Source organism: Streptomyces sp. NPDC001480 (genome assembly GCF_042894725.1).
GTDB lineage: Bacteria > Actinomycetota > Actinomycetes > Streptomycetales > Streptomycetaceae > Streptomyces.
In genome coordinates this window covers 112,556-168,161 of record NZ_JBIAVX010000019.1, presented here as the reverse complement: position 1 = coordinate 168,161, position 55,606 = coordinate 112,556, and the positions used below count along the sequence as shown (strand labels likewise).

The following is a 55,606-nucleotide window of genomic DNA, read 5'->3' as shown; positions in this document are numbered from 1 at the left end:
GAGGCGGGCGAACGCAAGCGCGCCTGGGACCGGATGAACGCCGAGGCCGACCGCATGGGCCGGCTCGTCGACGAGCTGCTCACCCTGGCCCGCCTCGACCAACGGCCCGAACTGCGCCTGAAGAACGTCGACGTCAGCCGGCTGGTGCGGGAGGCCGCCGAGGACCTCAGGGTGCAACAGCCGGACCGGCCGGTCACCGTGGCCGCGGACGGGGTGCTGCTGGTGCGGGCCGACGAGTCGGGGCTGCGGCAGGTACTGGGCAACCTGCTGGCCAACGTCCGCACGCACACGCCCGCCGACGTGCCGGTACGGCTGGCAGCGGAGCGCGCGGACGGGCTGGTACGGCTGTGCGTCGCCGACGAGGGCCCCGGGCTGGCCGAGGACGACGCGGCCCGCGTCTTCGACCGCTTCTTCCGAGCGGGCGGCGGCGCGGGCAGCGGCCTGGGCCTGGCCATCGTGCAGGGCGTGGTGCACGCGCACGGCGGCGAGGTAGCCGTGCGGACGGCCCCCGGCGAGGGACTCGCGGTGACGGTCACCCTGCCGGAGCGCACGCCCGTACGGTCGTGAACCGCCCGCCTCAGATCCAGTCGAGGCGCCACAGCCGGAACACGCCGGTGCCGTCGTCGAGGTACTGGCCGCCGCCGACGTCCTCGTTGCTGACGACGTACTCCTTGCGCTGCCACAGCGGGATCAGCGGTACGTCCCTGGCCACGTCGTCCTGCACGGAGCGGAAGTCCTGCGCGACCTGGCCGCGGTCGGCGTACCGCTGGCTGTCGAGGATCGTGTTGTCGACGAGCTTGTTGCTGTAGCCGGTGTTCATCGTGGAGCCGGTGCCGACGAGCTGGGCGCCGAACGTGTCCGGGTCGGGGTAGTCGGCGACCCAGCCGACCGCCCACGCGTCCAGCTTGCCGGTCGCCCACTGCTTCTGGAAGTCGGTCCACTCGTAGCCCTTGAGGTCCACCTTGAACAGGCCGCCCGCCTCCAGCTGCTTCTTCAGCTCCGCGGCCTCCTCGGCTGCCGCGTCGCGCTTGCCGTAGCCGAAGGTGAAGTGCACCGGGGCGGACACGCCGGCCTCGGTGAGCAGTTGCTTCGCCTTCTCGACGCTCTGCTTGGGGTAGGCGTCGAAGAACGAGGTGGAGTGGCCGGTGAGTCCGGACGGGATCAGCGAGTACAGGGGGTCGACGGTGCCGTCGTACACCGTCGCGGCCAGCTGCTCGCGGTTGACCAGCCAGGCCAGGGCCCGCCGGACACGCGGGTCGCGCAGCGGGGAGCTCTTGCGGGTGTTGAGGTAGAGGTTGCGGGTCTCGGAGCTGTCGGACTCCGTGACGCGCTGACCCGGGTCGCTCGCGGAGAGGCCGGAGAGCACCTTCGGCGGCAGCGTGCGGCTGGCCACGTCGATCTGCTTGCCCTTCCAGGCGGCCTCCAGCTTGTCGGAGCCGGCGTAGTAGCGCAGCTCGACGGGGCGGCCCGTGCTCTTCAGGTAACCCGCGTAGGAGGAGTTCGGCTCCAGGGTGGCCTGCTCCCCCTTGGTGTACGCCGTGAGCCGGTACGGGCCGGTGCCGTCGACGTCGTTGCCGGACCGCAAGGTGCCCGCCGGGTACTTCTCCCGGTCGACGATCGAACCGGCGCCGGTGGCCACCTTGAACGGAAAGGTGGCGTCCGGCGACGAGAGGTGGAAGGTGATGCGGTCGCCGACGACGGTCACCGAGCCGAGGGTGGAGAGCAGTGACGCCGGGCCGACATCGGATTTGATCTTCTTGACCCGGTCGAAGGAGTACTTCACGTCCTCGGCGGTCATGGCCCGGCCGCTCGGGAAGGTGATACCGGAGCGCAGTTCACACCGGTAGGTCTTCAGCTCGGTGTCCACGAACCCGCAGCTCCTGGCCGCGTCCGGCACGGGCAAGACACTGCCCGCGTCGTAGGTCAGCAGTGACTGGAAGACGTTGCTGAACAGCGCCCACGAGCCGGCGTCGTAGGCGCCGGCCGGGTCCAGTGAGGTGACGGCGTCCGTCGTGCCGACCGTGATGGTCTTGTCCTTGTCCTCCTGTGACGGAAGCAGCTGCCAGCCACCGATTCCCACGGCTGCCAGAACGAGAAAAATGCTGAGAATCCGCATGCGAACCGATCGCATGGTGGTGCCCTCCCCAGGCCCTGCCCGAGCCCTACCCAGGCCCTGCACAAAAGCGCCACCCCCTAGTGGCGCGGCTCACCTAACCACACGTGTTTGACGCGGGGGAAGAGCAATCTGCCGAGATGAGAAAGAACTTACCCCGGTGTTGTTTCGGCCGGATATCTCAGTTCCTCCATGGGTTGTTCAAAGGGTCGCCAGTTCGATCACCGTGATGTCCGAGGGGGCACCCACGCGCGTGGGCGGTCCCCAGGCCCCGGCGCCCCTGCTGACGTACAGCTGGGTGTCGCCGTAGCGCTCAAGGCCCGCGACGGTCGGGTTGGCGGCCGCCGCGACGAGGTTTCCCGGCCAGAGCTGGCCGCCGTGGGTGTGGCCGGAGAGCTGGAGGTCGACGCCGTACCGGACGGCCTCGTGGATCTGCACCGGCTGGTGCGCGAGCAGCACGCACGCGCGTGCCGTGTCCCGGTCACCGAGCGCCCGGTGGAAGTCGGGGCCGTGTCCCTCGCTCTCGCCCTGGAGGTCGTTGACGCCGGCGAGGTCGAAGTACGGGAGTTCGGTACGGGCGTTCTCCAGCGGGCGCATCCCCAGCTCCCGTACCTCCTCGACCCACTGCTCGGCTCCGGAGAAGTACTCGTGGTTGCCGGTGACGAAGTACGCGCCGTGCCGGGCCCGCAGCCCGGCGAGCGGCGCCGCCGCCGGACCCAGGTCCTTGACGCTGCCGTCCACCAGGTCCCCGACGACCGCGATGAGGTCGGGCTGGGTTCCGTTGACGGTGTCGACGACCTTCCGCGCGAAGTCGCGGCCGAGGACCGGGCCGAGGTGGATGTCGCTGACGACGGCGATCCGGAAGCCGCGTGCGGCGCGCGGGAGTCTGGCCAGCGGGACGGTGACCCGCTTCACCCTCGGACCGCGCAGCACCCCGTAGGTGCCGTAGCCGACGGTCGCCACGGCCGCGGTGGCGGCGGCGCCGCCGACGACCCGGGAGACGAAGAGACGACGGGAGGGCGCGAGCGGGGACGCCGCGGCGGGCTCGCCGGGGTCGTCCGGCCCCTGTGCGGTGGCTTCCTCGGGAGCCTCCGCCCGCTCCGGTCCGGGTACGGCCGCCGGGGCCGTCGCCGCCCGTGCCGGTGCGGCCACCGGTGACGGGACGGGTCGCCCCCGCCTGAGCGACAGCCGTCGCAGCACGGGCCGCACCGCTTCCCCGGCCACCACCGCGAGCAGCAGGTAGAGCGCCAGGGCCATCCACAGGAAGCCGGGCCAGGCGAGGGTGCGCTGGAGCCAGAACGGGGCGCCGGCGCGTTCGGCGACCAGGGCGGCGATCATCAGCACCGGGCCGGCGACGAAGACGGCCGTGCCCGCGCGGCGTGCCGGACCGGGGCCCGCCGTCGTGTCGCGGACCAGGCGGCGCCAGACGTACCGGTGCAGGGCCGCCACGACGGCCAGGACCGCCAGGGCGACGAGCGCGAAGACGATGACCACTTGGCGGAGTCCCCCGTGCTTCCCGTGCTTCCCGTTATGACGTCCGGCGCAGTGCGCGCAGTCCGCGCAACCCGATGACCCCGATGACCGTCCCCAATACGAAGGAGACGACCGCCAGCGTCAGGTGCACCCAGAAGTACGCCGTGGGGTGACCGTCGTCGAAGGCGAGACCACTGCTGTCCTTGACGAGATTCTTGACGAAAGTGACCCAGATGACCCAGCTCCACACCCCGAAGGCGAGCAGGAACCAGGACACCGGGCGGCTGAGCTTCATGGGTTCAGTATCGCCGGGGTCCGTCGGGCGCCGCGCCCGGGGTGGGAGCTTGCTGGTCACGTCGGTCGCCCTGCTGTCCGCCTCCCTCGCCGCGCCCGCCGCCGTCGCCGCGCCGACCCCTTCGAAGAGCCCGTCGGCCACTCCCCCGGCCGGCATGTCCACGGTCGGCGGCACCCGCCTTGGCCGGCCCGGCACGCAGGTCAACCTCGGCAGCGGTGTGCAGGTGCTGCCCAAGGACGTCACCGCGCGCTCCTGGATCGTCGCCGACGCCGAGTCCGGGGAGGTGCTGGCCGCGCACAACGCACACTGGCGGCTGCCGCCGGCGAGCACGCTGAAGATGCTCTTCGCCGACACGGTCCTGCCGCGCTTCCCGAAGGCGACCCGGCACAAGGTGGTGCCGGCCGACCTGGCGGGCATGGGCGCGGGTTCGAGCGTGGTCGGGATCAAGGCGAACCACACGTACACCGTCCACGACATGTGGCTCGGCGTCTTCCTGCGCTCCGGGAACGACGCGGTGCACGTGCTGTCCCGGATGAACGGCGGCATCGGGCAGACCGTCAAGGACATGCAGGCCCACGCCGACGACCTCCAGGCCCTCGACACCCGCGTGATCAGTCCCGACGGCTACGACGAGCCGGGGCAGGTCTCCTCGGCGTACGACCTGACGCTGTTCGCCCGCTCGGGGATGCAGAAGAAGGACTTCCGGGACTACTGCTCGACCGTGACCGCGAAATTCGGCTCCGGCGAGATCCGCAACACCAACCGGCTGCTCAGCGGCGACACCGACGTCCCGGTCTACCAGGGCATCGCGGGCGTGAAGAACGGCAACACCACCAACGCTGGCGCCACCTTCACCGGCGTCGCCGAACGGGGCGGCCACGTCCTGCTGGTCACCGTCATGAACCCGGAGAAGAGCGAGCACAACGAGGTCTACAAGGAGACCGCCCGGCTCTTCGACTGGGGTTTCCAGGCGGTCGGCAAGGTGCAGCCGGTGGGCGAGCTGGTGGCGCCGAAGAACGCCGCCCGGGCCACCGCGCGGCCCGGCGCCAGTGCCTCGCCCGGGCAGGCGGGCGGCACTGGTACCGGCACCGGCACGGGCACCGGCGGGTCGTCGTCGAAGCCGGTGGCCGCCGGCCCCTCCGGCGGCTGGCGCGGCGTCGGTATCGCCGGGGCGATCGCCGGGGGGCTGCTGGTGCTGCTGGGCGGCGGGGCGTTCCTGGTCAACCGCCGGTGGCCGCTGCCGGACCTCGTACGGCGGCGGACTCGGTCCTGAGCTCGGCCTCCTTGCTCGGCGTCGCCGTCCAGGCGGCGCAGAACAGGACCAGTTTCGCGGTGAAGTTGATCCACAGCAGCAGGGCGACGGGGACGCCGAACGCGCCGTACATGCTCTTCGAGGCGACTCCCTGGATGTAGCCGCTGATCAGCAGTTTCAGCAGTTCGAAGCCGACCGCTCCGGTGAGCGCCGCGACGAACAGGCGGTGGCGGTGCGGCTCGACGCCGGGCAGCAGGGTCAGGACGTACAGCAGGACCAGGAAGTCGGCGAGGACGGCGACGGCGAACGCGACGACGCGCAGCAGCACGCTGCCCCAGCCGTGCTCGTCGAGGCCGAGGCCGCGGGACGCCCAGCCGACCGCGGCCGAGGCGACGGTGGAGGCGGCGAGCGTGACCAGCAGCGCGCCGCCGAGCCCGATCAGGACCCCGGCGTCCTTGGCCTTGCTCAGGAGGGGGTTCTCCTCGGTGTCGGGCAGCTCCCACACCGCGCGCAGGCAGTCGCGCACCTGCCCGACCCAGCCGATGCCGGTGAGCAGCAGCAAGGCGCCCGCGATGACGCCGACGGTGCCGGCGTTCTGGACCAGCGAGGAGATGTCGAGCTGGTCGGAGATGCCGGGGAACTGCTCGGCGATCTTCCTCTCGACGTTCCGTTGCTGGGCGGCGCTGAGCGTGGCGGCGGCGACCGCGGCGGACACGGTCAGCAGCGGGAACAGCGCGATGAAGCTGACGAAGGTCATGGCGGCGGCCAGCCGTGTCCACTTCACCCGGTCCAGACGCTCGTACGAGCGCCACGCGTGCGTGGTCATCAGGCGGGCGACCAGTGGCCCGACACCGGGGAGCTTTTTCAGCCAGTCCATGATCCGCTTCTGCCCTCGTCTCGGAAGACCAATGTCCGAATACCCCAGAAGCGCAGGACTGTGGCCAGGGCCATGCCGATTCCGGCGCCGGAGACCGTGTCGGCGCGCTGGGAGGTGAGGCCGAGGCCGTAGTGGCTGATGGTGAGGCAGAGGAGCTGGACGAGGGCGCCGACGAGGTTCACGGCCACGAAGGCGGCGTACGGGCGCAGGCCCGTGGGCCGGGTGCCGCGGTAGGGGCCGAGGGCGTTGCCGGCGTACGCGACCGTGCAGCCGGCCGCGAAGGAGAGGGACTTGGCGGTGAGCGGGCCGCAGCCGGCGGGGCCGCGCAGGCAGGTGAACAGGGCCAGGTCGGCGGCGTAGGCGACGAGCCCCACGGTGGCGAAGCCGAGCAGTTCGCCCCGCCGCACCGGGGTCACCAATTCGCCACCGCCAGGCCGTACATGGCCAGCCAGGCCGCGCCGATCAGGGTCAGGGCGCGGTCGTGCAGGACCACGTCCTCGGGCTCGCCCGCGATGCCGCGGTCGGCGAAGACGGCGTACCTGAGGATCGCGAGGACGAAGGCGACCATGGACAGCTGCCGCCAGGGCAGCACGCTCGCGTGCGGCACGCCGCCCTCCTCCAGCGCCCACATGCAGTAGGCGAGGACGGCGACGCCGGCCGCCAGTTGCCAGACGAAACGCAGGTAGCCGGTGGTGTACTCGGTGAGCAGCGCGCGCGTGGCGCCCGGCCGCCCGGCCATCTGCACGGCCTCGGAGTAGCGCTTGGCGGAGACCATGAACAGCGCCCCGAAGCCGGTGGTGATCAGGAACCAGCGGGACGGCGGGATGCCGAGCGCGACCCCGCCGATCACCGCCCGCATCAGGAAGCCGGTGGTGACCACGGCGAGGTCGACGACCAGCACGTGCTTGAGGGTGAGGCAGTACGCCAGCTGCATGCCGAGGTAGGCCGTCAGTACGGCGGCGACGGCCGGGGAGGCCAGCCAGATGGCGCCCGCGGGCGCGAGCACGGCCAGGGTGCCCCCGGTGGCGTAGGCGACGGGCACGGGGACGCGGCCGGCGGCGACGGGGCGGCGGCACTTGGTGGGGTGGGCGCGGTCGGCCTCGGCGTCACGGGCGTCGTTGATCAGGTAGACGGCGGCGGCGCAGGCGGTGAAGAGGGCGAAGACCAGGCACACCTGGGTGAGCGCGGGCCGGGAGAAGAGCCGTCCGGCGGCGGCCGGGGCGGCCAGGACCAGGATGTTCTTGACCCACTGCTTCGGGCGGGTGGCCTTCAGCAGGCCGCCCAGGAGGCCGCCCGGGCCGCGCGGGGGCGAGGGTGGCCGCTCGCCTGGCGGGCGGTGTTCCAGGAGCGCGACATCAGCCACGGGCGTTCTCCCTCATCCAGCGCGCGCCCGCCCGCGCGGTCAGCACCCCCAGGGCCGCGCCCGCCGCCACGTCGGAGGGGTGGTGAACGCCCAGGACCAGGCGGGACAGGCACATGGCGGCGGCGAGCGGCGGCACCGCGTACGCCCCGAGCGTTCCGAAGGCGACCGCGGCGGCCCCGGCGGAGGCGGCGTGCGAGCTGGGGAAGGAGTACCGGCCGGCGGTCCGCACCAGGGGTACGACGTGCGCGGGGCGCGCGCGGCGCACGATCCGCTTCACGGCCATGCTGGCGAGGTGTGCGCCCGCGACGAGCACCGTGCCGCGCAGCCAGGCGCCGCGTCGGGCGCCGTCCACGGCGGCTCCGGCGAGCCCCGCCGTGAGCCACAGCGCGGCGTGCTCACCGGCCAGGGACAGTCCGCGGGCGGCGGAGGCCACCAGTGGGTCGGCACCCCGGGCGTGGAGTGCGGAAAGGATCCGGTGGTCCAGATCGATCCGGTGCTCCGGGTCGGTCCCGTGGTCCCGGTCGCGGTCCATGTCGTCCATGTGGATCCACTGTTCACGCCCGGACCGCTTTGATTACGGCAATATTGAGCGACATCCCATTAATCACCCATTTCGGGGAGAGAGGGAATGTTCCACAACTAGTGGTCCACACAGGGGCGATACGGTCGCCGACATGCCTGGAGACACCGTCTGCGTCACGGGTTGGGGCCGCACCGCGCCCACCGCCGCCCGGCTGGTCCGCCCGCGGACCCACGAGGAGGCCGCGGCCGCCGTCCGCGACTGCGGGGCCCGGGGCGGCATCGCGCGGGGCCTGGGGCGCGCGTACGGGGACGCGGCGCAGAACGCGGGCGGCGCCGTGCTCGACATGACCGGCCTCGACCGCGTCCACGCGATCGACGCCGACGGCGGGACCGTACGGTGCGACGCGGGCGTGTCCCTGCACCGGCTGATGGAGGTGCTGCTGCCGCTCGGCTGGTTCGTGCCGGTGACCCCCGGTACCCGCCAGGTGACCGTCGGCGGGGCGATCGGCGCCGACATCCACGGCAAGAACCACCACGTCTCCGGGTCCTTCTCCCGCCATGTGCTCTCCCTGGAACTGCTCACCGCCGACGGCGGGATCCGCACGGTGCGCCCGGGCACCCCCCTGTTCGACGCGACCACCGGCGGCATGGGCCTGACCGGGGTGATCCTGACGGCCACGCTGCGGCTGCTGCCGGTCGAGACCTCGTACATGTCCGTCGACACCGAGCGGGCCGCCGACCTCGACGACCTCATGGCCCGGCTCACCGCCGGCGACCACCGGTACCGCTACTCGGTCGCCTGGATCGACCTGCTCGCCCGTGGTGCCGCGACCGGCCGTGCCGTTCTCACCCGCGGCGACCACGCGTCCCTGGAGGCACTCGGCGAGGGCACGCGCGCGTGGCGGCGCCCGCTGTCCTTCCGCCCCCGGCGGCTCCCGGCCGCGCCGGCCCTCGTACCGGAGGGCCTCCTCGGCCGGACGACCGTCGGACTGTTCAACGAGATCTGGTACCGCAAGGCGCCCCGCGCGCGGACCGGCGAGCTCCAGCCCCTCTCCCTCTTCTTCCACCCCTTGGACGGCGTCCCCCACTGGAACCGGATCTACGGCCGGGCCGGCCTCGTCCAGTACCAGTTCGTCGTCGGACACGGCCAGGAGGACGCCCTGCGCCGCGTCGTGCGCCGCGTCCGCGGACACCGCTGCCCGTCCTTCCTCGCCGTCCTCAAGCGCTTCGGGGACGCCGACCCGGGCTGGCTGTCCTTCCCCGTGCCCGGCTGGACGCTCGCCCTCGACGTCCCGGCCGGGCTGCCGGGCCTCGCGGCCCTCCTGGACGAGCTGGACGAGGAGGTGGCCGCCGCCGGCGGACGCGTCTACCTGGCCAAGGACTCCCGGCTGCGTCCGGAACTGCTCGCCGCGATGTACCCACGGCTCGACGAGTTCCGGGCACTGCGCGCGGAACTGGACCCGAACGGGGTCTTCACGTCGGACCTCTCCCGTCGGCTCAACCTCTAGTCGGCCCAACCTCCAGGAGTTGTCGTGAAGGACGCTTTCGGAATCCCCCAGTCGCTGCTCGTGCTCGGCGGTACGTCCGAGATCGCGCTGGCCACCGCGCGCCGGCTGATCACCCGCCGCACCCGCACCGTGTGGCTGGCGGGCCGCCCCTCCCCCGCCCTGGAGCAGGCGGCCGAGCAGCTGCGCGCCCTGCGGGCCGACGTGCGCACCGTCGCCTTCGACGCCCTCGACCCCGAGTCGCACGAGGACGTGCTCGGCAAGGTCTTCGCCGAGGGCGACATCGACATGGTCCTGCTCGCCTTCGGCATCCTCGGCGACCAGGCGGTCGACGAGCGCGAGCCGGTCAACGCGGTCCGCGTCGCGCAGACCAACTACACGGGCGCCGTCTCGGCGGGACTGATCAGCGCCCGGGCCCTCCAGACGCAGGGGCACGGCTCCCTGGTGGTGCTCTCCTCGGTGGCCGGCGAGCGGGCCCGCCGCTCGAACTTCATCTACGGCTCCAGCAAGGCCGGCCTCGACACCTTCGCCCAGGGCCTGGGCGACGCGCTGCGCGGCACCGGCGCGCACGTCATGGTCGTGCGCCCCGGATTCGTCCGGACGAGGATGACCGCCGGCCGCGCGGAGACCCCGCTCGCCACCACCCCCGAGGCCGTCGCCGCGGCCATCGAACTGGGGCTCAGGCGACGCTCGGAGACGGTGTGGGTGCCGGGGGCGCTCCGGGTGGTGATGTCGGCGCTGCGGCACGTACCGCGCGCGGTGTTCCGGCGGCTGCCGATCTAGTGCCTGGTGCCCCGACAGGGCTACCGGCTGGTGGTGGGGATGGTGCCCCGGTCCGCGGGCGTCGCCTGCTGGGGTACCACGGCGCCGCCGCCGAAGGTGAACTCCCGCAGCTTGCGCCACACCCCGTCGGTGCCCTGCTCGTAGAGCGCGAAGCCGGTGCAGGCCCACTCGGCCCGGAAGTCGGCGAGCTCCTCGAAGGCGCGGTCCATCGCCGCTTCGTCGATGCCGTGCGCCACCGTGACGTGCGGGTGGTACGGGAACTGGAGTTCCCGGGCGACGGGACCGGAGGCGTCGCGGATCTGGCGCTGCAACCGGGCGCAGGACTCGGCGCCCGCCGCGATCCGCACGTAGACCACCGGGGACAGTGGCCGGAAGGTGCCGGTGCCGGACAGCCGCATCGGGAACGACCGGCCGGCCGCGGCCACCTCCGTCAGGTGTGCCTCGACGGCCGGCAGCCCGGTCTCCTCGATCTCCGTCGGCGGCAGCAGTGTGACGTGGGTGGGAATGCCGTGAGCAGCGGCGTCGCCGAAGCCCGCGCGCCGCTCCTGGAGCAGGCTGCCGTGAGGCTCCGGGACCGCGATCGACACGCCGATCGTTACGGTCCCCACGTCGTCTCCTGTCGTCGCTCTGTTTCGTTCTCGTCCGGCTTCTCGTCCGGTACGTACACAGCCGTCCGGCTATCGACTGTACGGCCACGGGTGTCCTGTGGGCAGGCGCGAGCGAAGTGATGTGCAGCGCTCTGCCCACGGGTACGTGTGTGCGGTCGTGCGCCTCAGTGCTTCGCGGGCAGGAAGCCCACCCGGTCGTACGCCTGGGCGAGGGTCTCCGCTGCCACCGAACGCGCCTTCTCCGCGCCCTTGGCCAGGATCGAGTCGAGCGTCTCCGGGTCGTCCAGGTACTGCTGGGTGCGGTCCCGGAACGGCGTCACGAACTCGACCATCACCTCGGCGAGGTCGGTCTTGAGGGCGCCGTACATCTTGCCCTCGTAGTCCTGCTCCAGCTCGGCGATCGACCTGCCGGTGAGCGTGGAGTAGATGGTGAGGAGGTTCGACACGCCCGGCTTGTTCTCCGTGTCGTACCGGATCACGGTGTCCGTGTCGGTGACGGCGCTCTTGACCTTCTTCGCGGAGGCCTTCGGCTCGTCCAGAAGGCTGATGACGCCCTTCGGCGTGGCCGCCGACTTGCTCATCTTGACCGACGGTTCCTGGAGGTCGTAGATCTTCGCCGTCTCCTTGAGGATGTACGGCTTCGGGACGACGAAGGTCTGGCCGAACCGGCCGTTGAAGCGCTCGGCGAGGTCACGGGTGAGCTCGACGTGCTGGCGCTGGTCCTCGCCGACCGGCACCTCGTTGGCCTGGTACAGCAGGATGTCGGCGACCTGGAGGACCGGGTACGTGAACAGGCCGACGGAGGCGCGGTCGGCGCCCTGCCTGGCCGCCTTGTCCTTGAACTGGGTCATGCGGGAGGCCTCGCCGAAGCCGGTGAGGCAGTTCATGACCCAGGCGAGCTGGGCGTGCTCGGGGACATGGCTCTGCACGAAGAGGGTGCAGCGGTCCGGGTCGAGCCCGGCCGCCAGCAGCTGGGCGGTGGCGAGACGGGTGTTCGCGCGCAGGTCGGCGGGGTCCTGCGGGACCGTGATCGCGTGCAGGTCGACGACCATGTAGAACGCGTCGTGGGTCTCCTGAAGGGCCACCCACTGGCGCACGGCGCCCAGGTAGTTGCCGAGGTGGAACGAGCCTGCCGTGGGCTGGATTCCGGAGAGCACGCGGGGTCGGTCAGAAGCCATGCTCACCATTCTCTCAGGTGTTGGGGACGACTTTGACGGGAGCGCCGCGAAAGGGCGCTCCCGCCGGGCCGGCCGTCAGCCGAGGTCGACCTCCGGGTACAGCGGGAAGCCCGCGACCAGGTCCGTCGCGCGCTGGGAGATCTCCTCCGCCACCTTCGGGTCCAGAACGTGGGCGGCCTTGGAGGGGGCGCCCGACTTGGTGGTGCCCGCCTCGGTGGTGGTCAGGACGCGGTCGATCAGGCCCGCCACCTCGTCCATCTCCGCGGTGCCGAGGCCGCGCGTGGTCAGCGCGGGGGTGCCGATGCGGATGCCGGAGGTGTACCAGGCGCCGTTGGGGTCGGCGGGGATGGCGTTGCGGTTGGTGACGATGCCCGAGTCGAGGAGGGCCGCCTCGGCCTGGCGGCCGGTGAGGCCGTAGGAGCCGGCGACGTCGATCAGGTTGAGGTGGTTGTCCGTGCCGCCGGTGACGAGGGTGGCGCCGCGCCGCTTCAGGCCCTCGGCCAGCGCCCGGGAGTTGTCCACGATCCGCTGGGCGTAGTCCTGGAAGGCGGGCTGCCGGGCCTCGGCGAGGGCGACCGCCTTGGCGGCCATGACGTGCGGGAGCGGGCCGCCGAGGACCATCGGGCAGCCGCGGTCGACCTGGTCCTTGAGGGAGTCGTCGCACAGGACCATGCCGCCGCGCGGGCCGCGCAGGGACTTGTGGGTCGTGGTCGTCACGATCTGGGCGTGCGGCACCGGGTCGAAGTCGCCGGTGAGGACCTTGCCCGCGACCAGGCCGGCGAAGTGGGCCATGTCGACCATGAGGGTGGCGCCGACCTCGTCGGCGATCTCGCGCATGATCCGGAAGTTCACCAGGCGGGGGTAGGCGGAGTAGCCCGCCACGATGATCAGCGGCTTGAACTCGCGGGCCTGGACGCGCAGGGCGTCGTAGTCGATCAGGCCGGTCGCCGGGTCCGTGCCGTAGGAGCGCTGGTCGAACATCTTGCCGGAGATGTTCGGGCGGAAGCCGTGGGTGAGGTGGCCGCCGGCGTCCAGGGACATGCCGAGCATGCGCTGGTTGCCGAAGGCCTGGCGCAGCTCTGCCCAGTCGGCCTCGGTGAGGTCGTTGACCTGGCGGGCGCCGGTCTTCTCCAGGAAGGGGACCTCCACGCGGTCGGCGAGGACGGCCCAGAAGGCGACGAGGTTGGCGTCGATGCCGGAGTGCGGCTGGACGTAGGCGTGGCGGGCGCCGAAGAGCTCACGGGCGTGTTCGGCGGCCAGGGACTCCACCGTGTCGACGTTGCGGCAGCCCGCGTAGAAGCGGCGGCCGACGGTGCCCTCGGCGTACTTGTCGCTGAACCAGTTGCCCATGGCCAGCAGCGTGGCCGGGGAAGCGTAGTTCTCGGAGGCGATCAGCTTGAGCATCTCGCGCTGGTCGTGGACCTCCTGGCCGATGGCGTCGGCGACCCGCGGCTCGACGGCGCGGATCACGTCGAGGGCGGCGCGGAAGGCGGTGGACTCGGTGGAGAGGGGCTGCTGCTCTGGCATGTCGGCCTCCGGACGGCGTGTTCGTACAGCGTTCGCGTTCACGGCTCGGCCCAGGCGCACGGCACTCGTTCTGACGGAGCCGCTCCCTGATGGTCCATCCCATCCAAGCGCGCCAGTCACGGCCCGACGATCAGCCTACCGGGCGGGCCGGGCGGTGCCGTCGTGGCGTCCACCATGCGAGCGTGGCGTCAGCCTGTGGGCATGCCGGTCTGGGAGCGCTCCAGCGCGGAGCGGAGCTTTGCGAGGGTCTGGGCGACGGCCGGCATCGAGGGATCGTCGAGAGCGTCTCCGAGCAGCTCGGCCAGCCGCTCGGTGAAGGTGCCCTCCGCCGCGTCGACCAGTTCCAGGCCGTCGCCGGTCAGGGCCAGCAGCGATGACCGGCGATCCGATGGATTGGGTTGCCGCGCGACCCATCCGTGCCTCTCCAGACGGTCGACGCCCTTGCTGGTCGCCCCGATGCCGACGGCGAACGCGGCGGCGAGGTCCGCCACCCGGGACCCGGGGTGGTCACGGAGATGGCGCAGGAACTCGAACTGCGAGGTGACGATCCCGTGCCGCTCGCGAAGACGGTCGTTGAGGGCGTTGTACAGCCGTGTCTCGCAGCGGACGAGGTCGGAGAAGAAGCCCGGGAGGCCGGTGCTGTCACCGCTTGATTTATATGCCACGGCATATAGTGTACCGGCAGCTACTTACGATGGGAGCAGCGATGAGCAGGGAACAGCGCGCGGCGATCGACGCGATGCTGCGGCAGCCCCGGTCCGATGAGCCCCGGTCGGTCGAGGAGATGCGGGCCTGGTTCAGGGCGATGATGGCCGAGATGATCGTCCCCGAGGGGATCCGCACCACGTCGACGACGCTGGGCACGCGCCCCGCGCTGCTGGTCGAGCCGGTCGACGGTCCACGCGCAGGAACGATCCTGTACTTCCATGGCGGCGCTTTTGTGTTCGGTTCACCCCGCACCGCTCTCTCACTGACGGGCAATCTGGTGGCCAGGACCGGGTTCAGGGCCTTGTCGCTGGACTACCGGCTCGCCCCCGAGCACCCGTTCCCGGCCGCGATCGAGGACACGCTGAGCGCCTACCGCGCGCTTCTCGACAGCGGCGAAGACCCTTCGGCCATCGCGTTCGCGGGTGACTCCGCCGGGGGTGGTCTCACCGTCACCACCTGCCTCGCCGCCCGGGACGCGGGTCTGCCGATGCCCGCGGCGATCGTGGCGTTCTCCCCCGGGCTAGACGCCACCCGGACCGGGGAGAGCATGGACACCAAGGCGGGCCTCGACCCGTACTTCACCCGCGAGAGCCTGGGCCACACCGGGGCCATGTATCTCGCGGGGCAGGACCCGCGGCACCCCATGCTCAGTCCCGCCGTCCTCGCCGACCCGGCCGGCTTGCCGCCGATGCTCCTGCAGGCGGGCACCAACGAAGTACTCCTGGACGACTCCACGCGCATGGCCGCGCGTGCGAGAGCCGCCGGAGTGGACGTCGTCCTGGACGTCACCGCGGACGTGCCCCACGTGTTCCAGGCGTTCGCCGGCGTCCTCGACGAGGCGGACGAGGCATTGGACCGGGCGGCCCTCTTCCTCGGCCAGCGCGTCCGGACCCCGGACACCTCTACAGGATCACGTGCGGCACAAAGCGTGCGTACTCGTCCGTGATCAGGCCCGAGGACTCCCGGATGCCGAGCCCAGCCGACTCGTTCTCGACGACCCAGGCGCCGAGGACGACGTGGTTGCCGTCGAAGGCGGGGAGCGGGGCAAACTGCTGGTAGCAGCAGGGTTCTTCGCGGACGACGGGGGCGGTGCCCGGTTCGTGGACCGTCACGCCCTCGCCCTCACGGCCGAGGAGCGGCTTGGCGACCCAACCGGTGGTCGTGGCGAGGTCGCGCGGGCCGTCCAGGTGGGCGGGGAGGAGGTTGGGGTGGCCGGGGTACAGCTCCCAGAGGATCGCCAGGAGCGCCTTGTTGCTCAGGAGCATCTTCCAGGCCGGCTCGATCCACAGGGTGCTGCCGGTGCCGCCGCCGTTGTCGAGGGTGTCGAGGACGTGGCCGGCGAAGCGGTCGGCGGTGAGCCACTCCCAGGGGTACAGCTTGAAGACGGCGCGCATGAACCGCAGGTTGTTGTCGACGAAGCGGCCGGAGAGGGTGTCCCAGCCGATCTCCTCCATGGAGATCCAGTCGGTGTCCAGGCCGGCCTGTTCGGCGGTCTCCTTGAGGTAGGCGACCGTCATCAGGTCCTCGCCGAGTTCGTCGGCCGAGGAGTGCGCGAAGTACAGGGGGGCGCCGGGCGGGAGGAGGCCGGCCTGCTTGCTCCAGGCGGCGACCAGGCGTTCGTGGAGGGAGTTCCACTGGTCGGCGCCGGGGAAGCGGTCCTCCATCCAGAACCACTGCGCGGAGGCGGCCTCGACCAGGGAGGTGGGGGTGTCGGCGTTGTACTCCAGGAGCTTGGCCGGGCCGGTGCCGTCGTACCGGAGGTCGAAGCGGCCGTAGACGGAGGGGAGTTCGGCGCGCCGGTGCCAGGCCTCGGCGACCGCCTCCGCGACGCGCGGGTCGGTGATGCCGAGGTCGGCGAAGCGGCCGGCGGTGACGATGTGACCGGCCGCCGCCAGGCACATGCGGTGCAGTTCCTCGACGACCTCCTCCAGGGCCTCGACCTCGTCGAGCGTGAAGGCGTAGTAGGCGCTTTCGTCCCAGTAGGGGCGCAGGGAGCCGTCGGGGTGGCGGGTGAGCGGGTAGATCAGGCCCTGTTCCTCGACGGTCTGCTGCCAGCCGGGGCGGGGGGTGGTGGTGTGGCGTTCCATGGTGGTGTAAGGGTCCCGGTTCAGCCGCCGGAGCTGCCCTTGCCGCCGCCGAAGCCGCCGCGGTGGACTCCGGAGTGGTGGCTGTCGTCGTCCGAGGAGCCGCCCGAGCCCTTGCCGGGCTTGGTGAAGGAGCCGCTGTCGACCCAGCCGTTCTTCTTCTTGCCGCCGTAGTACCAGGCGCCGTTGACGGAGGTCTTGGTGCTGGTGGACTTGCAGTTCTTGTCGGAGACGACCTTGTAGCCCTTGGTGAGGTTGTAGCTGTCGCGGTCGACGCAGCGCTTGTCCGGGTCGGAGGAGCAGGCGGTGAGGGCGGCGGCGAGGACGCCCATGCCGCCGAGGACGACCGTGGTGGAGCGGAATTGCCTGTGAGTGTTCGCCATGTTTCGCATTGCCCCCGTTGATGTTCTTCCTTGTCCGATATCGCGGTCAGCCTAGAGATCGGTGAGATCTCGTTCGAACGAGGGTCCGGGCTTCGTCGCTCCCCTACAGTCACTTTGTGCTCTTTGGAATGGTGTGCGCGCTAGGCGCGGCGGTCTGCTTCGGTACGGCGACGGTGTGGCAGGCGATGGCCGCGCGGGCGGCGAGCACGGACGGGGGCGGCGGGGACGCGGCGCTGCTGCTGCGGGCGCTGCGGCAGTGGCGGTACCTGGCCGGGCTGGCGCTGGACGGACTGGGGTTCCTGTTGCAGGTCGCGGCGCTGCGGGCGGTGCCCATCTACGCGGTGGGCGCGGCGCTGGCCTCCAGCCTGGCGGTCACCGCGGTGGTCGCGGCCCGGTTGCTGCGGGTGCGGCTGAGCGGCGTGGAGTGGGCGGCCGTGGGGGTCGTGTGCGCGGGGCTGGCGATGCTGGGGCTGGCGTCGGGGACGGAGGGCGACCGGGGCGGGCCGGCCGCGCTGAAGTGGGTGATGCTCGCGACCGCGGTGGGGGTGCTGCTGCTGGGCGGGGCCGGCGGACGGCTGCCGGAGCGGGGGCGGGCGCTGCTGCTCGGGCTGGGGGCCGGATTCGGGTTCGGGGTGGTGGAGGTGACGGTGCGGCTGATCGACTCGCTGCGGCCGGCCGCCCTGCTCGCCAACCCGGCGACGTACGCGCTGCTGATCGGCGGGGGTGCCGCGTTCCTGCTGCTGACGTCGGCCCTCCAGCGGGGCTCGGTGACGGCGGCCACCGCCGGGATGGTCATCGGGGAGACGCTGGGCCCGGCGGCCGTGGGCGTGGTGTGGCTCGGCGACCGGACGCGGGAAGGGCTCGCGTGGCTGGCCGTGCTGGGATTCCTGGTGGCGGTGGTGGGCGCGCTGGCGCTGGCGCGGTTCGGGGAGGCGCCGGCCGAGCCGGCCTGAGACGATCATTTCCTTCCCGCCGATTCGCCGATTTTTATCCCTCATCTTTTCCAGCTTTTTCTGGCAAGCGCTTACATAAGGTCACCATCCGGACAAGCGAAAAAGTCCATTGAATGTTGAACGCCGTGGAGATTCTGTGCGTACTCGATGACGTGACCAGTAATCCCGTCACCATCACCGTGGCGTATCACGTGGTGCCGGGCCATGAGGCCGACTTCCATTCCTGGGGGTGGGCCATGCTGGGCGCCAGCGCGCGCCAGCCGGGCTTTATGGGGGGTGGTGTTCTTGTCGACGAGGGCTCGGAGTGGCATGTCGTCTACCGCTTCGCCAGCGAGAACACGGCCCGAGCCTGGGAGAACTCGCCGGACCGGTGGCAGTGGGACACCCGGGTGGCGGGGTTTGGGCAGGAGACGGGCCGCCGCAGCGTGCACGGTGCGAAAGCGTGGTTCGACGCACAGGACGCCCAGGCCGCCAAGCCCGCCCTGCCGGCGGCTCCGACTCCTCCGGCAAAATGGAAACTGTGGTTCATTAACATGAGCGCGGTGTTTCCGCCGGTGCTTCTGTTCAATATCATCGTGATCCCCTATCTCGGCGGACTCAATCCGATCGTTCGCACGCTGTTTTTGTGCCTGTGCGTGACGGCAATCGTCACCTGGATTCTCATGCCGCGCCTCCAGCGTTTCTTCAAGAAATGGCTGTACCCACCGCTTCAGGCGCTCCGTGGACGGCACAAACGACGGACCGCGTAGACCCGGGAACGACGCAAGGGAGGTGGGCGGGTGAAGACCCTGCTCATCGACAATTACGACTCGTACACGTACAACCTGTTCCAGCTGATCGCCGAGGTCAACGGCGAGGAGCCGGTGGTTATCCGCAACGACACCCCCGCCGACTCGCTCCCCGACCTCGCGGAGTTCGACAACGTGGTGGTGTCACCGGGCCCGGGGCACCCTGCCGAGTCCCGCGACTTCGGCATCAGCGCACGGGTGATCGCTCAGTCGCGGCTGCCGCTGCTCGGCGTCTGCCTGGGCCACCAGGGCATAGGCCTCGGGGAGAGCGCCCGGGTGCTGCCCGCCCCGGAGCCCCGGCACGGGCATCTGTCGACGGTCAGGCACGACGGACAGGACCTGTTCCGCGGGCTGCCGCAGAACTTCACCGCGGTCCGCTACCACTCGCTGAGCGTGCACGAGCCGCTGCCCGAGACCCTCGAGGCCACCGCCTGGTCCGAGGACGGCGTGCTGATGGGTCTGCGGCACCGCGGCCGGCCCCTGTGGGGTGTGCAGTTCCACCCGGAGTCCGTCCTGACCGAGTACGGCCACCGGATGCTGGTGAACTTCCGCAACCTCACGGCCGAGCTCGCCCGCAAGCCCCGGACGAAGAACACCGCGGTCACTGCGATCAGCCGCCCCTCCCCCACCCCGCTGGTCGCGGCCATCCCCCGCCCGCGGCGCGCCGGCCGCCCCGCCTACCGCCTGCACACCCGGCGCATCGCCACCGCGGTGGACGCCGAGGCCGCGTTCACCCGGATGTACGCCGACTCCGCGCGGTCGTTCTGGCTGGACAGCTCCCTGGTCGAGCCGGGGCTCTCCCGTTTCTCGTACTTCGGCGACGACAGCGGCCCGCTCGCCGAGTTCGTGCGCTACGACGTCACGGCCGGCCGCTGCGAGATCGAGCGGGCCGGACGGCCCCCGCGCAAGGTCACCGCGACCGTCTTCGACTACCTCAGGCGGCAGTTGACGAACCGCCAGGTGGACGCCACCGGGCTGCCCTTCGACTTCACCGGCGGCTACGTCGGCTACTTCGGCTACGAGACGAAGGCCGACTGCGGCTCGCCGAACCGGCACCGGGCCGAGACCCCGGACGCCTGCTGGCTGTTCGCCGACCGGCTGATCGTGGTGGACCACGAGGAAGGGTTCACCTACGCGGTCTGCCTGGCGGAGGACACCCCGCAGGCCACCCTGGAGGCCGCGGACTGGCTGGAGAGCGCGGTGGCCCAGCTGACCTTCGTGGCCCCGGACGGGGACCCGCGGCCGCTGCCCGCCACCGCCGCCCCGGACCTCGGCGCCGCCGAGCCGTGGCTGGTCCGCGACCGGGAGACGTACCTCGCGGACGTCGAGGCCTGCCAGGACGAGCTGCGGGCGGGCACCAGTTACGAGGTCTGCCTGACCAACGCCGCCCGGCTGCCCGCGCCGGCCGACTCGTACGCCCTGTACCGGGTTCTGCGCCGCGTCAACCCGGCGCCGTACGCGGCCTTCCTGAGGTTCGGCGACCTCGACGTGGCCGGCTCCTCCCCCGAGCGGTTCCTGCGGATCACCCGGGACGGGATCGCCGAGGCCAGACCGATCAAGGGCACCGCGCCCCGGGGCGAGACCCCCGCGGAGGACGCCCGGCTGCGGGACGCGCTCGCGGCGGACGCCAAGACCCGCGCCGAGAACCTGATGATCGTCGACCTGCTCCGCAACGACCTCGGCCAGGTCTGCCGGACCGGCACGGTACGGGTCTCCCGGCTCATGGCCACCGAGACCTACGCCACCGTCCACCAGCTCGTCTCCACCGTCGAGGGACGGCTGCGCGAGGGCACCCACGCCGTGGACTGCGTCCGCGCCTGCTTCCCCGGCGGATCGATGACCGGCGCGCCGAAACTGCGCACCCTGGAGATCATCGACTCCCTGGAGACCGAGGCCCGCGGCGTGTACTCCGGAGCCCTCGGCTACCTCGGGTGCAGCGGCGGCGCGGACCTGAGCATCGTCATCCGTACGGCCGTCCTCGCCGACGGTCTGCTGCACCTCGGCGCCGGCGGGGCGATCGTCCTCGACTCCGATCCGGTCGCCGAGTACGAGGAGATGCTGCTGAAGACGGCGGCCCAGATGCGGGCCCTGCACACCCTGCGGGAGCAGACGCCGGCGCAGGCCGAGGCAGTCCGGGACACGGGCGCGACCGCGATACGGGTCAGGACCCTCCAGGACATGGGAGCGGCCACCGCTCCGGTCCCGGCGCGCCCCCGTCCCCGCCGCGAACCCGCCGCGCTCCCGGCCGCCGTCCCGGCCGTCGTGGAAGAGCCCGCCCGGTGACCGCCCCGCATCCCACCGCGGCCCCGGCGGACACTCCCGGCCGACGCGAGTCCGCGACCACCCCCGCGGCACCCGGCACCCGCCACCAGGCCGCCGCCCTCGCGGCCGTGACACAGGAGCCCGCCCGATGACCGCCCCGCATCCCCCGGCGGCTCCGCCCGCCCGCACCGCCCCCCTCACGCGCCCCGTCGCGGCGGCCCCGGCCGACGCCGACGCCCCCGGCAACCTCGCGGCCCACCTCGCCGCGCTGGCCGAGCGGCGCGGGTGGGCCGGGCGGGTCGCCTTCCACCAGGGGCACCGGATCTGGACCCACGGTGAGGTGCACGAGCTCGCGGCCCGCGCGGCGAGCGTGCTCGCCGGTGAGGGAGTGCGGCCCGGCGACCGGGTGCTGCTGGCGCTGCCCGACGGCATCGCCTGGGTGACGGCGTTCCTGGCCACCGCCCGTCTCGGGGCCGTGGCCGTGCTGGTCAACCCCGAACTCCCGGCGGCCGAGCACGCGTTCATGGCCGAGGACACCGACGCCGTGCTGTGCGTGACCGGGCCGGGCCTGGAGGACCGGTTCCCCGGCCGGACCCGGATCGGCGCCGACCAGCTGGTCGCGTTCACCCCGGCCGCCGAGCCGGCCGCCGCCCACCCGGTCGACGCGCACACCCCGCTGTACGTGCAGTACACCTCCGGCACGACGGGCCGCCCCAAGGGGGTGGTGCACGTGCACGGCGACCCGAAGACGTACTACGACCTCATCGGGCGGCGGCTGCTGCGGATCACCGAGGACGACGTCACCCTGTCGGTGTCGAAGCTGTACTTCGCCTACGGCTTCGGCAACGCCTTCGTCTTCCCGCTGTTCTCCGGCTCGTCCGCCGTGCTGGTGGACGGGCGCCCGACCCCCGCCGCCGTGGACGGGCTGGTCGCCCGGCACCGGGTGACCCTGCTCTACTCCGTGCCGTCCGCGTACGCCGCGCTGGTCGCCGACCGGGGCAACGGCCACGAGGCCTGCTTCGCCTCGGTACGGGCCGCGGTGTCGGCCGGCGAGGGCATGCCCGAGGGCCTCGGCCGGCAGGTGACCGAACTCCTCGGCGCGCCCGTGCTGGAGCAGATCGGCTCCACCGAGGCCGGGCACGCCTTCTGCGCCAACGGCTTCGACCACAGCCACCCGGGCACCGTGGGCCGTGCCGTACCCGGCTTCGAGGTGGAGCTGCGCGACCACGCCGGGCGCCCGGTGCCGGACGGCGCTGAGGGCGAGATGTGGGTGCGCGGGCCGACGGTCACGCCCGGCTACCTGAACCGGCCCGAGGAGACCGAGCGCACCCTGCGCGGCGGCTGGCTGGCCACCCACGACCGGGCGCGCCGCGAGCCGGACGGCACCTTCCGGCACCTGGGCCGCACCGACGACATGGAGATGGTCGGCGGTATCACCGTCTCCCCGCTGGAGGTGGAGGCCGTGCTGCGGACCCATCCGGCGGTCCGGGAGGTCGCGGTGGTGGCCGTCAGCGACGGGCCCGGCGCCAGCCGGCTGCGCGCCTTCGTGGTGCCCGCCGCCACGCCGCCGCCGGGCCTCCAGGACGACCTGATCCGGCTGGCCCGGGAGCGCCTGGCCGCCTTCAAGGTCCCCAGGAGCGTCAGCTTCGTCCCGTCGCTCCCGCGCACGTCCACCGGCAAGCTCCGCCGCCATCTGGTCCGCCAGGGCGCGTGGTGACCATGGCAGAAAGGAACGGCCTCATGGCCCGACAGCCCCTACTGGCCGACCGCGCGTTCTATCTGGGTCCCGTCTTCCGGGACGCCGCCGACCGCCACGGCGCCGTCTTCGTCACCCTGGACCGGCCGCTGGATGTCAGCCCCGGCCTCGGCGTCGACCTCAGCTACCGGGTGCTGGCCGACGTCGTCGACGAGCTGTCCGGCCGGCTGTGGGAGGCCGGGGTGCGGCCCTCGGAGCAGGTCGTCGTCCACAAGACGGACAACGTCGACATCGTGCTGCTGACCTGCGCCGTCTCCCGTATCGGCGCCGTCCCCGTGCTGCTCTCGCCGACGCTGGCCGGTCCCGTCGCCGGACAGCTGCTCCAGCGGCTGCGCCGGCCCTGGCTGATCACCGACCGGGCGAAGCTCGAGGGCCCGCTGCGGGAGATCGACGACCTGTCCGTGCTGGTACGGCGGACGCTGTCCGTGGACGACGCACCCGGCGCGGAGCCGCTGGAGAAGTACGCCGGAGCCCAGCCGCCCGCGCCGGTCCGGCTCCACCCCCGCGAACCCGCCCTCGTCACCCACAGCTCGGGCACCACCGGCGTCCCCAAGCTGGCCGTGCACTGCGCGGGCGCCATGTGGAACCGGCTGGTCCCGCAGCAGGCGATGGGCTGGCCCACGCGCGGCGAGACCGCGGCGCTGCACATGTCCTTCGCGCACTCGCGCTTCTACCACCTGCTCGGCGTCCTGCTGCGCTTCGGCAGCCCGCTGGTGCTGATCACCGATCCGGACCCTGCCGCGGTGGGACCGCTGCTGGCCCGGCACCGGCCCGGGATCGTCGAGACCCACCCCAACACGTTCGTGCTGTGGGAGGAGCTGGCCGACGCGCCGGGGGCGCCGCTGTCCCGGGTCCGCTCGTACGGCTCGACCTTCGACGCCATCCACCCGCGGACCGTGAAGCGGCTGCTGAACGCCTCCAGACGCCGTGCGCCCTGGCTGATCCAGCTGTACGGGCAGAGCGAGACGGGCCCGGTCGCCTTCCAGTGGTTCACCCGGCGCAGCGCGTCCCGCGCGGACGGCCGCCGGGTCGGGACCGGGATACCGGGCTTCACCCGGATCCGGGTCACCGCCGCCGACGGCAGCCGGGCCAGGCCCGGCGAGCCCGGCCGGATCGAGGCCCGCACCAGGGGCCGCATCCTCACCTACCTCGGCGCCCCAGAGCAGTACGAGCGCCAGCTGGACGGCGAGTGGTGGCAGATGGGCGACATGGGCTACCGGAGCCGCCTGGGTGCCCTGTACCTGATCGACCGGGAGGTCGACCGGATCGACGCCGTGCACAGCAATCTGGAGGTGGAGGACACGCTGATGGACCGTCTGGAGGAGCTGCGTGAGGTCGTCATCGTGCCCGGCGTGGACCGCGAGCCGGTACCGGTGGTGTGCGTCCGCGGCGAACGGCCACTGGACCCGGAGCGCTGGCGGGAGGCCACGGCCGATCTGCCCGCGATGGCGGAGCCGCGGCAGTGGCGGTTCGAGGAGCTGCCGATGACGGCGACGTGGAAGGTGAAACGGGTGGAGATCACCCGCATGCTGGCCGAGGGTGCCCGCGCGTGATCCCGGTCGTCGTGGTGGGCGCCGGCCCCGTGGGCCTGTCGGCGGCGCTGGCCCTGCGCGCCCACGGCCTGCCGGTGCTGCTTCTGGAAGCCGACCCGGAGGGCCGTCGGCGTCCCGGCAGCCGCGCGCTGTTCGTGCACCGGGAGACGCTGCGGCTGCTCGACGGGATGCGCCCGGGGCTGGCCGCCGAGATCACCGGGTACGGGCAGACCTGGCACACCCGCCGCACCCTGTACCGGGGACGTGAGGTGTACTCGCGCACGTTCCCGCCGCCGTCCGGGCTGCCGCCCTTCACCAGCCTGCGCCAGGTGGACACCGAGCGGTTCCTGCTCGCCGCCTGCGCGGAGGCCGGGGTGGAGTTCGTCTGGGACGCGGAGGTGACGGGCGTACGGACCGGCCCCGAGGAGGCCGTGCTGACGACCGCGGACGGGCGGGCCTTCAGCACCCGGTACGTCATCGCCGCGGACGGGGCCCGGTCGGCGGTCCGGGCGGCGCTCGGCATCCGGATGGAGGGCACGCACGGGGACGGTTTCCACGTCGTGGTGGACGTGTCCGACGTGCCGGGTGCCGAGCTGCCGCTGGAGCGGGTCTTCCACTACGAGCATCCCGGGCTCGGCGGGCGCAGCGTGATGCGCGTGCCGTTCACCGGCGGCTTCCAGGTCGACCTCCAGTGCCGGGACGACGACGAACGGGAGGAGTTCGGCACCGAGGAGGCGGTACGGCGGTGGCTGCCCGCGGTCGTCGGGGAGGGGTACGCAGAGCGCATCCTGTGGGTGTCGACGTACCGCTTCCTGCGCAGGGTGGCGGCCTCGTTCACCGACCCGCACGGGCGGGTGCTGCTCGTCGGTGAGGCGGCGCACCTGTTCCCGCCGTTCGGTGCGCGCGGCATGAACAGCGGGATCGCGGACGCGGCGGCGGCGGCCGAGGCGGTCGCTGCCGGGACCGTGGACGCGGTGGCCGGTTTCGACGAGGTGCGGCGGGCCGCGGGCCTGTTCAACAGTGCGGCCGCCGGGGCCGCGCTGGACCATCTGCGGCCGCGGCGGCGGATCGTGCGGGTCAAGCAGCGCGCGGCGGCGACCCTCGCGCCGGTGCTGCCGTGGTGCGGGTCGTGGCTGGAGCACGCTCCGTACGGTCCGCGGCACGGGGCACCGGCGACGGCCGGCAAGTACTGAGGAGGCGAGCGCTGTGACACGACCGGCGACCATGGAAGGCCTGCTGACGTGGACGCCCCGTGGTGGGCTGACGGCCGGTCCGGCGGACGGCGGGCGGCTGCTCGTCGCGGACTCCTGGCTGGTGCGCGACGGCCGGGTGCGCGGCCTCGGCCGGCACCGGGAGCGCTTCCTGCGGGCCTGCGGCGAGTGCGACGGGCCGCCGCTGCGCCGGCTCCTGGAGTTCTGGCAGGACATGACGGCGGCGCTGCCGCGTACGGGTGAGTGGTTTCCGCGGGTGGAACTGGCGGCAGGCTCCGGGGAGTTGCGGCTGCTGCTGCGGCACGCGCCGCCGCTCGGCAGCGAGATACGGGTGTGGGCGGCGGGCCAGTCGGATCCGCGGATCCTCCCCCGCCGCAAGGGCCCGGACCTGGACGCCCTGGCCCGGGTCCGGCGGCGGGCGACCGGCGCGGGCGCCGAGGAAGCGGTGCTGGTGACGCCGTCCGGTGTGGTGCTGGAGGCGGCCACCGCGAGCGTGCTGTGGTGGGAGGACGACACCCTGTGCCTGCCCGAGCCACGGCTGCCCGTACTGCCCGGGGTGACCGTGGGCCTCATCCAGGAACGGGCCCTGCGCCGCGGTGTCCGGGTCGCGCATCGCGAGCGGACCGTGGCGGAGCTGGACGGCCGTGAGGTGTGGCTGGTCAACGCGCTGCACGGCATCCGGCCGGTGACGGGCTGGACGGGCGGGCAGGGCGGGCCGATACGGGCAGCCGTTCCGGTGCATGCGCCGGAATGGCGGGAATGGCTGGACGGCATCATGGGGCCGCTGCCGGAGAAATAGACGGAACAAAAAAATGACGGGCATCGGCGATTCGCGCCGATGCCCGCTTTCCGCATTCACTGCGCATTTATTTTTGAGCCGGCTGATAGCCTCCCGGCACCATCCTGGTCGCGATCGCGATCCGGTTGTAGGCGTTGATGACGGTGGCCGCCCAGATCAGTGCGGCGATCTGGTTCTCGTCGAAGACCTCGGCGGCCTCGGCGTAGACCGCGTCGGGCACATGGCCGCCGTGCACCAGGGTCACGGCCTCGGTCAACGCCAGTGCGGCGCGCTCGCGTTCATGGAAGAAGGGCGTCTCCCGCCAGGCGTTCAGGGCGTAGATCCGCTGCTCGGTCTCGCCCTTGGCGCGGGCGTCCTTGGTGTGCATGTCGAGGCAGAAGGCGCAGCCGTTGATCTGGGAGGCGCGGATCCGGATCAGTTCCAGGATTTCCGGTTCCACCTTCGCGTCCTGGGCGGCGGAAACGGCAGCGCCGTGCAGCGCACCCATGGCGGCGGACACGTCGGGGGTGATTTTCTTCAGGGCCACGCGGGATATGGAGTCGCTAGTGCTCATGGGGAGACTCTAATACCTGTGTCCGTCGAAATGAATTCCGGACCGGAAAACCCGCCCGATTATTCCGGCAGCGCCGCGCACAGCGCGTCCAGTGCCCCGGACCACGCGTGGTCCGGGGGTGTCCCGTACCCCACGACGAGGGCGTCCGGCGGCTCGGTGGCCGACTCCGGATGCCGGTAGCGGCTCAGGCCGTGCACCGCGACCCCGTGCCAGGCCGCCGCCCGCAGTGTCGCCTGTTCGGTGCCCGGCGGGAGCCTGAGCACCACGTGCAGGCCCGCCGCGATGCCGGTGGCACGGACCGAGGGAGCCCTCCTGGCGAGCTCGGCCACCAGGGCGTCCCGGCGGCGCCGGTAGCGCAGGCGGGAGGAGCGGACGTGGCGGTCGTAGGCGCCGGAGGTGAGGAACTCGGCGAGGGTCAGCTGGTCGAGCACCCCGCAGGTGTCGTGCAGCCCCTTGGCCGCCGTGACCTCCGCCGCCAGCGCCGGCGGCAGCACCATCCAGGCCAGCCGGAGCCCGGGGGCGAGGGACTTGCTGGCGGTGCCCAGGTGGACGACGTGGTCGGGGTCGAGTCCCTGGAGGGCGCCGACCGGCTGACGGTCGTAGCGGAACTCCCCGTCGTAGTCGTCCTCCAGGACCAGCCCGCCGGTGCGCCGGGCCCAGTCCACGACGGCCGCCCGCCGGTCGGGGTGCAGCGCCACGCCCATCGGGAACTGGTGGGCGGGGGTGAGCAGGACCGCCTCGGCGGGCCTCGGATCACGGGTGTCGGTGCCCAGTTCGTCGTACGGCAGGGGGCGCGTGATCAGCCCCGCGTCGGTCAGCAGCTTCCAGTAGACATCGAGGCCGTACGACTCCACCGCCATGGTCCGTGCGCCGCGTGCCCGCAGCACCCTGGCGAGGAGCCGCAGACCGTGGGTGAACCCGGCGCAGACGACGATGGCGTCCGGGTCGGCGCGTACGCCCCGGGAGCGGGAGAGGTAGGCGGCCAGGGCGGTGCGCAGCTCGGGGCGGCCCCGCGGGTCGCCGTAGTCGAGGGCGTGGCTGGGGGCGGCGGTCAGGGCGCGGCGGGCGGCCTTGAGCCATTCGGCGCGGGGGAAGGCGGCGAGGTCGGGGGTGCCGGGGACGAGGTTGTAGGCCGGCCGGGGCGGTTCACGGCGGCGGGGCGCGGTGCCGCCGGCCGACGGGACCACGGTCCGGTCCGCGACGCGCGTGCCCGAGCCCTGCCGGGCGGTGAGCCAGCCCTCGGCGACCAGGTCGCCGTAGGCGTCGGCGACCGTGTTGCGGGCGATGCCCAGGTCGGCGGCGAGGGTGCGGGAGGACGGCAGGCGGGTGCCGGGGGCCAGGCGGCCGGTGCGGACGGCGTCCCGCAGGGCGTCCGTCAGGCCCCGGCGCAGGCCGCCCGCGCGGGCCGGCTCCAGGTGCAGGTCGATGCCCGAAGTGGCCCGGTTTTCCGCCATGGAAATGGACCATACTCCTGGGCCGCCTCGCTCATAAGGTCGAGGACATGAGCACACAGGAAACCGCCGAGTACGCCCCTGAACACCCTGCCCGCCTCCACTGGGCCCAGCTGGCCCCCGAGGTCTACAAGGCGATGGTCCGGCTGGACACGGCCGCCAGGAAGGGCCTGGACCCGAAGCTGTACGAGCTGGTGAAGATCCGCGCCTCGCAGCTCAACCACTGCGCCTTCTGCCTCGACATGCACACCAAGGACGCCCTCGCGGCCGGCGAGAGCGTCGAGCGGATCGTGCAGCTCAGCGCGTGGGAGGAGTCGCGGCACTTCTACACGGAGAAGGAACTGGCGGCGATCGAGCTGACCGAGGCGATCACGGTCCTGACGGACGGCTTCGTCCCGGACGAGGTGTACGAGAAGGCCGCCAAGCGGTTCGAGGAGGCCGAGCTGGCGCAGCTGATCGCCGCGATCACGACGATCAACGCGTGGAACCGGTTCGGCGTGACCACCCGGATGACCCCGGGCCACTACCAGCCGGGGCAGCACCAGTGAGCCGCACGCAGCTGCTGGACCGCGAGGTCGGCACGGCCATGTCGGCGCTCAGCGCGGCCGCGAAGAAGGGGCTCGGCGACCCGGTCCTGGCCGAACTCGTCATGATCCGCGCCTCCCAGCTCAACCACTGCGCGTTCTGCCTCGACATGCACCTCCGGGTGGCCCGCGAGAACGGGGAGTCGGAGGACCGTGTCCAGCTGCTGAACGCCTGGGAGGAGGCAGAGGACCTCTACACCGAGCGGGAGCGGGCGGCACTGGCGCTGACCGAGGCGGTGACCGTGCTGACGGACGGCTTCGTCCCGGACGAGGTGTACGAGCGCGCCGCCAAGCAGTTCGAGGAGCCCGAACTGGCCCACCTCTTCGCCCTGATCACCGCCATCAACAGCTGGAACCGGGTCATGGTGAGCCGACGCGTCGCGCCGGGGGGTTACCGGCCCTGAGGAAGGTCGGATACTCGACGACGCCCTAGCCTGGACGCATGGCGAGCACGATCGAGTTCAGGCCCACCGAAGAGGACGAGCGGATCATCCGGGCCGCCATGCAGAGCGGCGACAGCCCGAGTGACGTGATCCGGCGCGCGCTGCGACTGCTGGAACGCGAGGTGTGGCTGGCCGAAGCCCGTACGGCAGCCAAGCGGCTCGCGGACGAGGACCTCTCCGGAGAAGCGGACGCTTGGTGATGCCGGACGGCCTGGTCATGAGCCCGTCCTCGATGCCGTGGAACATCGCGACCACCATCCCGACGTCCACGGGGGCGCAGCCCACGGTGTTCCGTCCGGAGTCGGAGATCGCCGGCACTCGGACGCGGCTGCTCATCGATCAGATCCGCACGGTCGACGTCAGCTACATCCACGGCGACCCCGTCCACTGCCTCGACCGCGACGAGATGGCCGAGGTGGAGCACGCGCTCAGTCGCTACCTCGGGCTCTGATCCGCCGGGCGCCCGCTAGGAGCGCCCGGCGGCCGCACCCGCCGTCAGGACAGCCACGTCTTCCACGTGGAGGGGTGGCCGGCCACCCACTTCTTCGCCGCCTCCTCCGGGGTCAGCTTCTGGTCGGCGATCATCAGGGAGACCTCGTTCTGGTCCTCGGTGGTCCACTTGAACTTCTTCAGGAAGGCGGCCGCCTTGCCGCCGGACTTGGCGAAGTCGGCGTTGAGGTACTTCTGGAGCGGGGTGTGCGGGTAGGAGCAGGCGACCTTCGCCGCGTCCGCGTCGCAGCCCTCCTTGTACGGCGGCAGCTTCACCTCGGTCATGGGGACCTTCTTGAACAGCCACTGGGGCGAGTACCAGTACGTCAGGAAGGGCTTCTTCTCCTTGGCGAACTGCCGCATCTGGGTGATCTGGGCGGCCTCGGAGCCGGCGAAGACGACCTGGTAGTCCAGCTTGAGGTTGTTGACCAGCGCCTTGTCGTTGGTGACGTAGGACGGGGAGCCGTCCATGAGCTGGCCCTTGCCGCCGCTCTCCGGGGTGCGGAAGAGCGAGGAGTACTTGTTGAGGTTCCTCCAGTCGGTGATGTCCGGGTGCTGCTCGGCGAGGTAGGTGGGGACGAACCAGCCGATGTGCCCGGTCACCCCCAGTCCGCCGCCGCGCGCGATCGTCTTCTTGTCGTCGACGTACCGCTTCTCCTGGTCGGGGTGGCCCCAGTCCTCCAGGATCGCGTCGACCCGGCCCTGGCTGAGCGCGTCCCAGGCGGGGACCTCGTCGACCTGGACGGTGTCCACGCGGTAGCCGAGCTTGTGCTCCAGGAGGTACTGGGCGACGGCCACGTTGGACTGGGCGCCGACCCAGGACTGCACGGACAGGGTGACCGTCTTCGACCCCTGCGCGTTGGCGAACGGCGAGGCCTGCTTGGTCATGTCGGCGGCACCGCACCCGGTGACCAGCGACAGGGCCGCCGCGCCGGAGGCGATCAGGGCCGCCTTGCGGTCGATCCTCATGTCACGCTCCCTTCGTCGCGCGGCGTTCGGTGGGCTGGGTCACCCGGTCCAGGACCAGGCCGAGGCAGACGATCGCCGCGCCGGCCACCAGGCCGGTCGCGAGGTCGCCCTGGGCGAGGCCGAAGGCCACGTCGTAGCCGAGGGCGCCGCCGCCGACCAGGCCGCCGATGATGACGACGGCCAGGACCAGGACCACGCCCTGGTTGACGGCGAGCAGCAGCGACCGGCGGGCGAGCGGGAGCTGCACCTGCCACAGCTGCTGCCGGCCGGTGGCGCCGAGCGAACGGGCCGACTCCAGCGCGGCCGGGTCGACCTGGCGCAGGCCCTGCGCGGTGATCCGTACGACGGCGGGAAGGGCGTAGACCACCGCCGCGGCGACGGCGGGGGCGCGGCCGACGCCGAACAGGGCGACGACCGGGATCAGGTACACGAACTGCGGCATCGTCTGGAAGACGTCCAGGACCGGGCGCAGCGCGCGTTCGAAGCGGTCGCTGCGGGCCGCGGCGATACCGGTGGCGAAGCCCAGGACGAGGGTGACGGCGACGGCCGCCAGGACCTGCGAGAGCGTGTCCAGGGACGGCTCCCACACGCCGAGCACACCGATCGCGGCCATCGCGAGGACGGCGGTCAGCGCGGTGCGCCAGGTGCCGATCACCCAGGCCAGCGCGGCCACGATCAGCAGCACCGACCACCAGGGCAGCCACTGGAGACCGGAGCGCAGCGGGTCGAGGACCCAGGTGGTGAAGTGCCCGGCCCAGTCCGCGGTGCCGCCGACGACCGGAACGCCGGTGTACAGGTGCGCGGTCATCCAGTCGACGGCGCGGTTGACGGGCTGGGCGACGTCCAGGGTCCAGGCGTCGGGCCAGTCGACCCGGCCCAGGAGACGGGCGGCCAGGGCGACGGCCACGGTACCGGCCGCCGCGTACAGCCAGCCCATGGACCGGGAGCGGGCGGTGCCGTCCCCGGCCGCGCAGGTGATCCGGTCCAGGACGACGGCGAGCAGCACGATCGGGATGCCCGCCGACAGGGCCGCGCCCACGTCGACGGAGGCCAGTGCCTGGTAGACGCGGTCACCGAGGCCGCCGGCGCCGATGACCGAGGCGATGACCGCCATGGACAGCGCCATCATGATCGTCTGGTTGAGGCCGAGGAGGAGTTCCTTGCGGGCCAGCGGGATGCGCGCGGTCACCAGGCGCTGCCGGGCCGTGGCGCCGAGCGAGTCCACCGCCTCCAGCACCTCGGGGTCGGCGCCGCGCAGGCCGAGCGCGGTGAGGCGGGCCATGGGCGGGGCGGCGTAGACGACGGTGGCGAGGACCGCCGCCGGGACGCCGATGCCGAAGACCAGGACGACCGGGAGCAGGTAGGCGAAGGCCGGCAGCACCTGCATGGTGTCCAGGACCGGGCGCAGGGCGCGGTCCAGGCGGTCGGAGAGCCCGGCGCCCAGGCCGAGCACGAAGCCGACGGCCACGGAGACCAGGACGGCGACCACCATCAGCGCGAGGGTCTGCATGGTCGGCACCCACATGCCGAGCACACCGCAGGCGAGGAACGCGGCGGCCGTGCCCAGCGCGAGCCGGACCCCGGCGACCCGCCATGCGACGAGCGCGCCGAACGCGGTGACGCCGGCCCAGCCGGCGGCGAGCAGGGCGAGGTACACGGCGCGTACGGAGAGCACGACCGCGTTGCTGATGTAGCCGAAGAAGTACAGGAACAGCGGGTGGCTGTCCCGGTTGTCGATGACCCAGTCGCTGGCGTCGGCGAGCGGCTTGGCCAGGTCGACGGTGAGCGCGTGCGGCCATGCCGCGTTCGGCCAGCGGGCCGCGGCGAGGGGCACGAGGACGGCCGCGGCCAGGGCGAGCAGGAGGAGTTTGCGGGTGGCGCGGTGTTTGAGGATGCCGGGGAGGGCGAGACGCGGAGCGCTCGCGGTGACGGTTGCCATCAGACGACCTCCGCACCGGCGTCGGCGGACGGCGTCTGCGGGCGGCGCTTCGGGAGGGCCGCCCGCTGCCGGGCGCGTGCGGCCAGTCGGGCGGCACGGCTGCTCTCGGTCACGGAGTTGCCGGCCACGAACCCGAGCAGCGCGTCCGCGTCCACCACCCCGAGGCACCGTCCCTGGTCCACCACGCACGTCGCCCTGCCGTCCGCCGCCACGACCTTGATCGCGTCGGCGACGACCATGTCCGGCCGGAGCGCGCCCGGGTGGTCGGGGCCGCCGCAGTCGCCGGGACGCATGGCCGTGCGGACGGTCATGACCTGTTCGCGGGGCACGTCCCGGACGAACTCGCGGACGTAGTCGTCGGCCGGGGAGCCGACGATCTCCTCGGGGGTGCCGAGCTGTACCACGCGGCCGTCGCGCATGAGGGCGATGCGGTCGCCGAGTTTGAGGGCCTCGCTGAGGTCGTGGGTGATGAAGACCATCGTGCGGCCCTCCTCGCGGTGCAGGCGGACCACCTCGTCCTGCATGTCGCGCCGGATCAGCGGGTCGAGGGCGCTGAACGGCTCGTCGAAGAGCAGCACCTCGGGGTCGACGGCGAGCGCGCGGGCGAGGCCGACGCGCTGCCGCTGGCCGCCGGAGAGCTGGGCGGGCCGGCGCTTCTCCATGCCCTTGAGGCCGACCTTGTCGACGACCTCCTTGGCCCGGGCCCGGCGCTCGGCGCGGCCGACGCCCTGGATCTCCAGGCCGTAGGCCACGTTGTCGAGGACCGTGCGGTGCGGGAGCAGGCCGAAGTGCTGGAAGACCATGGCGGCGCGGTGGCGGCGCAGCTGGCGCAGCCGGGTGCGGTCCATGGAGCGGACGTCCTCGCCGTCGATGGCGATGGTGCCCGAGGTCGGTTCGATCAGCCGGGTCAGACAGCGCACCAGGGTGGACTTGCCGGAGCCGGACAGGCCCATGACGACGAAGACCTCGCCCTTGCGGACGTCGAAGGAGACGTCGCGGACGGCGGCCGTGCAGCCGGTGCGGGAGCGCAGCTCGGCGGGCGCGAGACCGGTCAGCTCGGGGTCGTCCGGGACGCGGTCGGCCTTGGGGCCGAACACTTTCCACAGGCCGTCCACCGCGAAGACGGGGGCGTCGTCGGTGGGCGGCTTACGGGTGGCGGGTGTGGTGGGTGTGGCGGTCATCGCACACCACCTCCGATCAGGTCGACGGCTTTCTCACCGACCATCAGCACCCCGATCATGGGGTTGACGGCGGTCATGGTCGGGAACACGGACGCGTCGGCGATGCGGATGCCGTCGAGGCCGCGGATCCTCAGTTCGGGGTCGACGACGGCGAGTTCGTCGTCGACGGCACCCATGCGGCAGGTGCCCGCCGGGTGGTAGACGGTGTGCGCGACCTTGCGGGCGTACTCGCTGAGCTCGGCGTCGCCGAGGATCTCCGGGCCCGGGCAGACCTCGCGCTTCAGCCAGCCGGCGAGCGGTTCGGTCTTGGCGATCTCACGGGCGATGCGGATGCCGTCGACGAGGGTGCGGGCGTCGTAGTCGTCCTCGTCGGTGAAGTAGCGGAAGTCCAGGGCGGGCTTGACCGACGGGTCGGCGCTGGTCAGGTACAGACGGCCGCGGCTCTTCGGCTTGGGGATGTTGGGGGTCATCGAGACGCCGTACTGCGGGCGTTCGTAGCCCAGGCGTTCGGGATTGTCCGTGAAGGGGACCTGGTAGAAGTGGAACATCAGGTCCGGGCCCGCGTGTTGGGGGTCGCGGCGCACGAACAGGCCCGCGTCGGAGTCCATCGCGGAGTTCTCCGGGATCGGGCCGTTCGTCTCCCAGACGATCACCGACTCGGGGTGGTCCAGGAGGTTCTCGCCGACGCCCGGCAGGTCGTGGGCGACCGGTATGCCGAGCCGCTCCAGGTCGGCCTTCGGGCCGATGCCGGAGTGCAGCAGCAGGCGGGGCGAGTCGACCGCGCCCGCGCACAGCAGGACCTCGGTGCGGGCCCGGACGAGGATCTCCTCGCCGTCCTTGGTGCGGACGTGCACGCCGCGGGCGCGGTTGCCGTCCAGCTCCAGCTTGTACGCCCAGGTCTCCAGCAGGATGGTGAGGCCCGGGCGCTCGTCCATCACCGGGTGCAGGTAGGCCACGGAGGCGCTGGAGCGCTTGTTGTTCTCGGGGTGGTAGGCGAGGTCGAAGAATCCGGTGCCCTCGGTGAAGGGCTTGCGGTTGAAGCCTTCGACCTTGGGTACTCCGAGTGCGGACCGGGCGGCGTCGACGAAGTCGCGGGCGATGGCGTTCCGGTCGTTCTCGTCGACCGGGACGATGTTGTTGAGGAGGCGGGCGTAGTAGGCCTCCATGGGGACGGGGCCCCAGCCCTTGGCGCCGGCGGCCTCCCACTCGTCCCAGTCGGAGGGCAGGGGTTTGAAGGCGATGAGGGTGTTGTGGGAGGAGCAGCCGCCGAGGACGCGGGCACGGCTGTGCCGGATGTGGGAGTTGCCGCGCGGCTGTTCGGTGGTGGGGTAGTCGTAGTCGAGGTCGCCGCCGAGGAGGCCCATCCAGCGGCGCAGGGTGAGGACGTCGTCGCGGTCGACGTCGCTGGGGCCGCCCTCGATGACGGCGACGGTGACGTCCGGGTTCTCGGTGAGGCGGGAGGCGATGACGGAGCCTGCCGTGCCGCCGCCGATCACGACGTAGTCGTAGACGTGAGGACTGTCGGACATGGTGGTGCTCACTCCAGGGTGGGGGCGCTCGGGGAAGTCGGGGGTGGGGGGCGGGAGGTGGGCGGTCGCGGTGGGTCTGGGTCGCGGTGGGTCCGGTCCCGGTGGGGAGGCGGGAGGTCAACCGGCGAACGGGAGGTCAGCCGGCGAACCAGCGCACCGGCTTCGGCGCCAGGTTCTGGTAGACGTGCTTGGTCTCGCGGTACTCGGCGAGTCCGGCGGGGCCGAGTTCGCGTCCCACGCCGCTCTTGCCGAAGCCGCCCCATTCCGCCTGCGGCAGGTAGGGGTGGAAGTCGTTGATCCAGACGGTGCCGTGCCGCAGCCGTCCGGCGACGCGCCGGGCGCGGCCGGCGTCGGCGGTCCAGACGGCGCCCGCGAGGCCGTACTCGGTGTCGTTGGCGAGGAACACGGCCTCGTCCTCGGTGCGGAAGGTCTCGACGGTGAGGACCGGGCCGAAGACCTCCTCCCGGACGACCTTCATCTCGCGGTGGCAGCGGTCGAGGACGGTCGGCTCGTAGAAGTAGCCGGCCTCGGGGCGGGTGTCGCCGGGCCGGGGCCGCTTGCCGCCACAGCGGAGCACGGCGCCCTCGGAGAGGGCGGATTCGACGTACGCCTCCACCTTGTCGCGCTGCTGCTCGGAGACGAGCGGGCCGCACTCCACGCCGTCCTCGGTGCCCCGGCCGAGGCGGATCTTCTCGGCGCGGCGCACGAGTTCGGCGACGAAGCGGTCCCGGACGGACTCCTCGACGATGAGGCGGGCGCCGGCCGAGCAGACCTGGCCGCTGTGGATGAAGGCGGCGTTGAGTGCCTGGTCGACGGCGGTGTCGAAGCCCTCGTCGGTGGCGCAGGCGTCGGCGAAGACGACGTTGGGGTTCTTGCCGCCGAGTTCGAGGGCGACCTTCTTGACGGTCGGGGCGGCGGCCTGCGCGACCTTGGTGCCGCTGACCAGGCCGCCGGTGAAGGAGACCAGGTCGACGTCGGGGTGCTCGGCGAGGCGGGCGCCGACGGTGTGGCCGGGCCCGGTGACGATGTTGGCCACGCCGGCCGGCAGCCCGGCCTCCGCCAGCAGCTCGATCAGGGCGATGGTGGTCATCGGGGTGATCTCGCTGGGCTTGACGACGAAGGTGTTGCCCGCGGCGAGGGCCGGGGCGATCTTCCAACTGGCCTGGAGGAGGGGGTAGTTCCAGGGGGTTATCAGCGCGCAGACGCCGATGGGCTCGTGCACGACGACGCTGTGGACGTCGGGCGAGCCCGCGTCGACGACCCGGCCGGGGGCCTCGCCGGCGACGAGGTCGGCGAAGTAACGGAAGGCGTCGGCGACACAGTCGATGTCGACGCGGCCCTCCTCGACGGTCTTGCCCGCGTCCCGGCTCTCCAGCAGACCGAGCTCCTCGCGGTCACGCACGAGGAGGTCGGCCACCCGGCGCAGCAGGGCGGCGCGCTCGGTGACCGGCGTGCGCGGCCACGGTCCCTCGTCGAAGGCGCGGCGGGCGGCGGCCACCGCGACCTCCGCGTCCTTCTCGTCTCCCTCCGCGACCACGGCGAAGGGCAGGGCGTCCGCGGGGTCGAGGATCTCGCGGGTCGCGCCGGAGACCGCTTCCAGCCATTCGCCCCCGGCGCAGATGGTCGCCCTTGCCTGTCGTTCCCTTGTCGTCGCCATGCTCGCTGTTGCCTTCCGTTCCTGTTCAGCTCCGGTGTGTCACACACGTGTCACTCTCGGGGACCGTGTCCGCCTGCCCGGACCTCGGGATTGCATGCGCAATCGGTGGCCGAAAGTGCGCTGCATCACTGAAGATGCGGGCAAACATGGACAATGCGGGTGCTGAAGCGGCGTGATGGCGATCAGAGGCCGGCATCCCGGGCCCCTAGGGCCCGCTCGACCACCGCGGCATCAGGTCCCGCACGCAACCGCGCAGCCATGCGTGGGCCGGGTCGGCGTCGTGGCGCGGGTGCCAGGCCAGGCCCAGGCTCAGCGCCGGGAGGGACAGCGGCACCTCGAAGGTGACCAGGCCGAGGGCGGCGGCCAGGGGCAGACTCCAGGAGCTGACCAGGCCGACCAGGTCGGTGTCGCGCAGGACGAAGAGCGAGGCCGGGAAGGTGCCGATGCTGCCCACCACCCGGCGCTCCAGGCCCAGTTCGGCCAGCGCGTCATCGATCGGGCCGTGCAGCCTGCCGCGCCGCGAGACGATGAGGTGACCGGCCTGCGCGGCGAATCGCTCCGGCGTCAACTCCCCTTCGAGCAGCGGGTGTCCGGCTCGCACGACCCCCACCATCCGGTCCTCGCACAGGGTTTCCACGTGCACCTCGGGCGCGCTCGTGTCGATCATCCCGACCTCCAGGTCGGCGGTGCCCTGGCGCAGGAACGGCGCGTCCACGTGACTCTCCGCGAGGAAGCGGATACGGATGCCGGGGGCCTCCTCGGCCGCGCGGGCGAACAGGGGCGCGCCCAGCGCGGCGGCGATCGCGTCGGGGCCGAGGATCGTGAACGTACGGGAGACCGTGCGCAGGTCGGTGTCGCGCCCCGGCGCGAACAGGGCGCGGGCCCGCTCCACCACCGCGCTCACCTCGGCGCGTACGGCCAGGGCGTGCGGCGTGGGCACCATCCGGCGGCCGGCGCGGACCAGCACCGGGTCACCGAGCGCCTTGCGGATGCGGCCCAGGGTGCGGCTCATCGCCGGTTCGGACAGGTGCAGGCGACGGGCGGCGCCCTGGACGCTCTGTTCCTCCAGGAGGACGTCCAGGGCGAGGAGCAGATTCAGATCGATCCCGGCCGCTGGATCGGCGGAACCGGTGGATTGCGTCATGCGCAACTGTCCCTTGCAAAGGTTGCACTGGAAAGCAGGTCATCGCCGAGCCTACGGTGACAGGGCACCCCACACCACCCACCGAGCTCCCGGGAGGAGCCGTGCCCGCGCACGCCCTGAAACGCCCGACCCTGCTGGCACTGTGCGCCTGCGTGCTGGTCGCACAGAGCATGGTCGCCGCCATCAACCTCCTCATCCCGCAGCTGGCTTCCTCCTCGCTGCACCCCTCGCACAGCGAGGTCCTGTGGACGGTCGACGCCTACGTCATCGCCTTCGCCGGACTCCTCATCCCGGCGGGCGCGCTGGGCGACCGGCACGGCCGCAAGGGCGCCCTGCTCACCGGGCTGGGCCTGTTCGCGGCGGGCGCCGGTACCAGCGCGCTCGCCACCGACCCTGCCGTGCTGATCGCCGGCCGCGGCCTGTCCGGCGCGGGGGCGGCGCTGATCACCCCGGCCACCCTGTCGGTCCTGGTGCACCTGGCCGCCCCGGAGCACCGCGCCCGCACCCTGGCCTCCTGGACCCTGGCGATGGGGCTCGGCGGTGCCGCGGGCAACCTCGGCGGCGGCCTGGTCGGCCAGTTCCTGTCCTGGCGGGCCCTGTTCGCCGCGATGGTCCCGCTGGCCGCGCTCCTCGCCCTCGCGGTGGCCGTGACCACCCCGCGCACGGACCGCGCCGCGCGAAGCAACCTCGACCCCCTCGGCACCCTGCTGCTCACGGCGGGCCTGGTCGCGGTCCTCTTCGGCATCATCGAGGGCCCGGCATACGGCTGGACCTCCGCGCGCATCCTGGGCGCCTTCGCGGCGGGCGCACTGCTGGTCGCAGCCTTCACCGCCCACGCCCTGCGCTCCCCCGCGCCGCTCTTCGACCCCCGCGTCTTCGCCTCGCCCCGGCTGCGCTCGGCCACGCTCGGCACGGCCACCGGCTTCTTCGGCCTCTTCTCCCTCTTCTACGTCAACTCCCAGTACCTGCAAGAGGTCCATGGCTTCGGCGCCGCCCTCACCGGCGTCGCGATCATGCCGCTGACCGTCGGCATGGCACTCGTCCCCAAGCTCGCCGCCCGCTGGGCGGGCCGCCCCCGCCCGGTCGTCGGCGCCGGCCTCGCCCTCATCGGCCTCGGACTGCTCGGCGCGTCCACCGCCGACGCGGGCACCCCGTACCGGACGTGGGCCTGCTGGCTGCTGGTCATCTCGGTCGGCACCGGGCTGTCCATGCCCGCCCTGACCCTCGGCGTCGTCTCCTCGCTCCCGCCCCACCAGGCGGGCCTCGGCTCCGGGCTCGGCACCTCGGCCCGGGAGATCGGCGCGGCCCTCGGCGTCGCGGTCACCGGCACGGTCCTCTCCTCCCACACCCACCTGGCCGACGGCATGGGCCCGGCCCTGCGCACGGTCGCCCTGGTGGTGCTGGCGGCGACGGCGGTCGTGGTGGCCGGGTACGGCGGCCGGAACGGTTCGCACACGATCGCGCCCGGCACGGAACGCGTACTGTCGCGTTCCGGGCGATCCTGATGCCGGCCCCCGCCCTCGATCTGCTGACGCTGCGCTCCGGTCTGTACGCACAAGTCGACGGCACCGGCGGGCTCGTAGCGCCACACCGAGTACGTACGACGGGTCAGCCCGCCGCCGGTCAGCACCCGCATCTGCTGACCGGGCCGCACGTCGAGACCGGCGAGGGCGTCGCCCTCGATACGCAGCCGGCGCACACGGGCGGCGATCGGGTCGGCGGCCGTGACGGTCCCGAGGGTGGGGCGAAGCCAACGGCGCTCCCCCAGGGCGCGCGGCTGCCGGAGGCGGTACGGCAGGTGCTCGTGCGGGAGGTGGGCTGGGAGCGGCGGGCGGTCCTCACCGAACCGTTCTGGGCGCCGGGCAGGCGCTACGCGCAGGAGGCGCCGGTCGGGCAGAAGGACGACACCGCTGTGGTGAGCGGTGCGCGGACCCGGTCGGCGGGCAGGCTCTCGGGGCCGCTGGAGCGGATCGCGAACAGCTTGCCGCCCGCGGCGCTGAAGCGGTGGTCGATGACCTGGCGGGCGCCCTTGTCCTTGTCGTCGTAGCGGTACGTCAGCTCGGACCAGCCGTCCCCGGACGTGCGGTCGTGGGCCTCGTAGCCGGGCTGGTGCGAGTAGCCGTAGACGGAGTCGTTCTCGGCCAGGTCCAGGGACTCGGCGGGGCTGGACTCGGACAATTCGAAGATCTGCAGCTGACGGCCGTCGGACGGGGAGTCGTAGTACACCACCATGGCCTTCTCGCCCTGCTTCTGCCTGCGTTTCCAGCCCTCGGGGACGTCGAGGGTGTAGCCGACGGGGTCGTGGGCGAGGCGGTAGCCCTTGGGGGCCGACGGGGACCGGAGCGTCGATTCCGAGGCGGTCGACGCGGGCGGTGAGGTCCTGCGGGCCGAGTCGGAGACGCCGGTGCCGGGCCCCGGGCCGGACCGCGCGCCGGTTCCGTCGCCACCGTGATCGCGGCCGAGGTACCAGACCCCCAGGAAGGAGCCCGCCGCGACCAGGACCATCACGGTGACCAGGACGGCCAGGCGGCCGGTGGCACGCCGGGGCGCGGAGGGCGGCGGGGCGTAGGCGGGCGTGACCGGTGGTGGCGTCCAGGCCGGTGGCGCGGGTGGCTGGGCCGGCGGCGGGAAGGGGGCCGCGGGTCCGCCGGCGTGGTGGCCGGACGATGCCCACGGGTGCGGCGGCGGGGGCACGGGGTCCTCGCGGCGACGGTCGGCCGCCCGGTCCGCCCACGGCGGGGGCGACTGGGCGGTCTGGGTCTGCGCCGACGCCCACGGCGGTGCGGGGTCCGGCTCACCGGCGGCCCAGGGCGCCTGGCCTCTCTCCTCGCCCGGCTCGTGCTCCGGCCCGTCCTGACTGCTGCGTCCACCCATCGCGAATCCCCCGAATCACCGGACAAGTGCGCTGCTCCGACGGTAGCGGCGAAAACGGGCGCGGGCCCCCTTCCGGAAGAAACCGGAAGGGGGCCCGTACGGGAGAACGCGCGCGGCTCAGATGAGGCCGAGGCCGCGGACCGCCTCGCGCTCCTCCTCGAGCTCCTTGACGGAGGCGTCGATGCGGGCGCGGGAGAACTCGTTGATGTCCAGGCCCTGGACGATCTCGTACTTGCCGTCCTTGGTGGTGACCGGGAAGGAGGAGATCAGGCCCTCGGGGACGCCGTAGGAGCCGTCCGAGGGGATGCCCATGGAGGTCCAGTCGCCGTCCGCCGTGCCGTTGACCCAGGTGTACACGTGGTCGATGGCGGCGTTGGCGGCGGAGGCGGCCGACGAGGCACCGCGCGCCTCGATGATCGCGGCACCGCGCTTGGCGACGGTCGGGATGAAGTCCTCGGCCAGCCACTTCTCGTCGCCCACGACCTCGGCGGCGTTCTTGCCGGCGACCGTGGCGTGGAAGATGTCCGGGTACTGGGTGGCCGAGTGGTTGCCCCAGATGGTCAGGCGCTTGATGTCGGCGACCGTGCTGCCCGTCTTCTTGGCGAGCTGGGTCAGCGCGCGGTTGTGGTCGAGGCGGGTCATCGCGGTGAAGCGCTCCGCCGGTACGTCCGGGGCGGCGGCCTGGGCGATCAGCGCGTTGGTGTTGGCCGGGTTGCCTACGACGAGGACCTTGATGTCGTCCGCGGCGTGGTCGTTGATGGCCTTGCCCTGCGGCTTGAAGATGCCGCCGTTGGCGGACAGCAGGTCGCCGCGCTCCATGCCCTTGGTGCGGGGCCGGGCGCCGACGAGCAGGGCCACGTTGGCGCCGTCGAAGGCCACGTTCGGGTCGTCGGTGATGTCGATGCCCTGGAGGAGCGGGAACGCGCAGTCGTCCAGCTCCATGGCCGTGCCCTCGGCGGCCTTGAGCGCCGGCGTGATCTCCAGCAGACGCAGCTTGACCGGCACGTCCGCGCCGAGCAGCTGGCCGGAGGCGATGCGGAAGAGCAGGGCGTAACCGATCTGGCCGGCCGCGCCGGTGACGGTGACGTTCACGGGAGTGCGGGTCATGGCGTTCTCCGTATGACAGCTGGCGGTGGGGCGTCCCTGCCCCGGGTGGGACGTGCAAATGATCGATCTCTTGGTATCAAGAGAGATCCAGCGGTCAGGCTATCGCGCATCCGGGATCACGAACGGCCGGGGCTCGTGTGGCCCACCCCACAAGTCGCCGTGCCGCGTGCCGCTGCCGCCGCGTGGAACCGAAAAGGCGGCCGCCTGTCCGGGAGAGGAGGAACAGAGACGGCCGCCGATCGGGGGACCGTGGCCGGACTCCCGTGGGGGTACGGTTCGCGTGCCCAGAATTCCGGCGGCCATGCGTGCCACCCTGATTCTTTTCTTCCGGACTGCCCGGACTACTTCGTGCAGCCCCGCCGCCCCGACGTCAGCGTCACGCACGCCTTCACCTCGGAGGCGTCGGGTACGGCCGTCATCGGGGTGTAGGCGATCGTGTCCCCGTTCCGCGCGACGGTCCCGGTCTCGTGGTGCGCCCCCGCGCTCACCCGCACCGTGTCCCCCGGCGCGGCCCCGGTGATGCGCCCCCACGCCGCCCGGCACGTCCTGCTGTAGCGGACCTCGACGACGGTGGTGCCCACGGCGGCGGTCTTGACGGTGCTGACGAGGTCGCCGCTGCACCCCATGCTCTCCGCGTCCTTGCCGGTGCAGTCGCCGCCCGCGCACTTCACGCCCGGGGGCAGGTCGTGGCGGGTGGTGGCGGACGGGGAGGGCGACCGGGCCGCGCCCTCGGCGCCCTTGCCGCCGCCGTCGGTGAGGAAGAAGACGGCGGCGACGACGGTGAGCGCGGCGAGGGCGCCCGCGACGAACATCGTCAGCCGTCGTCTGCCCTCCGAGGGGCTTTCGGGCCGCCGCGGGGGCTCCCCGTGCGGGCCCGGCGCCGCCCTGCCGTTCGGGACGCGGCCGTTCCCGGCGGCCTCCCGAGCGTCCGCGTCCGGGGCCGTCGGCTGGGGCGGGATCGTGGGCGACACGCCCGCGGGACCCGCGATGCCCGGGGTCACGGTCGCGCTGCCGCCGAAGCGGGCGGCCCTGGTCGCGCCGGCCCCGGTCGCCGCGGGGGGCCCGAACTCCCCGAGCGCGGCCCGCGCCTGGGAGATCCGACTCGCCTCCATGGTCATGTCGTGGCGCATCTCCGAGCGGCTCCAGGCGCGCTCGGCCAGCTCCCACATGGTGGTCAGATGACCGAGATCGGTGCCCGTCACCTCGGCCAGCGCGACGACCGCGCCCTTGGGTGCGAGGAGCCGGCCGCCCAGGTAACGCTCCCAGGACGTCTTGCTGTAGCCCGTTCGGTCGGCCAGCGCCGCGATGCTCAGTCCGCTGCGGTCCACCAGCCGCCGCAACTGCCCCGAGAACTCCTTCACCTGCGGATCGAGCTCGTCCGGCAAGGCTTTCCAACGAGGCATCGGTTCCCCCCTCTTCCCCGGTCGGTGCCACTCGTCCCACGCCGCCCCCACGGCGCGGGCCCCCTCCAGTCCCCGTTCTGGCTACCCACAGGGATGCGCTCATTCCGGGGCGCAGTGCCCGAGCGGGGGGCGCACGGGTGCATCGGGCCGTCGGGCACACACCGCCGCACGCCGTGGGCAGCGCGGCCCGCCGGACCGTCCGATTGGACACGTTAGCCCGGTTGTATGACTACTTCGCGGCATATCCCCGAAGTAGTCACAAGTGGTCACGCAAGTGGTCACGCAAGTGGTCGCTCGAAGCAGGGCAGCCGGGAACGGGGTGACCTAGTGGGTCAGAGTGAAGTGCAGCGTGTCCTTCAGGAAGGGGATCACCAGCAGCGGGTGGGGCTGGGCCATCAGCGCCAGGAGGACGATCGCCAGGCCGAGCACGCCGTAGGTGACTATGTCGGTGAAGCGGGAGCGGACCGCGAGCATGCCGACGCCGGGCAGGACCCAGCGCAGCGCGGCGCCCGCCAGCAGGGCCGAGCCGACCATCAGGGTGCCCAGCCGGAACATGTCGAACGCGGTCAGCAGCAGGCCGAGCGCGACCACGGCGGTGACGGCGATCATCGGCCACTGCCGGGCCGGCGCCGGCGCGTCACCGGAGGCGGCCCGGCCGCCGCCCTCCGGCCGCGCGGTGTCCCGGGTGAACAGCGGGAAGCGGCGCGTGACCCGCTTCGGCCGCCCCTCGGCGTCGGGCGCGCTGATCGCGTCCCGGACGGTCGGCTCCACGCCCTCGCGGGCGTCACCGGTCCCGCGGGCGTCCTGGGTGTCGCCGGACCCGCGGGTGTCCTGGGTGTCCTGGATGTCCTCAGCCGGCACTGCGCTCCGCCGCCTCGACCACGTTGACGAGCAGCTGCGCCCGGGTCATCGGGCCCACGCCGCCCGGGTTCGGGGAGATCCAGCCGGCCACCTCGGCGACCCCGGGGTGCACATCGCCGACGATCTTCCCCTGGGCGTCACGGGAGACGCCGACGTCGAGGACGGCCGCGCCCGGCTTGACGTCCTCGGGCCGGATCAGGTGGCCCACACCGGCGGCCGCGATGATGATGTCGGCCCGCTTCAGGTGCGCCGACAGGTCCCGCGTGCCCGTGTGGCACTGGGTCACCGTGGCGTTCTCGCTGCGTCGGGTGAGCAGCAGCGGCATCGGGCGGCCGATGGTCACACCGCGTCCGACGACCACGACCTCGGCGCCCTTGATCTCCACGCCGTGGCGGCGCAGCAGGGTGAGGATGCCGTTGGGGGTACAGGGCAGCGGGGCCGGCTCGTTGAGGACGAGACGGCCGAGGTTCATCGGGTGCAGGCCGTCCGCGTCCTTGCCCGGGTCCATCAGCTCGAGGACGCGGTTCTCGTCGATGCCCTTGGGCAGCGGCAGCTGGACGATGTAGCCGGTGCAGGCGGGGTCCTCGTTCAGCTCCCGGACGACCGCCTCGATCTCCTCCTGCGTCGCCGTGCCGGGCAGCTCGCGCTGGATGGAGGCGAGGCCGACCTGGGCACAGTCGCGGTGCTTGCCGGCTACGTACTTCTGGCTGCCGGGGTCGTCCCCGACCAGGATCGTGCCGAGGCCGGGCGTGATGCCCTTCTCCTTCAGCGCCGCCACGCGGGCGGTCAGATCGGACTTGATCGCGGCTGCGGTGGCCTTGCCATCGAGAATCTGGGCGGTCATGGTCCCATCCTCGCGGATGACGGCCCCCCTGTTCCAATCCGGGTTCCCATACGGGTTTCGATCCGGGTTCCGATCCTGGTTCCGACCGGGGGTCCCGGGACGCTTCCGGTTACCACCGCCAATGTCCGACCTTGATCGATGATGTTGCACTTGCACAACACATCGCGAATGCGGCTGGACAAGTAAGAGTCCGCTAAAGAACGATGAGTACACAGTGCCGCGGGCAGTACCGGGGGGACGAACCGCATCTGTAGAACTTTCCTCCGCACCGTGCCGCGCGTCGTCCCCGCACTTGACGCAACGGAGGAAACACCGGCCATGAGCTTCGGCGACCCCAACAACCCCTACGGCCCGCCCCAGGGCCAGCAGCCCCCCGGTTACCCGCCCCAGCAGCCGCCGCAGGGCCAGCCGGGCTACGGCTACCCGTCCGCTCCCCCCGTGCAGCCCGGCTACGGCTACCCCGCCGCCCCGCCGGTCCCGCAGGGCTACGGCTACGGCGCTCCGATGGAGATGCCGGGCCTGATCAAGACCGCCCGGGTGCTGCTGTTCATCCTGGCCGGCCTCCAGATCCTGGTGGGCCTGGGCCTCGGCATCGCGGCCGGTGCCGCGCAGGACACCTCCAACACCTTCGGCTCGGGTGACGACACCAGCACGGCCACCGGTGTCCTCATCGTGTTCGCCCTGCTGATGCTGGCCCTGGGCGCCCTGTCGATCTTCCTGGGCGTGAAGTTCAAGAACGGCGGCAGCGGGATCCGTATCACGACGATCGTGTACGCGTCCCTGATGCTGCTCGGCAGCCTGGTCAACATCGTGAAGGGCGCGGGCGGTTCGGGTACCTTCGGCGGCATCGTCTCCCTCGCCATGGCCGGCATCATCCTCGCCTCGATGGTGAACAGCGCGGCCTCGGCGTGGTTCAACCGCCCGAGGTTCTGAACCCGGCGGACCACCGGCACACACCAAGGGCCGTGTCCCACCCCGCGTGAGGGGGGACACGGCCCTGGCGCGTCACCGGACGAGGGTCCGGATCAGTGATCAGTGATCAGTGGAAGAAGTGGCGCGTGCCGGTGAAGTACATCGTCACGCCCGCCTTCCGCGCGGCCTCCACGACCAGCTCGTCGCGGACCGAACCGCCGGGCTGCACCACGGCCTTGACGCCGGCCTCGGTCAGGATCTCCAGGCCGTCCGGGAAGGGGAAGAACGCGTCGGAGGCGGCGTACGAGCCCTGGGCGCGCTCGGCGCCGGCCCGCTCGACGGCCAGCTTCGCGGAGTCGACCCGGTTGACCTGGCCCATGCCGACACCGACCGAGGCGCCGTCCTTGGCGAGCAGGATGGCGTTGGACTTCACGGCCCGGCACGCCTTCCAGGCGAAGGCGAGCTCCCTCAGCTCCTCGGCGTCGAGCGCCTCGCCGGTGGCGAGCGTCCAGTTGGCCGGGTCGTCGCCCTCGGCCTGGAGGCGGTCCGTCACCTGGAGCAGCGCGCCGCCGTCGATGGGCTTGACCTCGGCGGGGTGGGAGGGCGCGGCCGGGGCCTTGAGCACCCGGATGTTCTTCTTCTTGGCGAGGGCTTCGAGGGCCCCCTCCTCGTAGTCCGGCGCGACGATGACCTCGGTGAAGATCTCGGCGACCTGCTCCGCCAGCTCCTTGGACACCGGGCGGTTGACCGCGATCACACCGCCGAACGCGGACAGCGGGTCGCAGGCGTGCGCCTTGCGGTGCGCCTCGGCGACGTCCGCGCCGATCGCGATGCCGCAGGGGTTGGCGTGCTTGATGATCGCGACGCAGGGCTCGTCGTGGTCGTACGCGGCACGGCGGGCGGCGTCCGTGTCCGTGTAGTTGTTGTACGACATCTCCTTGCCGTGCAGCTGCTCGGCCTCGGCGAGACTGGTGCCCCCCGCGGCGGAGCCGCTGATGGATGCGGTGTCGACGTAGAGCGCGGCGGGCTGGTGCGGGTTCTCGCCGTAGCGGAGGGTGCTCTTGCGCTCCAGGGTGGCGCCGAGGAAGTCGGGGAACTGCGAGTCGTCGAGGGGCGCGTAGGAGCTCGCGAACCAGCTCGCGACCGCGATGTCGTACTCGGCCGTGTGCCGGAAGGCCTCGGCGGCCAGCCGCTTGCGGGTGGCGAGGTCGAAGCCGCCGTCCGCGGCCGCGGCGAGCACGTCCGCGTACCGGGCGGGGCTGGTGACCACGGCGACCGACGGGTGGTTCTTGGCGGCGGCGCGGACCATCGACGGGCCGCCGATGTCGATCTGCTCGACGCACTCGTCGGGCGAGGCACCGGAGGCGACGGTCTCGCGGAAGGGGTAGAGGTTGACGACGACGAGGTCGAACGGCTCCACGCCCAGCTCGGCGAGCTGCTCGCGGTGGCTGTCGAGGCGGAGGTCGGCGAGGATGCCCGCGTGGACCCTGGGGTGCAGGGTCTTGACCCGGCCGTCGAGGCACTCGGGGAAGCCGGTGAGCTCCTCGACCTTGGTGACGGGGACGCCGGCACCGGCGATGCGCCCGGCGGTGGAACCGGTCGAGACCAGCTCGACACCGGCCTCGTGCAGCCCGCGGGCCAGCTCCTCCAGGCCGGTCTTGTCGTAGACGCTGACGAGCGCCCTGCGAAGGGGCCGCTTGTTGCTCTCGGCGGTCACTGGATAACTACCTTTCGTCCCTCGATGCGATGGCCGTTGCGGGCGATCCGCCCCACGACCTCGACGAGCAGTCTTCGCTCGACTTCTTTGATGCGCTCGTGCAGAGCGCTCTCGTCGTCCTCGTCCCGGACCTCGACGACGCCCTGGGCGATGATCGGTCCGGTGTCGACGCCGTCGTCGACGAAGTGGACGGTGCAGCCGGTGACCTTGGCGCCGTACGCGAGCGCGTCCCGCACGCCGTGGGCTCCCGGGAAACTGGGCAGCAGGGCGGGATGGGTGTTCACGAACCGCCCGCCGAACCGCGCGAGGAACTCCTTGCCCACGATCTTCATGAACCCCGCGGAGACGACGAGGTCGGGCCGGTACGCGGCGACGGCCTCGGTGAGGGCCACGTCCCACTCGGCCCGGCTCGCGTGGTCCTTGACCTTGCACACGAAGGTGGGGAGCCCGGCCCGCTCGGCGCGGGCGAGCCCTTCGACGCCCTCCCGGTCCGCACCGACGGCCACGACCTCGGCGCCGTAGGCCTCGGGGCCGACCCGGTCGATCTCGTCCAGCAGCGCCTGGAGATTGGTGCCGGATCCGGAGACCAGCACGACGAGGCGCTTGGCCACGGGCTTGGCGGCCACGGTGAGGCCCTTTCTCGGGGAAGCGGTTGTACGGGCGGCTTGTCCATTCATACGAATGCTTCGCGCCCCGTGATACGGGGAAGTCTACGAACCGGCCGACCGCCAGCAACGATACCGGCACCCGGGACAACCCCCACGGGACGGGGGCTCGGCCGGAAGGTAGCGTCTGGGGGAGCTGGCCGGGAACGCGGCCGTCGCGCGACGCGTTCCCTTCAGTGAAGCCCACTTCGGACAGCCGTGTTCATCTATCGGACAGCCGTATTCATCTAGGGGAAGACGCTCACTTGATGCCGGACCGCAGTCTGCGACTCCTCACGTTCCCCCCGCAGCCGGAACAGGGAAGGGAGCGGGGCTCCGTGCTGCTGCGGGAGCGGCCCGCCTCACCGCCCGACGCGCCCTCGGGCCGCCCGGACGGCCAGGGCAAGGACGACGCGCCGACGGACGACAACCCCTTCGCCCCACCGCCGGAGGGCACACCGGACCGTCCCTGGCGGCCCCGCCACCCCTCGGGCTCCGAGGGGTCACCGGGCTCCGGCGACGGGGGCCGCTCCCCGTGGGGCAGCCAGTGGAGCGACCGCCAGCCCGGCCGCTCCCCCGGCGGCTTCGGCGAGCGCCCCGGCGGCCGCCCCGAGGGTCCGGACGGCGGCCCCGGCCCCAACCTGCGCTGGGACCCCACCGACCCCGCCCAGCGCCGCGCCCGTTACGCGCTGCTGTGCGGCATGTGGGCCTTCTTCTTCGCCCTGTTCAGCTGGCCGTACGTGGCCCTGCTGCTCGGCGCCCTCGCCCTCTACTGGGGCATCAGCGCCCTGCGCGCCAAGCCCCGCAGGCCCGACCCGGACACCCCGGCCCCGCAGACCGGCGGCCGCCCCCAGACCACGGCGGCGATCAGCGGCCTGGTCACCGGCTCCCTGGCCCTGGCCCTCGTGGCGGCCACCTTCACGGCCCAGCTGGCCTACCGCGACTACTACACGTGCGTGAACGACTCCCTCACCAACGAGGCCAAGCAGAGCTGCCAGCAGTTGCTGCCGCACGAGCTGCGGCCGCTGCTGGGGAACGACGGCTGACGGGGCGCTCAGGGCGAGGACGCGAGTAGCGGGGGTTACTCGTCGTCCGGTCGGGCCGGCTGAGCCGGCGGGGTGGCCGGAGTCGAGGGCGTCGACCGGGTCGACGAGGGCGGCCAGGTAGACGCGGCCGGCCCGGCAGGCGGCGTCGGCGGGGTGGCCAGGGCTGGGGGGATGGACGAGGTCGGCGGGGCGTCCGGGGTCGGTTCGGCGGTCGGAGTCGGCGGGATCGGCGCGGTCGGCACGGCAGCCGAGGCCGGCGTGGTGGCCGGGGCCGGCGTGGTGGCCGGGGCCGGCGTGGTGGCCGGGGCCGGCGTGGTGGCCGGGGCCGGTGGAGCCGACGGCGCGGGTCGGGTCGGTGCCTCGGCCGGCAGTACGTCGTAGGCGTCCAGGGCGCTGTCGTAGACGAACGGCTCGTGCGCCGGTGCCGGTGTCGCCTGCCACGCCTTCGACGCCTCCTCCCGCTGCTGCTGGGCCTCCGGCGTGCCCGCCCCGGCCGATTCCCCGGGCTCCCCTTCCGCCTCCACGCGGGAAGCCCGCCCCCGCCACCACCGCACGACCACCGCCACCGGCACCGCCACCGCCCCGAGCCACGCCGGCACCGCGCCGCCCACCTGCCACCACACCGGCCCGAACCGGGCCAGCGCCGCCACCCCGAGCGGACCGCCCGCCAGCTTCGCCAGAAGGGCGAAGACAGCCCCGCACAACACGGCCGCCAGCAGGGCCGTCCCGGCGGCCCGTGCGGGAGTCCAGCGCGCCCGGCGCTCCCCGGCCCGCGCTGCGAAGCAGGCGACCGTCACCCCCGCCGCCACCGGCACCGCCCTGGCGGCCCAGTTCCACGGCGTCGGAAGACCCGCGTCCGGTACCGCCGCGAGCAGCGGGAAGGGCGGCAGCAGCGGCGCCGGGCGGGAGGCGACCGGGTCGACGAGGTGTCCGGCGCCGAGCGCGAACCCGGGGCCGAGGGCGTAGGCCACCGACCACACCGCCGCGTTCGGGGTCAACGCGAGGCACAGCACGAGCACGGCGAACCGTCCCGTCCAGCCCTCCGTCATCTGGAGGAAAGAGACGCGGGCCGCCTCGCCGTGGCCCACCAGCGACACGCCGAGCAGCAGCGTCCCGCCCCCGAGGAGTACCGCCGTCCCGGCCAGCGCCGCCCGCACGGCCGCCCGGAGCCCGGCCCGCCCGCCCGGTGCCAGGGCCCGGCGGCGCAGGAACCCCGGCAGCAGTGCCAGCACGCCCAGCAGGGGCTCGCGCGGACGGCCGTACGCCGACCACACGCCCGCGCCCGCCGCGACCACCGCGACGAGCGGCAGACACACCGCCGCCCACTCCCAGACGGGCCGCAGCGCGCCGTCCGAGGCGTACAGCACGGCGCCGGCGCCCACCGCGAGGTAGCCGAGGACGACGCCCGTCCACGCCGTGTGCGCGGCGACCGGTGGCGGGCCGTCGGCGTCGGCCGGCGCGTCCGTCGCGTCCCGCGCCGCCCGGTACAGCAGCCAGGCCGGCAGCAGGAGCAGCAGCAGCGGGGTGACGCCGACGGGCGCGGGGACGCCGGAGAGCGTCTCGGTGCGGACCAGCTGGACGCCGTGCGCGAGCAGCCACAGTGCGGCGGCGACGTGCAGCGCGCCGCCCGGTCCGCTGTCGGGGTACGGGGAGCTGACCCACAGCACCATCACGAGCACGGCGAAGCAGCCGAGGCCGAGCCCGGCCGCGACCGCGCCGCCCAGGAGGCTCGCGGCCAGTCCGGGCGACCGGTCGCGCAGCCGGGTGAGCAGGCGGGTGAGCAAGAGCGACAACGACGGTCGGCGAGCGGTCATCTGCGTCACGCCGCCATGCTCCCAACGACACGCGCTTTACGGGCGTAACAGGCGAACCACCGAAGTGTCGCTCAATATATGTTTATGTGTTTTTTCCTCTGGAGGGCTGACCGGTGACGCCCCGTCAGACCGATGTCGCCCTGACACCCGCTCAGGCTTTCGACGCGCTGTACGAGTTCTGCGCCCCCGCCCTCGTACGGCAGACGTACCTGCTCACCGGGCGGCGCGAATCGGCCCGCGCCGCCGTGGAGCGGGCCTTCGAGCTCGCCTGGCAGCGCTGGCCGGAGGTGGCCAGGGACCGGGATCCGGCGGGCTGGGTACGGGCCACGGCGTACGAGTGCGCACTCTCCCCCTGGCACCGCTTCCACCCGCTCCGCCGCCCCGACCCGCCCCCGGCCGACGCCAAGGACCGCGAGCTGCTGGACGCCCTGCTGAGGCTTCCGCCGCCCTACCGCCGCACGCTCCTGCTGTACGACGGTGTCGGCCTCGACCTGCCGGAGACCGCGGCGGAGACCGAGGCGAGCACACCGGCGGCGGCGCGCCGGCTGACGCGCGCCCGCGCCGCGGTGGCCGAGCGGATCCCGGAACTGGCGGACTGCCGGCTGCTGCACCGGCGGCTGGCGGAACTGGCCTCCACCGATCGGCTGCGGGCCGCCCGGCCGACAGTGGTGCGCTCGCTCGGCGAACGCCGGGTCCGGCTCTGGACCCGGGCCGCGATCGCCCTCACGGCCTCGGTCGTCGGCGCCACCGCGCTCACGCTGCGGACCGCTCCGACCCACTTCGACAAACCGCCCGGTCCGGCCCAGGCGGTGCGGGGCGTACCGCCGAGAGCGGCCCTGGGCCCGCTGTCGGCCAAGGAGCTGGCCCTGCGGGCCAAACTGCGCCAGGAGTCGGCACACGGGCCGGAGAGACTGCTGCCGGTGCCGGGGTGATCCAGCGGAGTGAAACGTTTCCGCAAAGCAAAGCGGCCCCGAAGAGCAAAGCGATGCCGCGCGGCAGAAAGACGGTAGGCCCGCCCCCACCTCGGGGAACGGGCCTACCGACGCTCGGTCGAGCCTGCCTCAGCCGGCCAGGATCTCCCGCGCCAGCTTCGCCGTCTCGGTCGGCGTCTTGCCGACCTTGACGCCCGCGGCCTCCAGGGCCTCCTTCTTCGCCTGGGCGGTGCCCGACGAACCGGAGACGATGGCGCCCGCGTGACCCATGGTCTTGCCCTCGGGCGCGGTGAAGCCCGCGACGTAGCCGACGACCGGCTTGGTCACGTTCTCCTTGATGAACGCGGCCGCGCGCTCCTCGGCGTCGCCACCGATCTCACCGATCATCACGATCAGGTCGGTGTCGGGGTCGGCCTGGAACGCGGCGAGGGCGTCGATGTGCGTGGTGCCGATGATCGGGTCACCACCGATGCCGACGGCCGTCGAGAAGCCGATGTCACGCAGCTCGTACATCATCTGGTACGTCAGCGTGCCGGACTTCGACACCAGGCCGATGCGGCCCGGCTTGGTGATGTCGCCCGGGATGATGCCGACGTTCGACTGGCCCGGGGTGATGATGCCGGGGCAGTTCGGGCCGATGATCCGGGTCTTGTTGCCCTTCTTGCCGGCGTACGCCCAGAAGGACGCCGTGTCGTGCACGGCGATGCCCTCGGTGATCACGACGGCCAGCGGGATCTCGGCGTCGATGGCCTCGACGACCGCGTCCTTGGTGAACTTCTCCGGCACGAAGATGACGGAGACGTTGGCGCCGGTCTTGTCGATGGCCTCCTTGACGGTGCCGAAGACGGGTACCTCGGTGCCGTCGAAGTCCACGGTCTGACCCGCCTTGCGCGGGTTCACGCCGCCCACGACCTGGGTGCCGTCACCGAGCATGAGCTTGGTGTGCTTCATGCCCGTGGCGCCGGTCATGCCCTGGACGATGACCTTGCTGTCCTTGTTGAGCCAGATAGCCATGGTGTGTTGGTGTCCTCGTCCTGAGTGCTTACTTGGCGGCGTGGGCCAGCTCGGCGGCCTTGTCGGCCGCGCCGTCCATGGTGTCGACGCGCTGCACCAGCGGGTGGTTGGCGTCCGTGAGGATCTGCCGGCCCAGCTCGGCGTTGTTGCCGTCGAGGCGGACGACGAGCGGCTTGGAGACGTTCTCGCCGCGGTCCTCGAGGAGCTTCAGGGCCTGGACGATGCCGTTGGCGACCTCGTCACAGGCGGTGATGCCACCGAAGACGTTGACGAAGACGGACTTGACGTCCGGGTCGCCGAGGATGATCTCCAGACCGTTGGCCATGACCTGGGCGGAGGCGCCACCGCCGATGTCCAGGAAGTTGGCCGGCTTGACGTTGCCGTGCTTCTCACCGGCGTACGCGACGACGTCCAGGGTGCTCATGACGAGACCGGCGCCGTTGCCGATGATGCCGACCTCGCCCTCGAGCTTGACGTAGTTGAGGTTCTTCGCCTTGGCGGCGGCCTCGAGCGGGTTGGCCGCGTCCTTGTCGTGGAGCTCCTCGTACTCGGGGTGGCGGAACTCGGCGTTCTCGTCGAGCGACACCTTGCCGTCGAGGGCGATGACCTCGCCGGAGGCGACCTTCGCGAGCGGGTTGACCTCGACGAGGAGGGCGTCCGACTTGATGAAGGTGTCCCACAGCTTGACGAGGACGTTCGCGACCTTGTCAGCGACCTCGGCCGGGAACTTGGCGGCCTCGACGATCTCGCGGGCCTTGGCCTCGTCCACACCGTCGATGGCGTCGATCGCGATCTTCGCGACGGCCTCGGGGCGGGTGGCCGCCACCTCCTCGATCTCCATGCCGCCCTCGACGGAGGCGATGGAGAGGAAGGTGCGGTTGGCACGGTCGAGGAGGAAGGAGACGTAGTACTCCTCGACGATCTCCGGAGCGGTCTCGGCGATCATGACCTTGTGGACCGTGTGGCCCTTGATGTCCATGCCGAGAATGTCCGTCGCACGGGCGACGGCCTCGTCCGCGGAGGCGGCCAGCTTGACGCCACCGGCCTTACCGCGACCACCGACCTTCACCTGCGCCTTGACGACGGACTTGCCGCCCAGCCGCTCGGTGATCTCGCGCGCCGCCTCAGGCGTGTCGATGACTTCACCGGCCAGCACCGGTACATCGTGCTTGGCGAAGAGGTCCCTCGCCTGGTACTCGAACAGGTCCACGCGCTTCCGTCCCTATCAGTGATCTCGCGGTTCGTTGGATGCGTGGGCGTGCCGCGAAGGGCAACGTGACGTCCGCATGTGTCACTAGGGAAGCGCACACGGTGTCCGAGCGCGCGGCATGTCCGTCTCGCAGGTTATCGCCGCACCCCGGGGGTCCCTAAATCGAGGGTCACACCTGAGCGGTGATACCTGTCACATGATGCCGCCCTCACTGGCACGGCGTGCCGGGACGGCGGGGCCTCACCGGGCTGGGGTTGACCCGGTGAGGCCCCTGAAATGGCCCTTTCAGGGGCCGCAGGCGGCTGATCCCCACCCCAATGGGGACCAACCACCCCGGTCCGCGAGGTGTCGGCCGCACGGGCCGACGGCATTCGGCCGTCCGGGCCGTTCAACCCCACGGAGTCGGTCGGGACGGGAGTCCTCAGACGCCCTCAGACGCTGAAGGTGTGCCCGTCGTGCACGTTGTGCGGGTTCTGCGCGATGTTCGTGATGTGCGTGTACCCCGTGTCATGCACATATCCCGGGAGCGCCGATTCGGCCACACCCGTCACACCGGTGACCGCGTGCCCGGCGAGCGGACCGGCGCCGGTACTGACGGTTCCGGTGAAGTCCTGCGCGAAGGGCGCCACCTGCCCGGCGACCTGCCGGGCGAAGGGGTGGGCCTCGCCGGCCACCCCGCCCGCGAACGGAGCGACGTCACCCGTCACCCCGTGGGCCAGCGTCGTGGCACTGCCTGCGACCGGGTCGGCCACCTGCCGGACGGCCCCGGTGACCCCTTCGGCGAACGGCGGCACCTCCCCCACGACGCCCTGCGCGAAGGGCGTAACCTGCCCGGTCACCCCGTACGCCAGCGGCGGCACCTGCCCGGCGACACCGCCCGCGAAGGGCCGCACGTCGCCCGTGACGCCGTACGCCAGCGTCCCCGCGTCCCCGACGGCCTCCCCGGCGACCGGCACGACCCCGCGCACGGCGGTGTCCGCGACCGGCGGCAGCACCGCGTGCGTGGTGTCACGGCCGACCTGCCCGGCGACACCTGCGGCGTACGGCGGCACGTCGGCGACCACGCCGTACGCCAGCCCCGTGGCGGCGGCCACGGCGTGACCGGCCACCGGCCGCACCCCGTGCACGGCGGTCCCGGCGACCGGCGGGACGACCGCGGCGGCCGTCTGGTCGACGACCGGGGTGACGGTGCCGGTGGCGGTGCCGGTGACGTGGCCGGGCACGCCGGAGACGGCGGCTTCGGCGGCGGCCGGTGCCTGCTCCAGTTCCGGGGCGAAGGAGGAGAGGGGGCCGAACAGGTAGTCGATCTCGGCCTGG

Annotated in this window: 53 protein-coding genes and 1 riboswitch (2 of these 54 cut by a window edge); of the genes, 21 read left to right on the top strand and 32 right to left on the bottom strand. The window is 72.4% G+C overall.

Annotated features, from left to right (window positions below; genetic code table 11):
* Positions 1–567, top strand: partial view of a sensor histidine kinase gene (locus ACFY01_RS37740; protein WP_390740287.1) — the 3' end only. Its footprint begins 876 nt before the window's first position; the window shows 567 of its 1,443 coding nt (coding positions 877–1,443); its start codon lies off the left edge, out of view; its stop codon occupies positions 565–567.
* A gap of 10 nt (positions 568–577) precedes the next feature.
* On the opposite strand, the gene ACFY01_RS37735 is transcribed toward ACFY01_RS37740, so the two are convergent.
* The 3 genes from ACFY01_RS37735 to ACFY01_RS37725 form a co-directional block, all read right to left on the bottom strand.
* Positions 578–2,131, bottom strand: coding sequence for an ABC transporter substrate-binding protein (locus ACFY01_RS37735; protein WP_390740286.1), 1,554 nt, complete (start codon positions 2,129–2,131; stop codon positions 578–580).
* Between the two features lie 183 nt (positions 2,132–2,314).
* Complete coding sequence (locus tag ACFY01_RS37730) at positions 2,315–3,607, bottom strand: metallophosphoesterase (protein WP_390740285.1); 1,293 nt, start codon at positions 3,605–3,607, stop codon at positions 2,315–2,317.
* Between the two features lie 34 nt (positions 3,608–3,641).
* A complete protein-coding gene (locus ACFY01_RS37725; protein ID WP_132856212.1) occupies positions 3,642–3,881 on the bottom strand; it encodes an SCO4848 family membrane protein in 240 nt (79 codons plus the stop codon).
* Between ACFY01_RS37725 and ACFY01_RS37720 the strand changes: the two genes are divergently transcribed.
* Positions 3,880–5,154: a D-alanyl-D-alanine carboxypeptidase family protein gene (locus tag ACFY01_RS37720; RefSeq protein ID WP_390740284.1), complete on the top strand. Its 1,275-nt coding sequence runs from the start codon at positions 3,880–3,882 to the stop codon at positions 5,152–5,154. The genes ACFY01_RS37725 and ACFY01_RS37720 overlap by 2 nt on opposite strands.
* Here the strand turns inward: ACFY01_RS37720 and ACFY01_RS37715 are convergent.
* Genes ACFY01_RS37715 through ACFY01_RS37700 form a run of 4 tightly spaced genes read right to left on the bottom strand, consistent with a single transcriptional unit; the run spans position 5,102 to position 7,914 of the window.
* On the bottom strand, positions 5,102–6,010 hold the full coding sequence (locus ACFY01_RS37715; RefSeq protein WP_390740283.1) for a YihY/virulence factor BrkB family protein: 909 nt from the start codon (positions 6,008–6,010) through the stop codon (positions 5,102–5,104). The genes ACFY01_RS37720 and ACFY01_RS37715 overlap by 53 nt on opposite strands.
* Positions 5,998–6,429, bottom strand: coding sequence for a GtrA family protein (locus ACFY01_RS37710; protein ID WP_390740282.1), 432 nt, complete (start codon positions 6,427–6,429; stop codon positions 5,998–6,000). Before ACFY01_RS37710 ends, ACFY01_RS37715 begins: the two co-directional genes overlap by 13 nt.
* Positions 6,423–7,373, bottom strand: a complete 951-nt coding sequence (locus ACFY01_RS37705; RefSeq protein ID WP_390740281.1) for a decaprenyl-phosphate phosphoribosyltransferase — start codon at positions 7,371–7,373, stop codon at positions 6,423–6,425. The genes ACFY01_RS37710 and ACFY01_RS37705 overlap by 7 nt, the downstream gene beginning before the upstream one ends.
* Complete coding sequence (locus ACFY01_RS37700; RefSeq protein WP_390740280.1) at positions 7,366–7,914, bottom strand: phosphatase PAP2 family protein; 549 nt, start codon at positions 7,912–7,914, stop codon at positions 7,366–7,368. The genes ACFY01_RS37705 and ACFY01_RS37700 overlap by 8 nt, the downstream gene beginning before the upstream one ends.
* 133 nt (positions 7,915–8,047) lie before the next feature.
* Between ACFY01_RS37700 and ACFY01_RS37695 the strand changes: the two genes are divergently transcribed.
* Positions 8,048–9,403 (top strand): FAD-binding protein, encoded by a 1,356-nt coding sequence (locus ACFY01_RS37695; RefSeq protein ID WP_390740279.1) that lies wholly within the window; start codon positions 8,048–8,050, stop codon positions 9,401–9,403.
* Positions 9,404–9,427: 24 nt separating this feature from the next.
* Positions 9,428–10,183, top strand: coding sequence for a decaprenylphospho-beta-D-erythro-pentofuranosid-2-ulose 2-reductase (locus tag ACFY01_RS37690; protein WP_390740278.1), 756 nt, complete (start codon positions 9,428–9,430; stop codon positions 10,181–10,183).
* A gap of 20 nt (positions 10,184–10,203) precedes the next feature.
* Here ACFY01_RS37690 and ACFY01_RS37685 read toward each other — a convergent pair whose 3' ends face one another.
* The 4 genes from ACFY01_RS37685 to ACFY01_RS37670 all read right to left on the bottom strand — a co-directional run bounded on the left by ACFY01_RS37685 (position 10,204) and on the right by ACFY01_RS37670 (position 14,161).
* Positions 10,204–10,791, bottom strand: coding sequence for a 2'-5' RNA ligase family protein (locus tag ACFY01_RS37685; protein WP_390740277.1), 588 nt, complete (start codon positions 10,789–10,791; stop codon positions 10,204–10,206).
* A gap of 164 nt (positions 10,792–10,955) precedes the next feature.
* Positions 10,956–11,969: a tryptophan--tRNA ligase gene (gene trpS, locus ACFY01_RS37680; protein ID WP_390740276.1), complete on the bottom strand. Its 1,014-nt coding sequence runs from the start codon at positions 11,967–11,969 to the stop codon at positions 10,956–10,958.
* A gap of 75 nt (positions 11,970–12,044) precedes the next feature.
* On the bottom strand, positions 12,045–13,496 hold the full coding sequence (locus tag ACFY01_RS37675; RefSeq protein WP_390740275.1) for a glycine hydroxymethyltransferase: 1,452 nt from the start codon (positions 13,494–13,496) through the stop codon (positions 12,045–12,047).
* 41 nt (positions 13,497–13,537) lie between these two features.
* Positions 13,538–13,626: riboswitch (ZMP/ZTP riboswitch) on the bottom strand.
* A gap of 58 nt (positions 13,627–13,684) precedes the next feature.
* Positions 13,685–14,161, bottom strand: a complete 477-nt coding sequence (locus ACFY01_RS37670) for a MarR family winged helix-turn-helix transcriptional regulator (RefSeq protein ID WP_390740274.1) — start codon at positions 14,159–14,161, stop codon at positions 13,685–13,687.
* Positions 14,162–14,202: 41 nt separating this feature from the next.
* On the opposite strand from ACFY01_RS37670, the gene ACFY01_RS37665 reads away from it, so the two are divergent.
* The gene (locus tag ACFY01_RS37665; RefSeq protein WP_390740273.1) at positions 14,203–15,150 is read left to right on the top strand and encodes an alpha/beta hydrolase; all 948 of its coding nucleotides are present in this window, start codon (positions 14,203–14,205) and stop codon (positions 15,148–15,150) included.
* Here ACFY01_RS37665 and ACFY01_RS37660 read toward each other — a convergent pair.
* Both ACFY01_RS37660 and ACFY01_RS37655 read right to left on the bottom strand, forming a co-directional pair.
* Complete coding sequence (locus tag ACFY01_RS37660) at positions 15,107–16,291, bottom strand: glutathionylspermidine synthase family protein (RefSeq protein ID WP_390740272.1); 1,185 nt, start codon at positions 16,289–16,291, stop codon at positions 15,107–15,109. The two genes, ACFY01_RS37665 and ACFY01_RS37660, sit on opposite strands and share 44 nt — an antisense overlap.
* Before the next feature lie 20 nt (positions 16,292–16,311).
* Positions 16,312–16,671 (bottom strand): hypothetical protein, encoded by a 360-nt coding sequence (locus tag ACFY01_RS37655; protein WP_390740271.1) that lies wholly within the window; start codon positions 16,669–16,671, stop codon positions 16,312–16,314.
* 128 nt (positions 16,672–16,799) lie between these two features.
* Here ACFY01_RS37655 and ACFY01_RS37650 point away from each other — a divergent pair, with 128 nt between their 5' ends.
* The 8 genes from ACFY01_RS37650 to ACFY01_RS37615 all read left to right on the top strand — a co-directional run bounded on the left by ACFY01_RS37650 (position 16,800) and on the right by ACFY01_RS37615 (position 25,972).
* The gene (locus tag ACFY01_RS37650; protein ID WP_390740318.1) at positions 16,800–17,624 is read left to right on the top strand and encodes a hypothetical protein; all 825 of its coding nucleotides are present in this window, start codon (positions 16,800–16,802) and stop codon (positions 17,622–17,624) included.
* Between the two features lie 113 nt (positions 17,625–17,737).
* Entirely contained in the window at positions 17,738–18,373 is a 636-nt protein-coding gene (locus ACFY01_RS37645; RefSeq protein ID WP_390740270.1) for a hypothetical protein, read from the top strand.
* A gap of 30 nt (positions 18,374–18,403) precedes the next feature.
* Complete coding sequence (gene pabB / locus ACFY01_RS37640; RefSeq protein WP_390740269.1) at positions 18,404–20,695, top strand: aminodeoxychorismate synthase component I; 2,292 nt, start codon at positions 18,404–18,406, stop codon at positions 20,693–20,695.
* Complete coding sequence (locus ACFY01_RS37635; protein WP_390740268.1) at positions 20,692–20,826, top strand: hypothetical protein; 135 nt, start codon at positions 20,692–20,694, stop codon at positions 20,824–20,826. The genes pabB and ACFY01_RS37635 overlap by 4 nt, the downstream gene beginning before the upstream one ends.
* Positions 20,823–22,391 (top strand): benzoate-CoA ligase family protein, encoded by a 1,569-nt coding sequence (locus ACFY01_RS37630; protein WP_390740267.1) that lies wholly within the window; start codon positions 20,823–20,825, stop codon positions 22,389–22,391. Before ACFY01_RS37635 ends, ACFY01_RS37630 begins: the two co-directional genes overlap by 4 nt.
* Positions 22,392–22,414: 23 nt before the next feature.
* Positions 22,415–23,983 (top strand): class I adenylate-forming enzyme family protein, encoded by a 1,569-nt coding sequence (locus tag ACFY01_RS37625; protein WP_390740266.1) that lies wholly within the window; start codon positions 22,415–22,417, stop codon positions 23,981–23,983.
* On the top strand, positions 23,980–25,155 hold the full coding sequence (locus tag ACFY01_RS37620; protein ID WP_390740265.1) for an FAD-dependent monooxygenase: 1,176 nt from the start codon (positions 23,980–23,982) through the stop codon (positions 25,153–25,155). The genes ACFY01_RS37625 and ACFY01_RS37620 overlap by 4 nt, the downstream gene beginning before the upstream one ends.
* Before the next feature lie 13 nt (positions 25,156–25,168).
* Entirely contained in the window at positions 25,169–25,972 is an 804-nt protein-coding gene (locus ACFY01_RS37615) for an aminotransferase class IV (protein ID WP_390740264.1), read from the top strand.
* Between the two features lie 67 nt (positions 25,973–26,039).
* Here ACFY01_RS37615 and ACFY01_RS37610 read toward each other — a convergent pair whose 3' ends face one another.
* Both ACFY01_RS37610 and ACFY01_RS37605 read right to left on the bottom strand, forming a co-directional pair.
* A complete protein-coding gene (locus ACFY01_RS37610; protein ID WP_390740263.1) occupies positions 26,040–26,525 on the bottom strand; it encodes a carboxymuconolactone decarboxylase family protein in 486 nt (161 codons plus the stop codon).
* Positions 26,526–26,584: 59 nt separating this feature from the next.
* On the bottom strand, positions 26,585–27,979 hold the full coding sequence (locus ACFY01_RS37605; protein ID WP_390740262.1) for a PLP-dependent aminotransferase family protein: 1,395 nt from the start codon (positions 27,977–27,979) through the stop codon (positions 26,585–26,587).
* 47 nt (positions 27,980–28,026) lie between these two features.
* Here ACFY01_RS37605 and ACFY01_RS37600 point away from each other — a divergent pair, with 47 nt between their 5' ends.
* The 4 genes from ACFY01_RS37600 to ACFY01_RS37585 are packed head-to-tail and all read left to right on the top strand — an operon-like array spanning position 28,027 to position 29,454.
* Positions 28,027–28,524: a carboxymuconolactone decarboxylase family protein gene (locus ACFY01_RS37600; RefSeq protein ID WP_390740261.1), complete on the top strand. Its 498-nt coding sequence runs from the start codon at positions 28,027–28,029 to the stop codon at positions 28,522–28,524.
* Positions 28,521–28,964: a carboxymuconolactone decarboxylase family protein gene (locus ACFY01_RS37595; RefSeq protein ID WP_390740260.1), complete on the top strand. Its 444-nt coding sequence runs from the start codon at positions 28,521–28,523 to the stop codon at positions 28,962–28,964. The genes ACFY01_RS37600 and ACFY01_RS37595 overlap by 4 nt, the downstream gene beginning before the upstream one ends.
* A gap of 38 nt (positions 28,965–29,002) precedes the next feature.
* Positions 29,003–29,203, top strand: coding sequence for a hypothetical protein (locus tag ACFY01_RS37590; protein ID WP_390740259.1), 201 nt, complete (start codon positions 29,003–29,005; stop codon positions 29,201–29,203).
* Positions 29,203–29,454: a type II toxin-antitoxin system PemK/MazF family toxin gene (locus ACFY01_RS37585; protein WP_390740317.1), complete on the top strand. Its 252-nt coding sequence runs from the start codon at positions 29,203–29,205 to the stop codon at positions 29,452–29,454. The genes ACFY01_RS37590 and ACFY01_RS37585 overlap by 1 nt, the downstream gene beginning before the upstream one ends.
* Before the next feature lie 44 nt (positions 29,455–29,498).
* On the opposite strand, the gene ACFY01_RS37580 is transcribed toward ACFY01_RS37585, so the two are convergent.
* The 6 genes from ACFY01_RS37580 to ACFY01_RS37555 form a co-directional block, all read right to left on the bottom strand.
* Complete coding sequence (locus ACFY01_RS37580) at positions 29,499–30,461, bottom strand: ABC transporter substrate-binding protein (protein ID WP_390740258.1); 963 nt, start codon at positions 30,459–30,461, stop codon at positions 29,499–29,501.
* A 1-nt stretch (position 30,462) separates the two neighbouring features.
* A complete protein-coding gene (locus tag ACFY01_RS37575) occupies positions 30,463–32,400 on the bottom strand; it encodes an ABC transporter permease (protein ID WP_390740257.1) in 1,938 nt (645 codons plus the stop codon).
* On the bottom strand, positions 32,400–33,581 hold the full coding sequence (locus ACFY01_RS37570; RefSeq protein ID WP_390740256.1) for a glycine betaine/L-proline ABC transporter ATP-binding protein: 1,182 nt from the start codon (positions 33,579–33,581) through the stop codon (positions 32,400–32,402). The genes ACFY01_RS37575 and ACFY01_RS37570 overlap by 1 nt, the downstream gene beginning before the upstream one ends.
* Positions 33,578–35,110 carry a GMC family oxidoreductase gene (locus tag ACFY01_RS37565; protein ID WP_390740255.1) on the bottom strand — a complete coding sequence of 511 codons (1,533 nt, stop codon included), beginning with the start codon at positions 35,108–35,110 and terminating at the stop codon, positions 33,578–33,580. The genes ACFY01_RS37570 and ACFY01_RS37565 overlap by 4 nt, the downstream gene beginning before the upstream one ends.
* 136 nt (positions 35,111–35,246) lie before the next feature.
* Positions 35,247–36,767 (bottom strand): aldehyde dehydrogenase family protein, encoded by a 1,521-nt coding sequence (locus tag ACFY01_RS37560; RefSeq protein WP_390740254.1) that lies wholly within the window; start codon positions 36,765–36,767, stop codon positions 35,247–35,249.
* A gap of 205 nt (positions 36,768–36,972) precedes the next feature.
* On the bottom strand, positions 36,973–37,911 hold the full coding sequence (locus tag ACFY01_RS37555; RefSeq protein WP_390740253.1) for a LysR family transcriptional regulator: 939 nt from the start codon (positions 37,909–37,911) through the stop codon (positions 36,973–36,975).
* 101 nt (positions 37,912–38,012) lie between these two features.
* Here ACFY01_RS37555 and ACFY01_RS37550 point away from each other — a divergent pair, with 101 nt between their 5' ends.
* The gene (locus ACFY01_RS37550) at positions 38,013–39,416 is read left to right on the top strand and encodes an MFS transporter (protein ID WP_390740252.1); all 1,404 of its coding nucleotides are present in this window, start codon (positions 38,013–38,015) and stop codon (positions 39,414–39,416) included.
* Between the two features lie 364 nt (positions 39,417–39,780).
* Here ACFY01_RS37550 and ACFY01_RS37545 read toward each other — a convergent pair whose 3' ends face one another.
* The 5 genes from ACFY01_RS37545 to ACFY01_RS37525 form a co-directional block, all read right to left on the bottom strand.
* Positions 39,781–40,785, bottom strand: a complete 1,005-nt coding sequence (locus tag ACFY01_RS37545; RefSeq protein WP_390740251.1) for a hypothetical protein — start codon at positions 40,783–40,785, stop codon at positions 39,781–39,783.
* A 117-nt stretch (positions 40,786–40,902) separates the two neighbouring features.
* Positions 40,903–41,892, bottom strand: a complete 990-nt coding sequence (locus tag ACFY01_RS37540; protein WP_390740250.1) for a malate dehydrogenase — start codon at positions 41,890–41,892, stop codon at positions 40,903–40,905.
* 341 nt (positions 41,893–42,233) lie between these two features.
* Complete coding sequence (locus ACFY01_RS37535) at positions 42,234–43,295, bottom strand: helix-turn-helix domain-containing protein (protein WP_390740249.1); 1,062 nt, start codon at positions 43,293–43,295, stop codon at positions 42,234–42,236.
* A 324-nt stretch (positions 43,296–43,619) separates the two neighbouring features.
* Positions 43,620–44,066, bottom strand: a complete 447-nt coding sequence (locus ACFY01_RS37530; protein WP_390740316.1) for a DUF3017 domain-containing protein — start codon at positions 44,064–44,066, stop codon at positions 43,620–43,622.
* Positions 44,067–44,145: 79 nt separating this feature from the next.
* Complete coding sequence (locus ACFY01_RS37525; protein WP_390740248.1) at positions 44,146–45,000, bottom strand: bifunctional methylenetetrahydrofolate dehydrogenase/methenyltetrahydrofolate cyclohydrolase; 855 nt, start codon at positions 44,998–45,000, stop codon at positions 44,146–44,148.
* Between the two features lie 318 nt (positions 45,001–45,318).
* Here ACFY01_RS37525 and ACFY01_RS37520 point away from each other — a divergent pair, with 318 nt between their 5' ends.
* On the top strand, positions 45,319–45,933 hold the full coding sequence (locus ACFY01_RS37520) for a hypothetical protein (protein WP_390740247.1): 615 nt from the start codon (positions 45,319–45,321) through the stop codon (positions 45,931–45,933).
* A gap of 106 nt (positions 45,934–46,039) precedes the next feature.
* Here the strand turns inward: ACFY01_RS37520 and purH are convergent, their stop codons facing one another.
* Complete coding sequence (purH, locus tag ACFY01_RS37515; protein WP_390740246.1) at positions 46,040–47,629, bottom strand: bifunctional phosphoribosylaminoimidazolecarboxamide formyltransferase/IMP cyclohydrolase; 1,590 nt, start codon at positions 47,627–47,629, stop codon at positions 46,040–46,042.
* Positions 47,626–48,255 (bottom strand): phosphoribosylglycinamide formyltransferase, encoded by a 630-nt coding sequence (gene purN / locus ACFY01_RS37510; RefSeq protein WP_390740245.1) that lies wholly within the window; start codon positions 48,253–48,255, stop codon positions 47,626–47,628. The genes purH and purN overlap by 4 nt, the downstream gene beginning before the upstream one ends.
* 287 nt (positions 48,256–48,542) lie before the next feature.
* Here purN and ACFY01_RS37505 point away from each other — a divergent pair, with 287 nt between their 5' ends.
* Positions 48,543–49,319, top strand: a complete 777-nt coding sequence (locus ACFY01_RS37505) for a hypothetical protein (protein ID WP_390740244.1) — start codon at positions 48,543–48,545, stop codon at positions 49,317–49,319.
* Between the two features lie 35 nt (positions 49,320–49,354).
* Here ACFY01_RS37505 and ACFY01_RS37500 read toward each other — a convergent pair whose 3' ends face one another.
* Positions 49,355–51,133 (bottom strand): DUF6350 family protein, encoded by a 1,779-nt coding sequence (locus ACFY01_RS37500; protein WP_390740315.1) that lies wholly within the window; start codon positions 51,131–51,133, stop codon positions 49,355–49,357.
* 113 nt (positions 51,134–51,246) lie between these two features.
* On the opposite strand from ACFY01_RS37500, the gene ACFY01_RS37495 reads away from it, so the two are divergent.
* Complete coding sequence (locus ACFY01_RS37495) at positions 51,247–52,065, top strand: sigma factor-like helix-turn-helix DNA-binding protein (protein WP_390740243.1); 819 nt, start codon at positions 51,247–51,249, stop codon at positions 52,063–52,065.
* A gap of 129 nt (positions 52,066–52,194) precedes the next feature.
* On the opposite strand, the gene sucD is transcribed toward ACFY01_RS37495, so the two are convergent.
* From sucD to ACFY01_RS37480, 3 genes are all read right to left on the bottom strand, one after another.
* Positions 52,195–53,079, bottom strand: a complete 885-nt coding sequence (gene sucD, locus ACFY01_RS37490) for a succinate--CoA ligase subunit alpha (protein ID WP_388791736.1) — start codon at positions 53,077–53,079, stop codon at positions 52,195–52,197.
* A gap of 28 nt (positions 53,080–53,107) precedes the next feature.
* Entirely contained in the window at positions 53,108–54,289 is a 1,182-nt protein-coding gene (gene sucC / locus ACFY01_RS37485) for an ADP-forming succinate--CoA ligase subunit beta (RefSeq protein ID WP_390740242.1), read from the bottom strand.
* Between the two features lie 431 nt (positions 54,290–54,720).
* On the bottom strand, positions 54,721–55,606 hold the 3' portion of the coding sequence (locus ACFY01_RS37480) for a hypothetical protein (RefSeq protein WP_390740241.1). 236 nt of this gene lie beyond the right edge of the window; the window shows 886 of its 1,122 coding nt (coding positions 237–1,122); the start codon falls outside the window, past its right edge — the gene reads right to left on this strand; it ends in the stop codon at positions 54,721–54,723.

Coding starts and splice junctions, on each gene's coding strand:
- ACFY01_RS37540 (WP_390740250.1), bottom strand. CDS start 41,892: ATGACCCGCACTCCCGTGAACGTCACCGTCACCGGCGCGGCCGGCCAG.
- ACFY01_RS37505 (WP_390740244.1), top strand. CDS start 48,543: ATGCCGGACCGCAGTCTGCGACTCCTCACGTTCCCCCCGCAGCCGGAA.
- ACFY01_RS37650 (WP_390740318.1), top strand. CDS start 16,800: ATGGTGTGCGCGCTAGGCGCGGCGGTCTGCTTCGGTACGGCGACGGTG.
- ACFY01_RS37660 (WP_390740272.1), bottom strand. CDS start 16,291: ATGGAACGCCACACCACCACCCCCCGCCCCGGCTGGCAGCAGACCGTC.
- ACFY01_RS37665 (WP_390740273.1), top strand. CDS start 14,203: ATGAGCAGGGAACAGCGCGCGGCGATCGACGCGATGCTGCGGCAGCCC.
- ACFY01_RS37545 (WP_390740251.1), bottom strand. CDS start 40,785: ATGGGTGGACGCAGCAGTCAGGACGGGCCGGAGCACGAGCCGGGCGAG.
- ACFY01_RS37645 (WP_390740270.1), top strand. CDS start 17,738: ATGTTGAACGCCGTGGAGATTCTGTGCGTACTCGATGACGTGACCAGT.
- ACFY01_RS37500 (WP_390740315.1), bottom strand. CDS start 51,133: ATGACCGCTCGCCGACCGTCGTTGTCGCTCTTGCTCACCCGCCTGCTC.
- ACFY01_RS37725 (WP_132856212.1), bottom strand. CDS start 3,881: ATGAAGCTCAGCCGCCCGGTGTCCTGGTTCCTGCTCGCCTTCGGGGTG.
- trpS (WP_390740276.1), bottom strand. CDS start 11,969: ATGGCTTCTGACCGACCCCGCGTGCTCTCCGGAATCCAGCCCACGGCA.
- ACFY01_RS37520 (WP_390740247.1), top strand. CDS start 45,319: ATGAGCTTCGGCGACCCCAACAACCCCTACGGCCCGCCCCAGGGCCAG.
- ACFY01_RS37720 (WP_390740284.1), top strand. CDS start 3,880: ATGGGTTCAGTATCGCCGGGGTCCGTCGGGCGCCGCGCCCGGGGTGGG.
- ACFY01_RS37695 (WP_390740279.1), top strand. CDS start 8,048: ATGCCTGGAGACACCGTCTGCGTCACGGGTTGGGGCCGCACCGCGCCC.
- sucD (WP_388791736.1), bottom strand. CDS start 53,079: ATGGCTATCTGGCTCAACAAGGACAGCAAGGTCATCGTCCAGGGCATG.
- ACFY01_RS37570 (WP_390740256.1), bottom strand. CDS start 33,581: ATGACCGCCACACCCACCACACCCGCCACCCGTAAGCCGCCCACCGAC.
- ACFY01_RS37575 (WP_390740257.1), bottom strand. CDS start 32,400: ATGGCAACCGTCACCGCGAGCGCTCCGCGTCTCGCCCTCCCCGGCATC.
- ACFY01_RS37525 (WP_390740248.1), bottom strand. CDS start 45,000: ATGACCGCCCAGATTCTCGATGGCAAGGCCACCGCAGCCGCGATCAAG.
- ACFY01_RS37735 (WP_390740286.1), bottom strand. CDS start 2,131: ATGCGATCGGTTCGCATGCGGATTCTCAGCATTTTTCTCGTTCTGGCA.
- ACFY01_RS37675 (WP_390740275.1), bottom strand. CDS start 13,496: ATGCCAGAGCAGCAGCCCCTCTCCACCGAGTCCACCGCCTTCCGCGCC.
- ACFY01_RS37600 (WP_390740261.1), top strand. CDS start 28,027: ATGAGCACACAGGAAACCGCCGAGTACGCCCCTGAACACCCTGCCCGC.
- ACFY01_RS37605 (WP_390740262.1), bottom strand. CDS start 27,979: ATGGCGGAAAACCGGGCCACTTCGGGCATCGACCTGCACCTGGAGCCG.
- ACFY01_RS37625 (WP_390740266.1), top strand. CDS start 22,415: ATGGCCCGACAGCCCCTACTGGCCGACCGCGCGTTCTATCTGGGTCCC.
- ACFY01_RS37590 (WP_390740259.1), top strand. CDS start 29,003: ATGGCGAGCACGATCGAGTTCAGGCCCACCGAAGAGGACGAGCGGATC.
- ACFY01_RS37535 (WP_390740249.1), bottom strand. CDS start 43,295: ATGCCTCGTTGGAAAGCCTTGCCGGACGAGCTCGATCCGCAGGTGAAG.
- ACFY01_RS37700 (WP_390740280.1), bottom strand. CDS start 7,914: ATGGACGACATGGACCGCGACCGGGACCACGGGACCGACCCGGAGCAC.
- ACFY01_RS37655 (WP_390740271.1), bottom strand. CDS start 16,671: ATGGCGAACACTCACAGGCAATTCCGCTCCACCACGGTCGTCCTCGGC.
- ACFY01_RS37610 (WP_390740263.1), bottom strand. CDS start 26,525: ATGAGCACTAGCGACTCCATATCCCGCGTGGCCCTGAAGAAAATCACC.
- ACFY01_RS37560 (WP_390740254.1), bottom strand. CDS start 36,767: ATGGCGACGACAAGGGAACGACAGGCAAGGGCGACCATCTGCGCCGGG.
- ACFY01_RS37565 (WP_390740255.1), bottom strand. CDS start 35,110: ATGTCCGACAGTCCTCACGTCTACGACTACGTCGTGATCGGCGGCGGC.
- ACFY01_RS37580 (WP_390740258.1), bottom strand. CDS start 30,461: ATGAGGATCGACCGCAAGGCGGCCCTGATCGCCTCCGGCGCGGCGGCC.
- ACFY01_RS37630 (WP_390740267.1), top strand. CDS start 20,823: ATGACCGCCCCGCATCCCCCGGCGGCTCCGCCCGCCCGCACCGCCCCC.
- ACFY01_RS37715 (WP_390740283.1), bottom strand. CDS start 6,010: ATGGACTGGCTGAAAAAGCTCCCCGGTGTCGGGCCACTGGTCGCCCGC.
- ACFY01_RS37585 (WP_390740317.1), top strand. CDS start 29,203: ATGCCGGACGGCCTGGTCATGAGCCCGTCCTCGATGCCGTGGAACATC.
- ACFY01_RS37555 (WP_390740253.1), bottom strand. CDS start 37,911: ATGACGCAATCCACCGGTTCCGCCGATCCAGCGGCCGGGATCGATCTG.